Annotated in this window: 44 protein-coding genes (1 of these 44 running past the window's edge); 22 read left to right on the forward strand and 22 right to left on the reverse strand. The window is 49.3% G+C overall.

Features of this window, described 5'->3' with window-relative positions; all coding sequences use genetic code 11:
* From ACLR2L_RS03385 to ACLR2L_RS03410, 6 genes are all read right to left on the reverse strand, one after another.
* Positions 1–361, reverse strand: a 361-nt coding sequence (locus tag ACLR2L_RS03385; protein WP_413365696.1) for a LysR family transcriptional regulator, incomplete at its 3' end; no start/stop codon positions are given.
* A 345-nt stretch (positions 362–706) separates the two neighbouring features.
* The gene (locus ACLR2L_RS03390) at positions 707–3,577 is read right to left on the reverse strand and encodes a glycosyl hydrolase 115 family protein (RefSeq protein ID WP_413365698.1); all 2,871 of its coding nucleotides are present in this window, start codon (positions 3,575–3,577) and stop codon (positions 707–709) included.
* A gap of 11 nt (positions 3,578–3,588) precedes the next feature.
* The gene (locus ACLR2L_RS03395) at positions 3,589–5,256 is read right to left on the reverse strand and encodes a family 43 glycosylhydrolase (protein WP_413365700.1); all 1,668 of its coding nucleotides are present in this window, start codon (positions 5,254–5,256) and stop codon (positions 3,589–3,591) included.
* A 268-nt stretch (positions 5,257–5,524) separates the two neighbouring features.
* Positions 5,525–6,118: a Fic/DOC family protein gene (locus ACLR2L_RS03400; protein WP_413365702.1), complete on the reverse strand. Its 594-nt coding sequence runs from the start codon at positions 6,116–6,118 to the stop codon at positions 5,525–5,527.
* Positions 6,108–6,266 (reverse strand): hypothetical protein, encoded by a 159-nt coding sequence (locus ACLR2L_RS03405; protein ID WP_413365704.1) that lies wholly within the window; start codon positions 6,264–6,266, stop codon positions 6,108–6,110. Before ACLR2L_RS03405 ends, ACLR2L_RS03400 begins: the two co-directional genes overlap by 11 nt.
* Before the next feature lie 428 nt (positions 6,267–6,694).
* The gene (locus tag ACLR2L_RS03410; RefSeq protein ID WP_413365706.1) at positions 6,695–7,900 is read right to left on the reverse strand and encodes a XylR family transcriptional regulator; all 1,206 of its coding nucleotides are present in this window, start codon (positions 7,898–7,900) and stop codon (positions 6,695–6,697) included.
* Positions 7,901–8,072: 172 nt separating this feature from the next.
* On the opposite strand from ACLR2L_RS03410, the gene xylB reads away from it, so the two are divergent.
* From xylB to ACLR2L_RS03460, 10 genes are all read left to right on the forward strand, one after another.
* A complete protein-coding gene (gene xylB / locus ACLR2L_RS03415) occupies positions 8,073–9,530 on the forward strand; it encodes a xylulokinase (protein WP_413365708.1) in 1,458 nt (485 codons plus the stop codon).
* A 110-nt stretch (positions 9,531–9,640) separates the two neighbouring features.
* Positions 9,641–10,963 (forward strand): xylose isomerase, encoded by a 1,323-nt coding sequence (gene xylA, locus ACLR2L_RS03420; RefSeq protein ID WP_413365710.1) that lies wholly within the window; start codon positions 9,641–9,643, stop codon positions 10,961–10,963.
* A 108-nt stretch (positions 10,964–11,071) separates the two neighbouring features.
* Positions 11,072–13,000, forward strand: coding sequence for a sialate O-acetylesterase (locus ACLR2L_RS03425; protein WP_413365712.1), 1,929 nt, complete (start codon positions 11,072–11,074; stop codon positions 12,998–13,000).
* Between the two features lie 60 nt (positions 13,001–13,060).
* Positions 13,061–14,794, forward strand: coding sequence for a glycoside hydrolase family 9 protein (locus tag ACLR2L_RS03430; RefSeq protein ID WP_413365714.1), 1,734 nt, complete (start codon positions 13,061–13,063; stop codon positions 14,792–14,794).
* A gap of 358 nt (positions 14,795–15,152) precedes the next feature.
* Positions 15,153–18,482, forward strand: coding sequence for a TonB-dependent receptor (locus tag ACLR2L_RS03435; protein ID WP_413365716.1), 3,330 nt, complete (start codon positions 15,153–15,155; stop codon positions 18,480–18,482).
* Positions 18,483–18,557: 75 nt separating this feature from the next.
* Positions 18,558–20,060: a tryptophan halogenase family protein gene (locus ACLR2L_RS03440; RefSeq protein ID WP_413365718.1), complete on the forward strand. Its 1,503-nt coding sequence runs from the start codon at positions 18,558–18,560 to the stop codon at positions 20,058–20,060.
* Positions 20,057–20,719 carry a DUF6445 family protein gene (locus ACLR2L_RS03445; protein ID WP_413365720.1) on the forward strand — a complete coding sequence of 221 codons (663 nt, stop codon included), beginning with the start codon at positions 20,057–20,059 and terminating at the stop codon, positions 20,717–20,719. The genes ACLR2L_RS03440 and ACLR2L_RS03445 overlap by 4 nt, the downstream gene beginning before the upstream one ends.
* 324 nt (positions 20,720–21,043) lie before the next feature.
* Positions 21,044–24,097, forward strand: coding sequence for a TonB-dependent receptor (locus ACLR2L_RS03450; protein WP_413365722.1), 3,054 nt, complete (start codon positions 21,044–21,046; stop codon positions 24,095–24,097).
* A 74-nt stretch (positions 24,098–24,171) separates the two neighbouring features.
* A complete protein-coding gene (locus tag ACLR2L_RS03455; protein ID WP_413365724.1) occupies positions 24,172–24,936 on the forward strand; it encodes a SapC family protein in 765 nt (254 codons plus the stop codon).
* Positions 24,933–26,444 (forward strand): tryptophan halogenase family protein, encoded by a 1,512-nt coding sequence (locus ACLR2L_RS03460; RefSeq protein ID WP_413365726.1) that lies wholly within the window; start codon positions 24,933–24,935, stop codon positions 26,442–26,444. The genes ACLR2L_RS03455 and ACLR2L_RS03460 overlap by 4 nt, the downstream gene beginning before the upstream one ends.
* A gap of 279 nt (positions 26,445–26,723) precedes the next feature.
* Here ACLR2L_RS03460 and ACLR2L_RS03465 read toward each other — a convergent pair whose 3' ends face one another.
* The 7 genes from ACLR2L_RS03465 to tkt form a co-directional block, all read right to left on the reverse strand.
* Positions 26,724–28,073 (reverse strand): tetratricopeptide repeat protein, encoded by a 1,350-nt coding sequence (locus ACLR2L_RS03465; protein ID WP_413365728.1) that lies wholly within the window; start codon positions 28,071–28,073, stop codon positions 26,724–26,726.
* Positions 28,074–28,083: 10 nt separating this feature from the next.
* Positions 28,084–30,273, reverse strand: coding sequence for a DUF3857 domain-containing transglutaminase family protein (locus tag ACLR2L_RS03470; RefSeq protein WP_413365730.1), 2,190 nt, complete (start codon positions 30,271–30,273; stop codon positions 28,084–28,086).
* Positions 30,274–30,526: 253 nt separating this feature from the next.
* Positions 30,527–30,865 (reverse strand): energy transducer TonB, encoded by a 339-nt coding sequence (locus ACLR2L_RS03475; RefSeq protein ID WP_413365732.1) that lies wholly within the window; start codon positions 30,863–30,865, stop codon positions 30,527–30,529.
* A gap of 206 nt (positions 30,866–31,071) precedes the next feature.
* Positions 31,072–32,256 carry an endo-1,4-beta-xylanase gene (locus ACLR2L_RS03480; protein ID WP_413365734.1) on the reverse strand — a complete coding sequence of 395 codons (1,185 nt, stop codon included), beginning with the start codon at positions 32,254–32,256 and terminating at the stop codon, positions 31,072–31,074.
* Positions 32,257–34,974: a glycoside hydrolase family 3 C-terminal domain-containing protein gene (locus ACLR2L_RS03485; RefSeq protein ID WP_413365736.1), complete on the reverse strand. Its 2,718-nt coding sequence runs from the start codon at positions 34,972–34,974 to the stop codon at positions 32,257–32,259.
* A gap of 187 nt (positions 34,975–35,161) precedes the next feature.
* Complete coding sequence (locus ACLR2L_RS03490) at positions 35,162–36,181, reverse strand: aldo/keto reductase (RefSeq protein WP_413365738.1); 1,020 nt, start codon at positions 36,179–36,181, stop codon at positions 35,162–35,164.
* Positions 36,174–38,195 carry a transketolase gene (gene tkt / locus ACLR2L_RS03495; protein ID WP_413365740.1) on the reverse strand — a complete coding sequence of 674 codons (2,022 nt, stop codon included), beginning with the start codon at positions 38,193–38,195 and terminating at the stop codon, positions 36,174–36,176. Before tkt ends, ACLR2L_RS03490 begins: the two co-directional genes overlap by 8 nt.
* 225 nt (positions 38,196–38,420) lie before the next feature.
* On the opposite strand from tkt, the gene ACLR2L_RS03500 reads away from it, so the two are divergent.
* Genes ACLR2L_RS03500 through ACLR2L_RS03510 form a run of 3 tightly spaced genes read left to right on the forward strand, consistent with a single transcriptional unit; the run spans position 38,421 to position 41,502 of the window.
* Positions 38,421–39,320 carry an acyltransferase gene (locus ACLR2L_RS03500; RefSeq protein WP_140959443.1) on the forward strand — a complete coding sequence of 300 codons (900 nt, stop codon included), beginning with the start codon at positions 38,421–38,423 and terminating at the stop codon, positions 39,318–39,320.
* 4 nt (positions 39,321–39,324) lie between these two features.
* Positions 39,325–40,221 carry an acyltransferase gene (locus tag ACLR2L_RS03505; RefSeq protein ID WP_140959445.1) on the forward strand — a complete coding sequence of 299 codons (897 nt, stop codon included), beginning with the start codon at positions 39,325–39,327 and terminating at the stop codon, positions 40,219–40,221.
* A gap of 6 nt (positions 40,222–40,227) precedes the next feature.
* Positions 40,228–41,502, forward strand: a complete 1,275-nt coding sequence (locus ACLR2L_RS03510; RefSeq protein ID WP_413365743.1) for a mechanosensitive ion channel family protein — start codon at positions 40,228–40,230, stop codon at positions 41,500–41,502.
* Between the two features lie 86 nt (positions 41,503–41,588).
* Here the strand turns inward: ACLR2L_RS03510 and ACLR2L_RS03515 are convergent, their stop codons facing one another.
* Positions 41,589–41,780, reverse strand: coding sequence for a hypothetical protein (locus ACLR2L_RS03515; RefSeq protein WP_140959449.1), 192 nt, complete (start codon positions 41,778–41,780; stop codon positions 41,589–41,591).
* 283 nt (positions 41,781–42,063) lie between these two features.
* On the opposite strand from ACLR2L_RS03515, the gene ACLR2L_RS03520 reads away from it, so the two are divergent.
* Positions 42,064–42,882, forward strand: coding sequence for a DUF2884 family protein (locus ACLR2L_RS03520; RefSeq protein WP_413365745.1), 819 nt, complete (start codon positions 42,064–42,066; stop codon positions 42,880–42,882).
* A 363-nt stretch (positions 42,883–43,245) separates the two neighbouring features.
* A complete protein-coding gene (locus tag ACLR2L_RS03525; RefSeq protein ID WP_181405184.1) occupies positions 43,246–44,061 on the forward strand; it encodes an NAD-dependent epimerase/dehydratase family protein in 816 nt (271 codons plus the stop codon).
* A 43-nt stretch (positions 44,062–44,104) separates the two neighbouring features.
* Here the strand turns inward: ACLR2L_RS03525 and ACLR2L_RS03530 are convergent, their stop codons facing one another.
* The 3 genes from ACLR2L_RS03530 to ACLR2L_RS03540 form a co-directional block, all read right to left on the reverse strand.
* Positions 44,105–45,532, reverse strand: a complete 1,428-nt coding sequence (locus tag ACLR2L_RS03530) for a sodium-dependent transporter (RefSeq protein WP_413365748.1) — start codon at positions 45,530–45,532, stop codon at positions 44,105–44,107.
* A gap of 174 nt (positions 45,533–45,706) precedes the next feature.
* A complete protein-coding gene (locus ACLR2L_RS03535; RefSeq protein ID WP_413365750.1) occupies positions 45,707–46,423 on the reverse strand; it encodes an SDR family NAD(P)-dependent oxidoreductase in 717 nt (238 codons plus the stop codon).
* Positions 46,420–46,827 carry a thiol-disulfide oxidoreductase DCC family protein gene (locus ACLR2L_RS03540; RefSeq protein ID WP_413365752.1) on the reverse strand — a complete coding sequence of 136 codons (408 nt, stop codon included), beginning with the start codon at positions 46,825–46,827 and terminating at the stop codon, positions 46,420–46,422. The genes ACLR2L_RS03535 and ACLR2L_RS03540 overlap by 4 nt, the downstream gene beginning before the upstream one ends.
* A 123-nt stretch (positions 46,828–46,950) precedes the next feature.
* Between ACLR2L_RS03540 and msrA the strand changes: the two genes are divergently transcribed.
* Positions 46,951–47,487: a peptide-methionine (S)-S-oxide reductase MsrA gene (gene msrA / locus ACLR2L_RS03545; RefSeq protein WP_413365754.1), complete on the forward strand. Its 537-nt coding sequence runs from the start codon at positions 46,951–46,953 to the stop codon at positions 47,485–47,487.
* 39 nt (positions 47,488–47,526) lie between these two features.
* Here the strand turns inward: msrA and ACLR2L_RS03550 are convergent, their stop codons facing one another.
* Both ACLR2L_RS03550 and ACLR2L_RS03555 read right to left on the reverse strand, forming a co-directional pair.
* Entirely contained in the window at positions 47,527–47,925 is a 399-nt protein-coding gene (locus ACLR2L_RS03550; protein ID WP_413365757.1) for an energy transducer TonB, read from the reverse strand.
* 28 nt (positions 47,926–47,953) lie between these two features.
* The gene (locus tag ACLR2L_RS03555) at positions 47,954–48,403 is read right to left on the reverse strand and encodes an Lrp/AsnC family transcriptional regulator (RefSeq protein WP_413365759.1); all 450 of its coding nucleotides are present in this window, start codon (positions 48,401–48,403) and stop codon (positions 47,954–47,956) included.
* A 197-nt stretch (positions 48,404–48,600) separates the two neighbouring features.
* On the opposite strand from ACLR2L_RS03555, the gene ACLR2L_RS03560 reads away from it, so the two are divergent.
* Positions 48,601–49,437: a PhzF family phenazine biosynthesis protein gene (locus tag ACLR2L_RS03560; RefSeq protein WP_413365761.1), complete on the forward strand. Its 837-nt coding sequence runs from the start codon at positions 48,601–48,603 to the stop codon at positions 49,435–49,437.
* A gap of 75 nt (positions 49,438–49,512) precedes the next feature.
* Here the strand turns inward: ACLR2L_RS03560 and ACLR2L_RS03565 are convergent, their stop codons facing one another.
* Entirely contained in the window at positions 49,513–50,646 is a 1,134-nt protein-coding gene (locus tag ACLR2L_RS03565) for a hypothetical protein (protein ID WP_413365763.1), read from the reverse strand.
* 262 nt (positions 50,647–50,908) lie between these two features.
* On the opposite strand from ACLR2L_RS03565, the gene ACLR2L_RS03570 reads away from it, so the two are divergent.
* The 4 genes from ACLR2L_RS03570 to ACLR2L_RS03585 all read left to right on the forward strand — a co-directional run bounded on the left by ACLR2L_RS03570 (position 50,909) and on the right by ACLR2L_RS03585 (position 54,605).
* Positions 50,909–52,720 (forward strand): alkaline phosphatase family protein, encoded by a 1,812-nt coding sequence (locus tag ACLR2L_RS03570; RefSeq protein ID WP_413365765.1) that lies wholly within the window; start codon positions 50,909–50,911, stop codon positions 52,718–52,720.
* A 21-nt stretch (positions 52,721–52,741) separates the two neighbouring features.
* Entirely contained in the window at positions 52,742–53,284 is a 543-nt protein-coding gene (fldB, locus tag ACLR2L_RS03575; RefSeq protein ID WP_140959468.1) for a flavodoxin FldB, read from the forward strand.
* Positions 53,274–54,068 carry a CLCA_X family protein gene (locus ACLR2L_RS03580; protein ID WP_413365768.1) on the forward strand — a complete coding sequence of 265 codons (795 nt, stop codon included), beginning with the start codon at positions 53,274–53,276 and terminating at the stop codon, positions 54,066–54,068. Before fldB ends, ACLR2L_RS03580 begins: the two co-directional genes overlap by 11 nt.
* 135 nt (positions 54,069–54,203) lie before the next feature.
* Complete coding sequence (locus tag ACLR2L_RS03585; protein ID WP_140959471.1) at positions 54,204–54,605, forward strand: ExbD/TolR family protein; 402 nt, start codon at positions 54,204–54,206, stop codon at positions 54,603–54,605.
* A gap of 50 nt (positions 54,606–54,655) precedes the next feature.
* Here ACLR2L_RS03585 and ACLR2L_RS03590 read toward each other — a convergent pair whose 3' ends face one another.
* Together ACLR2L_RS03590 and ACLR2L_RS03595 are read right to left on the reverse strand one after the other, a co-directional pair.
* The gene (locus ACLR2L_RS03590; RefSeq protein ID WP_413365770.1) at positions 54,656–55,327 is read right to left on the reverse strand and encodes a tRNA1(Val) (adenine(37)-N6)-methyltransferase; all 672 of its coding nucleotides are present in this window, start codon (positions 55,325–55,327) and stop codon (positions 54,656–54,658) included.
* Positions 55,328–55,407: 80 nt separating this feature from the next.
* Positions 55,408–56,034, reverse strand: coding sequence for an NAD(P)H-binding protein (locus ACLR2L_RS03595; protein WP_413365786.1), 627 nt, complete (start codon positions 56,032–56,034; stop codon positions 55,408–55,410).
* Positions 56,035–56,133: 99 nt separating this feature from the next.
* Between ACLR2L_RS03595 and ACLR2L_RS03600 the strand changes: the two genes are divergently transcribed.
* A protein-coding gene (locus tag ACLR2L_RS03600) for a DPP IV N-terminal domain-containing protein (RefSeq protein ID WP_413365772.1) crosses the window boundary here: on the forward strand, positions 56,134–57,671 show its 5' portion. It continues 667 nt past the right edge of the window; 1,538 of the gene's 2,205 nt are visible here — the first part of the coding sequence; it begins with the start codon at positions 56,134–56,136; its stop codon lies beyond the right edge, outside the window.

The raw sequence follows: 57,671 nt of genomic DNA on the forward strand, positions 1-57,671 counted from the left end.
ACTGTTCGGTATAAAAGTCGATCAAACGCGGTACCAGCCACAAAGCACAAAAAGCCTGGGTAGAACTTACGGTTAACGCCCCCTCTTCCGGCGCTTCCTGCACCTGATTTAACCCTTCCACAATATCGGCGAAGCCGCGCTGACAAGACGCCAGTAACACCTTGCCTTGTGCCGTGAGCGCCATACTGCGTGCCTGACGAGTAAATAGTTTTACGTTGAGGTAGTCTTCCAACTGCCGCATTTTTTGGCTCACCGCTGCCTGTGAAATCGCCAGTTCATCCGCCGCTTTACTGTAACTTTGGTGCCGGGCGGCCACCTCGAAACACAGTAAATGACTCAACCACCGAAGACGCTTATCCATGCCAGCCCAATAATATAAGTAGTACTTATATGTAATGTTAGAATTGATCGTTGGTTAAGTAAAGCGCAAGCAGTAACACTGTTCATCCACAGCACACATAAGGACGCAAAGAATGAACAGCAAAATAAGCAAACCACCCCATGAATTAATTAAAAACAAGGCTTCACCTGATAATGCAGGCCCTTTTTCGTCGCCTTCAACTTCAGTAACAAAGCGCGAGCGCATCAATCGTTGGCTTAGCAATATAGGTAATAAGCTGAGCTTATCTGAGTGGAGTAATATGAAGTAATGCAGAAGTTAGAAAATCAGACAGGGGGAGCTGAAATCCCCCTGCTATTCCCCTAATTACAGTTTGTAACGCCGCTCGATTGGCCCTAAATAGCTGGGCTGCAAATCGCCGGTATCTATCAGTATTTTCTGCAATACCGCACCAGGCGTTAAACCATATACCGTTAGCGTGTGACGACCTGCTTTGTTAACCGGTAAGGTAATCGTTAACGTTTTCACGTTGTCTAATACGCCTTGCTCCCAGGCTTTCTTATTCGCCTCTTCGGGCATATTTACGGTTCCCAGAAAGGCATCATCCAGTGCTACTGCCAGTTGAATACCTGTGGTTGTATCAAAGGGCAAAGACGGCGACAGTTGCAGCGACAGTTCAAATTCGCCCGCAGAGGTAAAATACAACGGGAACTGCAACGCTGGAGCGTTACCGGTATTCTGCAAAGTATGCGGGGGGATTGCCGCACGCATGGCGTCACCCGTTCTGCCGTGCAGTGCAACCAGTCGCCATTCACCTGCGCTGCCTTGCAGCACCGAGGCACTGGTTGCATTCGCCGAAATGTATCCGTCACCTTCAATAAAGTCACCGGGTTGTGGCGTTTCGGTTATGGCTGGCTTCACGGCCGTAACCTCAATGCTTGCACCGCCCCACCCAGTGCCCGTTACTAATACGGTTCCAGTATGTTCACCTGGCGGTAGTGCTTGCCAGTCAATGCTAACCGCAATCTGTTGTTCGGCGGTTAAGTTACCGCCTGTTTCCGACACCTTGATCCAATCGTGTGACGGCTTGGCTTTCCAGTTAAATGACATGCCCTGACGGTTATACACAGTGATCAGCCGCGAAGCCTCACCATATGGCGTAAACGTGGGTAACGACAGAGATTTTCCCATCCCTTCATTGGCAGGCCAGAATAACCGGCTACCCTCAACGGCTACCCCCATATCAGCCACAGCAGGTACTGCCAGCGCTTTGGTGTGAACCACCGGCGGCAGGTTAGCTGGTGGATTTCGCCAATGTACAAAGCCAATATGCGGCTGCGACATCATGTGATTCCACTTGCCTTCCTTTAAGCCATGATAAGCATCACGCAGTTGCTCATCCCGGGCAAACCAGCCGTTCACACTGGCAGCCATCTCGTTGGTGGAACTTCTATCCTGATCGGCATACAGGCGGTTAAGGGCCTGGGCATGATTTAATTCAAATAGCGCTTGGGATGCCCACAGCGGATACCCAACCAACTGAAAAAAGCTGTCGCGGTAATTGCCGTCGAGCTGGTCATAAATCTGCCCGGCAAGGGTGGCGGCATCGGCCAGTTCAGCACTTACCCGACTGGCCTCGTTGTAGTTGAGTACACTGTATGTATCAGGTGCTATAGCGGCCGGTTTACGTCTGCCATTGTGCAAGGTGTAGGTGTTCAGCAAATGGGTAATGTCATCGGTAAACTGACCGTTAAACTGCTTGTGTACCCATTTACGGGTGAAGGTGGCCGGGGATGATTCGTTGAACGCAGTGGGATTCCAGGCCTGTGCCAGGAAAAAGCTAATGGGCAATTCCATGGGCTTCAGATCGCCTACATTGGTGATCCAGATACGGTCGGCACCATATTCCCAGGCCAGGTTCATTTGCTCCCATACCTTGCCCAGCGGCACGGTATTTATCCAGCGGTATGAGCGCGGCCCACCCACGTAATCAAAGTGATAATACACACCCGCGCCCCCTTTGCGGGTTAACTCTACAGTGGTAGGCAAACGACGCACATTGCCAAAGTTATCATCAGCCCAGAGCAACGTTACATCATCAGGTACGCGCATGCCGCGTTCGTAAAAGCCCTGCACTTCTTTGTACAGCGCCCACACCTGCGGAATATCATCGATGGGCTTGTTGATGTGCTTTGCCAGTATCTCACGCTGATCAGCCACTATGCGTTCCAACAGACCAATGTTTTCACCTTCGCTCATGGGTGTGTCGGCCTGGCCGCGCATGCCCATGGTAAAAATGGCGTCTTTGTCTTTGTATCGCTTTGCCCCCTCAACCCAGAATTGGTAAAGCTTGTCGGGATTGGTGGAGTACTCCCAGGGGCCGCTGCCATAGCGATTCCATTCTTTGTCGGCGCGCATCATGGGTTCGTGGTGAGAGGTGCTCATGACAATGCCCATTTCGTGGGCCAGGTACATATTTTGAGGGTCGTCGTCGGCAAACGCATTGTTCCACATGGCGGGCCACAAAAAGTTCGCCTTCAGGCGCAATAGCAGTTCAAATACGTGCTGGTATAATGTTGCGTTATATCCACCAAACTTTTCTTGCGTCCAGTTGGTAAGTGCAGGTGCCTCGTCGTTCAAAAAGATACCGCGGTATTTTACTTTGGGTGCGTCATTTACCTGCGTTCCTGCACTTATATAAAGCGCCTCTCGCTTAACAACGGGCACATCTGCCCACCAGTACCAGGGCGACACGCCAATCTTGTCAGACAAATCGTAAATACCGTAAATGACCCCGCGACGGTCAAACCCGCTGATCACCCAGGCTTGTTCAATCTTCCCGAAAGGTTGTTGAATGTTGGCCAGTTGATACCCTTCCCATTGATTGGAATCGGCCTCAACAGCCAGCACGCCACTGGCAATAAGCCGATCGATGGGCGCAGATGCACCGCGTTCGCCAACCAAGATAACGTGTCCCGACAACGCATTTTCATCGTGTATTATCACAGGCTGTAAACCCGTCACCTTTTGAATATCTGACTGCAGGCTTTTTGCTGCCAGTAAAATCCCTGGCGCTGCGTTTCTATCAACCCAGATTGCTGCAACCCGACCACTGGATTGCTCCGCTACCACAAACGGGTGTTCGCCAGCCGACTCAGAAGAAAAAGACACATAGGCCATGGCAGGGGCAATCGCGCTTACCAGGCTGACTATTAATACAAAACACTGCTTAAACATGTCTTACTCCGTTAGTCTTGTCGGCTGTGCAGGCCAAGTGTGGTGCCAACAAAGCCACCCGCCTTGTTGGTGCTAAGCCAGGTGGCATCCATGGCAGGCGTTAACACTGTGCCTGTGTTATCATATAGGGATGTCCAGCCATCGGGGCCGTAAAAATCAAAATAAATATGCGCTTTGTCGCCGCGTACCCGCAGGGTGAGTGCGCCAGTTAATTTACTATCAAGCTGGTGCCTTGCAACCGTACTGGTATTCCCTTGCACTGCTCGCTCCACAAACAACATAGTGCCATTTGTGGTATGTGTTACCGCAAAGTAGTAATGAAACGCCTCGCTTTGGAATGCAGCTATACCGCCACTAACGCCCGCCTTATCAGGCACATTAATAGAGGCCTCAACGGTATATTCAGCGGCAGACTGATGCACGCCAAGGTAACTTACATCTCCTTTGCTGGTGAGCCCGGCTTGCTGGGGAAGCAGTTGCAGGCGGCCATCTTCAATGGATGCCCAACTGCGGTTAAAGCTGCGCAAGCCCTGCCAGCGCAAATCCAATTGCGGCTGAGAAAAGTCATCACGCCAACGGTAAAAGAGGCTTTGTTTGCTCTGAATATTTGGATAAGGTTTGGGCAGCACCACCGGAATGGGCTTACCTGACCCTAAGATAGTGGGCCAGTCGTGTTGCCACTCCAACGGAAGTAAAAACGTTTCACGGCCGGTGTTGTACCAGTCATTCAGATAGGGCCTTGTACCCAAAAATACGCTCCACCAGCGACCATCCGGACCTTCAATAAAATCGGCATGACCCGCGGCATCCACGGCATCGGGGCGCGGTAAAGGCAGGTTGCGCTGGGTAAGAATAGGGTTGTGCTGGTAAGGGATAAAAGGCTCATTGAGCGAGCGGGAGCGAAATACAACCTGAGAATGTTGTGGTCCGGTGCCCCCTTCAGCGCAGGTTAAGTAGTACCAGCCATTTTTTTTGTAAATGTGCGGCCCTTCAATCCAAACCGGTTGTTCGCTGATATTCACACCGCCGTTTACCAGCAGTTTACGTGAATCCGCGCGTACCTTCATCGACGCCAGATCAAACTCCCACAACCAGATTGCCCGATGTCCGTTGTACAAGGGTTCTCCCGGCGGGGCATCATTATGCGCAATATACGCTTTGCCGTTGTCATCAAAAAAGATATCCGGATCGATTCCACCTACTTCCGGTAACCACACGGGCTCAGACCAGGGGCCTGCCGGGTCGGTGGCCGTCAGAATAAAGTTACCACCGCTATCAACCGCGGTATTAATCAGATAGAAAACGCCTTCGTGGTAGCGCAAGGTAGGCGCAAATAGTCCTCTGGAGATGCCCAATCCCTCAAACGACGCCTGCGAATCACGGTTTAATGCATAGCCAATCAGTTCCCAGTCGGTAAGGTTTTTACTGTGAAACACTGGCAAGCCAGGCGTGTAGGCAAACGATGAGTTCACCACGTAATAGTCGTCGCCTTTTTTCGCAATGGTTGGATCGGGGTAATAGCCGGGCAACACAGGATTGCGAAACTGGTGATCTGCCACCTCGTAAAGCGATGGGGGGGTGTCGTATCGAAACCAGTCTACATCAACCGATTCTGCGGCAAGCGACCAGCTCACCGCTGAGCATGCAAGGGTTAGTACTGAGATAAGTCTTATCTTCACGTTTTATTCTTTTTTAACAGACTGCGTGCAGGCATTTAACGTGAAAGCGTGACAGGCTTCAACGAAGGGGCGTTATGAAATACGGCAATTGGAATTGCGTTTTTTGTGAATGAAATGTTATTGGGAATAGAAAATTTGAACGCCAGATGAGCTCTCTCTTCACCTCATTCAAATTTCAAATATACTTCTGCCAGGCCCTCAGGCGTATATTCAATCAGGGTGTGTTTATATATTGGCGTTTACCTATCCTGATTTAAAAAGCGATTACTTAACATTCTGAAATGGCTTGAGAAAAAATTACTTTCAACAACTCCAGATTCATATTCACCCCTGCTATATTGACATCAATCCAGTCTTGCTGAGATATCTCTGGCCAGGTTACATTATAGCCAAGCGTGAACAATAGCTCTTCGAAGAAAAAGCGCAGTACTCGACCATTACCTTCCCGAAAGGGATGCAACATGTTCATTTCGCAAAATAGATCTGAGACTTTATCAATTAACTCGTTACGGCTTTCATGGTCAGCTAGTGCAGGTATGCTTTGAAATAATTTATTTGCTTCAGGCTCAATGCGCGCCCAAGTGCAAAAGCGAGTATCGCCTTTCGAGATATCGACATCTCTAACCGTCCCCGCCCATTCATACAAATCCTGAAAAAGATAATGATGAAGATGCTTTAAATGATCGAATGAAAAATCTGTAAGAGTCCGAATGGGCGATTGGTAAGTTATATAACGATGTGCTGAAAATTCAGTTTCAGCTTCGGCTAGTTTACCCGCATCACGGATATTTAGCAGATTGACTAGAACGTCGGAGTCAGGGTAACAGTATTTATCTTGGGTTACCCCGTATTTATTTCGCATACTTGCGTTTCAGGTCGGCAATTGTTTGGTTATCACTGCTCTTCTTAAGCGAAAGGCCTTCATAACTCAAACTAACCTTAAAGTTTCCCATATTTGGGGTGAACTTTGCTTTGTGCCCGTTGGTGGTTTTAGAAACAGTATTCGACATATCACCTCCCGTTTTGCAATTATTTTACGCCAATGGCATCGAAATTACTATTAGCAGACTTCATGTGAACATTGCGTTGCGCACAACCCTACAACTGCTGTAAGCAAAGTATTAAGCCCCCATGTGACTATTCGCTTGCTTGCTTTAATGTAGTAATGGTCTGAATCTTCTTTTTACAAAATGTTCGTTTTCTCTCGACTCATATCAGCCTATCAGTATTCACAAGCTGATGCCTATCATACATAGCAAAGCCACCAGTGTTTCCAGCAGAAATAACAAACTTTATATGTCTAACGAAAAACCTGGAAGTGATGTTGTGATATAGAACGGCTTCACAATAGCCAGTGTAGATGAGCAAACAAAAAAAAGCCCGGCTCTGCAATCGACCCGGGCGCCTTTATACGTAGAGGCAACATCACTAAAAAAGACTACGACACCTGAAGGATAAAGCTATCTTCGTCCTCGTTATTTTTCATAGCATCGCGGTACTCTTTGGGCGTTTGATTAAAGTGCTTCTTGAATACGGCATACATGTATTGTAACGATGGATAGCCGCAAATTTTCGCAATCTGAGACGTTGCCTCATTACTGTTTTCCAGCATTTTACAAGCTCGCTGCAGCTTTTCGTGGTGAATTTCAGTATGGATGCTGTGCCCCCGCTCTTCGCGGAAGCGGTTTTCCAGGTTCGACCGCGATACGCCAACGTAATCCAGCACTTGTTCAACCTTGATGCCACGACACGCATTCTGGCGAATGTAGTGCATAGCCTGCATAACATGTGGATCGCTGATCGCTTTAAAGTCGGTTGACTGGCGCTCTGCCACACACTCCGGCGCAATCAGAATGGGCTTTTTAGGCGGATTATGGCCTTTGAGCATTTTATGTAACAAGCGCGCGGCCTGTTCACCCAGTTCATAGCATCCCTGACGCACCGAACTTAAGCTTACCCGACTTAAATAGCGGGCCAGCTCATCGTCATCAATACCAATCACGGCCATTTTATCGGGAATGATCATGCCGATGTGGTCACACACCTGAAGCAAATGGCGGGCACGGGAGTCGGTTACCGCAATAATGCCAATCGGCGTTGGCAGGCTCTTCAGCCAATCGGCTAATCGCTTGGTAGTATACTGCCAGGTTTCCGGACGCACCGGATGGCCACGGTAAACATAACATTCATAGCCCTGGGCGCGAGTGATCTCCAGTACTGCCTTTTCACGTTCCTGAGCCCAACGCGCATGCTCATTTACCGGCGCGCCGTAAAACGCAAAGCGCTGAATGCCTTTTTGACGCAAGTGTTCAAACGCCGCCTGTACCAATGCATGGTTATCGGTAGCAACATAAGGCACATCAGGGTAATCCTCAGGATTGGAATAGGAGCCACCAATGCCTACCACAGGCACTTTAGCTTTTTGTAAGGCGGCCTGAATTTCCGGATTGTCGTAATCGGCAATAATGCCGTCACCACTCCATTCGTCTAAGTGCTCTAATCGGGCCATAAAATCTTCTTCAAGATACAGATCCCAATCTACCTTAGAGGTTTGCAGATATTCTCCCACACCGGCAATGACCCGGCGGTCGTATACTTTATTGGCGTTAAATAGCAACGTAATGCTGTGTTTTTGTTCAAACATGTGATGTGCCCCGTCGAACTAAATTCTGTAAATATTTTTTATGTTTTTTACTTACAGGCAGCATACTAATACATCGAATCTAAATTAACAAAATAATAACAAGTTTTCGTAATTGCGGTTTAATGTTTTCGCAATCAGCATACGGGGTATAGCGTTTTACCAGAATATTGATATGTATATAGGAATAGATTTAGGCACCTCCGGTGTAAAAACCATTGTAACTGACGAGAGCGGCAACGTTATCGAATCTTCCAGCGCGCCCTTGTCGGTGTCGATGCCCAAACCTTTGTGGTCTGAGCAAAATCCCGAAGACTGGTGGCAAGCTACCTGCAAAACCCTGGACTACCTGGCGAGTAAAATGCCACTGGAAGGGGTTAAAGCCATTGGCCTTGCTGGCCAGATGCATGGTGCCACGTTGCTGAACAGCCAGGGGAAAGTGCTACGCCCTGCTATATTGTGGAACGATGGCAGAAGCGCTCAGCAATGCAATGACATCGAAAAAACCGTGCCGAATGCGCGTAAGATCACCGGTAATATTGTGATGCCAGGCTTTACGGCACCCAAATTATTGTGGGTAAAAGACAACGAACCCGATGTATACAAACAAATTGCTAAAGTACTGCTGCCTAAAGATTATTTGCGCTACAAGCTTAGCGGCGAGTATGCATCGGATATGTCGGACAGCGCCGGAACCAGTTGGCTGGATGTAGGCAAGCGCAGTTGGAGTAAATCCATGTTACTGGCTTGCGGGCTGAATGAGTCCCATATGCCCAAACTGTACGAAGGCAATGAAGTAACCGGATACCTTAACAACTCACTGGCCGAGAAGTGGGGCATGAAGTCTGTTGCCATTGTTGCCGGAGCGGGCGATAACGCCGCCGGAGCGATTGGCTGCGGCATAGTTGAACCCGGCCAGGCCATGCTGTCGCTGGGTACCTCGGGGGTGTATTTCGCGGTTACCAACGAGTTTCGCAGCAAACCTGATTCTGCCGTGCACAGCTTTTGCCATGCCATGCCAGACCGCTGGCATCTGATGTCGGTTACGCTCAGTGCAGCAAGTTGCCTGGACTGGTATGCGCGCAATGCCGGTTATCAGGACGTTGCCAGTCTGATCAACAACGTAGTGAACAACACCCAGGTGGATGATCCGGACATTCCTTATTTTCTGCCGTATCTCACCGGTGAGCGAACACCGCATAACAACCCCAATGCCAAAGCTGGCTTTTTCGGCATCACTGCCTCCACCACCCGCGCACAAATGGCACAGGCGGTTATACAAGGTGTTTCCATGGCATTGGCAGATGGCATTGATGTAGTACACGACAGCGGCGTATCGGTGAATGGTATAAGCTTAATTGGCGGCGGTGCCAAGAGCGTTTACTGGCGTCAGTTGCTGGCCAATGTGTCGGGCATTGAGATGGACTATCGCGAAGGTGGCGATGTGGGTCCGGCTTTAGGTGCTGCGCGACTGGCACAAGTGGCGGTGAATCCCCAAACAGCGGTTTCCGACATCTGTCCGGTGCCCAAAAAAGTCGGTTCATACCAGCCTGATCCGGCCCTGGCAGATTATTTCAGACATCGTCGTCAGAAGTTCCGTGAACTCTATTTCAGTCTGGAATCACATTTTTAACAAAAAACACAAGACACGTTCAAATTAACATAATTGTCGAATTGATTGCGCTCTAACATTATTTGCAATCATTATTCAACGGGCCATTCGGCCACATTTTGGAGCTATTTATGGCGGACTACTTTCAGGACATCAGCCCGATCCAGTACGAAGGTGCTGAGTCAACTAACCCACTTGCTTTTAAACACTATAATCCCAAGGAAGTGGTGTTAGGTAAAACCATGGAAGAGCACCTGCGCTTTGCTTCATGCTACTGGCACAATTTCTGTTGGGATGGCGCAGATGTGTTTGGTGGTGGCACCTTCGGTCGCCCATGGTTAAAACCAGGCGACGCCATGGAGCGTGCAAAGCAAAAAGCCGATGTGGCGTTTGAGTTTTTCAGCAAACTGGGCGCACCCTTTTACTGTTTCCACGATATCGATGTCGCTCCGGAAGGCGACACCATTAACGACTATATCCGTAATTTCAGCGAAATGACCGACATTCTGGGTGCCAAACAAGAAGCCACCGGCATGAAGTTATTGTGGGGTACGGCCAACGTATTCAGCCACCCGCGTTATATGTCGGGTGCCGCAACAAACCCGGATCCAGCTGTATTTGCCCGCGCGGCAACCCAGGTATTCCACGCAATGAATGCCACCAAGAAACTGGGCGGCGCTAACTACGTATTATGGGGCGGCCGCGAAGGTTACGAAACCCTGCTGAACACCGACTTAAAGCGCGAAAGAGAGCAGTTTGGCCGCTTTATGAGCATGGTAGTGGAGCACAAATACAAAATCGGTTTCGACGGGCTACTGTTAATTGAACCTAAGCCTCAGGAGCCTACCAAGCATCAGTACGATTACGACACGGCTACCGTATATGGTTTCCTGAAAGAGTTTGGTCTGGAAAAAGAATTCGCCGTTAACATTGAAGCTAACCACGCAACTCTGTCGGGCCATTCTTTCCATCACGAGATTGCTACGGCGTTTGCTCTGGGTGTATTTGGTTCTATCGACGCCAACCGCGGCGACGCGCAATTAGGCTGGGATACCGACCAGTTCCCTAACAGCGTGGAAGAAATGACCCTGATTTGTTACGAAATTCTGAAAAACGGTGGCTACACCACCGGCGGGTTCAACTTTGACACCAAACTGCGTCGTCAGAGTACCGATCCGGCAGATATGTTCTATGGCCATATCGGCGGCATGGACACCTGCGCACTGGGCTTAAAGAAAGCCGCAGCCATCATTGAAAATGACTTCATCGCCAACACCAAAGCGAAGCGCTACGCAGGCTGGGACGATGCCATGGGCAAACAAATCCTGGGCGGTGAATATTCTCTGGCATCACTGGCTGATTTAGCAACCCGCAGCAATCTGGATCCAAAACCGGTTTCAGGTAAGCAAGAGTTGCTGGAAAATCAGGTTAATCAGGTGCTGTTCAGCCGATAACCTCGGTTTAAAAGCCTGCTGATGCAAATCAGCAGGCTTTTTGCTATTTGATGTATCCACAAGCTAATCGAAGCAATCCGGCTAATCGGGCCAATCAAGGAGTAAGCCATGCGAATTGGGTATTTGTTTCTGGCGTTGTTATGTAGTCTGCCAACACAGGCGCTCACCCTCAACCGACTCATTTCTGATGGCGCTGTATTGCAACGACATCACAATATTCCCCTCACAGGTACAACCGACGCCACCACCGTTAAGGTGTGGCTAAACAATTCGCTCATTGGTGAAACTACCGCTCACGATCAGCAATGGTCAATATCGCTCCCTGCCCACGAAGCAGGCGGCCCATACACATTGAAAATTGAAGCTGAACACGAAGCAGCAAACGAAACAGAAGCCCCCCTGATAATTCAGGATGTGTACTTTGGCGATGTCTATCTGGCGTCGGGTCAATCCAATATGGAATTGCCCATGGCGCGTGTTCAGGAAGCGTATCCAGACGACGTAAACTATGCCAACTATCCGCTGATCCGCGAATTTACTGTGCCCGATGAGTATCGCTTTGACGGCGAAAACCAACAATACAGCAGTGGCCAGTGGCTGTCAGCAACACCAGCACACATCGCAAGACTCTCAGCTGTTGCGTACTACTTCGCCCGCGAACTGCATTTGTCTGGGGGCGTACCGGTAGGTATCGTGAATGCATCTTTGGGCGGCTCGCCAATTGAAGCCTGGATGGCCAGAGAGATCTTAACCGACTACCCGGATGACATCGCGGCGGGTGACTACTTTGCCAATCCCAGCAACGTCGAAGCCACTCAGCAGCAGGAGCAGGCAGCCCAGCAGGCCTGGTATGCCGCATTAAATGAGCAGGATAAAGGGCTAACCGGTACCCCCTGGTATACGCCTGCATTGAACGACAAAGACTGGCAATCCCTAAGCCTACCGGGCGATCTTCCGGGCAGTGAGGCAGGCTTTGCCGGGGTGTGGTGGTTGCGCAAACACGTATTTCTGGCCGAATTACCTACCGAACCACTCACCTTACGACTGGGCAGAATAGTCGATGCCGATGAAGCCTATGTTAACGGCCACAAAGTAGGTAACACCACCTATCAGTACCCGCCACGCAGTTACACTGTACCGGTATCGGCCCTGCAAAAAGGTGATAACGTTATTGCGCTGCGCGTAATTTCAAACGGTGGCAGTACCGGCTTTGTGCCAGACAAACGCTATTATTTGGGCAACGACAAGGCCCGCATCAGCTTACAGGGCGACTGGAAATACAAAGTAGCAGCCAAAACCAGTAATACGCCGTCAACAACCTTTATTCGCTGGAAGCCTATGGGATTGTTTAATGCCATGATTGCACCTGCTACACAGTTCCCGATCAGCGGTGTGCTTTGGTATCAGGGCGAATCCAATGCATCCCGCCCGGCGGATTACCGCGACAAACTCACCGCGATGATCAGTCACTGGCGAGCACGCTGGCAGCAACCTCAGTTACCGTTCTTTATTGTGCAGTTGACCAACTTTATGCAGCGTTATGCCGTTCCTACCGACAGTAGTTGGGCACAGTTACGCGATCAGCAGTACAAGAGCACTGAGCTTGGCAATACCGCGCTAATTGTTACCCTGGATATTGGCGAGTGGAACGACATACATCCGGTAAACAAGAAAGAAGTGGGGCACCGGTTAGCGCTCGCGGCAAAAAAGCTGGTTTATCAGCATCAGGTTACTTACACGGGCCCGGAAGTGGATGGGATCAGTACCGATGGCAGCGCAGTGATCATTTCATTCAGTAGTGCCGAGGGTGGATTACACGCCAACACATCGTTGCGAAACAGCTTTGCTATCGCCGGTGAAGACGGCAAGTTTTACTGGGCAAACGCGCGATTAAGCGGCGACAAAGTTATTCTTCAGCACCCGGATGTACCGCAGCCGGTAAAGGTACGCTATGCCTGGGCAGACAACCCTGCAGCTGGGCTATACAACCGCGCTGGCTTGCCAGCGCCGCCATTTGAACACAGCATTAATCGTTAAGTAATATTCGTCTAGAAGAACAAAAACAATAACAGGTAGCGTTAAAACACAGGTGGGATCATGAAATATACAAGGGCACTTTCTCGTTATCCATTCACACTCAGCGCAGCGGCTTCAGCCGTGGTATTGCTGTTATCTGGCTGTTCTGGGGGCGGAACCGACAACACCAGTACAAACACACCACCGCCGGTGGTGAGCACGCCGGATAATATCGCGCTTTTTGCCAATCAGGTAGGATTTATTCCTGAGCAGGAAAAAGAGATAGTCATTATAGCCAACCAGGTTTACCGCTTCGACGTAACCAAAACAGACAACAATCAGGTAGTATTGAGTGGCGAATCCAGCCAGCCAATGATGTGGCCACTGGCAGGCGAAAGTGCTTCAATTATTGATGTAAGCACGATCACCGAAGAAGGTAATTACCGGCTAACGCTCGATGGCAGTAACGACAGCGTAAGCTTTGCCATTCGCAACGACGCTTATGGCGATGTTCACGATGCCGCTATAAAGGCATACTACTTTAACCGGGCCAGTTTCGCACTCGACCCAGCGTACGCGGGACAGTGGCAGCGCCCTGCAGGACACCTGGACGATCAGGCGGCAGTACTGGATAACCCGTCAGATGTTCGCCCCAGCGCCAAAGGCTGGTACGACGCCGGCGATTACAACAAGTACATTGTGAACTCAGGTATTTCCACTTACACCCTGTTACGGGCGTATCTGGATTTTGGTGATTTTTATGCAAATCGCCAATGGAATATTCCGGAGTCAACCAACACGCAACCCGATATGCTTGACGAAATATTGTGGAATTTGGATTGGATGGCAACCATGCAAGATAGCGATGGCAGCGTATTCCACAAGCTAACCACGCTGAATTTCGCCCCTGATGTAATGCCCCATGAAGCCAACGAACAGCGCTATTTTGTGGGCAAAGGCACAGCGGCCGCGCTTAACTTTGCGGCGGTAATGGCTACTGCAGCTCGCGTATTCCCGGCATCGGCGAACTCTTACCAGAATGCAGCTGAGCGTGCCTGGCAGTGGGCTGTTGCCAATCCGGATATGCCTTATAGAAACCCGGAAAATGTGCGTACCGGTGAATATGGTGACACTAGCTTTGGTGATGAGTTTGCCTGGGCGGCCAGCGAATTATTGATTACCACGGGTAAAGCTGAATACCTGGAGGCAGTGAGTTCTCATCTTGGCACACCGTCTACTCCGAGTTGGGGCGGCACCATGGGATTAGCTTACCTGAGTTTATTAAAAGAAGGCGAATCACGCTTAGGCGCCAGTGACTATCAAACCATCAAACAGGACTTCCTGAATTACGCTGATCAACTGGTAACAACGGATACCGAATCGGCATTCCATGTTGCTATGCTCGAGAATGATTTTGTGTGGGGCAGCAATGGCGTTGCCATGAATCACGGTATGATGCTGGCTACCGCCTACTCACTTACCGGAAACGAAAACTACCGCACAGCTATGAGCCACCTGGTAGACTATGTGCTGGGTAAAAACCCCACTGGCTATAGTTTTGTTACCGGCTTTGGTACAAAGCCCCCGCGCTTTATTCATCACCGTCAGTCTCAGGCAGATGACGTGGCTGATCCGGTTCCGGGTTTTGTTGCAGGCGGACCACACAGTGGTCAGCAGGATGGATGTACTTACCCATCTGATCTTCCGGCAACGTCATATGTAGACGACTGGTGTAGTTACGCATCAAATGAAGTCGCTATTAACTGGAACGCACCTTTGGTGTATACGCTGGCAGCGATGAATAATTTGTATTAAATCTATTTTTATTATTTTCATCTCGCGGTGAATCGAATCAGATTCACCGCCAACACCCCTTTCCAACATCAATCAAAAACCCTCAAAAAGTAACAATACCCCACTCAAATATCGCTAAAAACGTGACATTTCAAATATGAACCGATTCATTAAGTAATTACTAATTAACTTTATTGTTAATTATTTGTTGCGATTTATTGTTTTGTTGTTGTGATATTTTAACACTCCATTGATACATTCTATTGACTGAATCACTATGCCCGGACCCTTTCTCAGATCTGTCCTTTTGCTGTTGGGAGCAGCGATAGATCGAAGAGTGGATATAACTATTCCATTTAATCTCAACGGAGACGTGATAATGGCTGAAGCACGGGCACACACCAAGCGATTTGCACACCCATTTAATAAGTCCATTTTGGCATTAACCGTTTTGTCTGCTTTGCACTCGTCCTGGGCACAGGAAGCACCTGCCGCTCAAGAGCAATCATCAGAAGATGAAGAAGTAGTAGAAACAATTGAAGTAAAAGGTATTCGAGGCAACCTGCTGAATGCTCAGAACCTGAAACGATTTTCAGATACGGTAGTCGACGCCATCACGGCCGACGACATTGGCACCCTGCCTGATCGCAGCGTACTGGAAGCTATTCAGCGTTTGCCAGGGGTATCAATTGAACGGTTTGCCGGTCCGGACGACCCTGACCACTTCAGCGTAGAGGGCAGCGGCGCGATCATTCGCGGTATGACCCAAACGCGAAGCGAATTTAACGGACGCGATTCTTTCACGGCTAACAGTGGCCGTGGTTTGTCGTTTCAGGATGTTTCACCCGAACTGATGGGCGGCGTCGATATCTACAAAAACCAAACTGCTGACATGATTGAAGGTGGTATCGGTGGCACTGTAAGCTTGCGCACCCGTAAACCTTTTGATTCAGATGGCCGGGTTATTGCCTTTGGTGGCGATTACTCCTATGGCGATTTAGCGAAAGAAGGCAGTCCTACGTTTTCTGGCTTATACAGTGATCGCATCGATCTGGACGGCAATGGTGAATTCGGGTTCCTTTTGAACTATGCAAATTCACAATTGTATGGAGAGTCCCATGGTATTCAGTCGGACGCCTTCGTTCAGTACTATGCGCGCGACCTGGCTGGCGCAGAAGCCTTTGTAGGTAGCGACAACAACGGTACTGTTTGGATCCCGAACGCCTCTAACCTGTTGAAAAAATTCGACGATCGCAAACGTGAAGGCTTCGCCAGCACCCTGCAGTGGGAAAGTGAAGACGAAACACTGTTAGCCACTATGCAGTATGTTCGCTCTGATGCGTCTTTGTCGTGGCACGAACAGGCAGTGAAGTACCAGGGTGGTTACTACAACATCGACAGCCGTCGTACACGCGCATTGGATGGTACTGAGTTTGAATTCGACGACAACGGCGTATTTGGTTCGGGTACTATGGTACAGGGCGTTGATGGGTGGCGTGCTGCTAACGGCAACAACGACCGTATTATTCGCTCTTGGGAAAGCGGTGGTCGCCCGCAGTTTGGTTACCCTTACCAGTTCGATTCACGCGTGAAACAAACGGATACCCTGGTTGAAGACTTTTCACTGAACCTCGAGTGGATGGCAACCGACGCACTTGAACTGAATGCCGATATTCAGTACATCAAGGCAGAAACGTCTGACGACGACGTTGTATTACATACCGCGGCTTTTGCGGGTCAGTATTACGATATTACTGGCAACACGCCCACTATGACACTACTTGAGCCCTATTTCGGTTACCGCGATGCAAATCCGGAAGTGTATGCAGGTGGCGTCTATCCTGGCTTTACCGATGACCCAGCGGGCGATACTAACTACTTCCAGGATCCTAGTTCTTATTACCTGCGAAGCGCGATGGATCACTGGGAGCGCTCTAACGGCGACTCATTTGCTACCCGCTTAGACGGCACCTATCACCTTGATAGCGAGAGCATTTTTACGTCAGTTCAGGCTGGTGTGCGGTACGCCAAACGCGAGCAAACCGTGCGTTCAACCAGTTGGAACTGGGGTTCGTTGGCACCGGAGTATACCGGAGCCGATGCAGCGGGCTGGTTAGACACCATTCCGGTAGATGCAAGCAACTTCGAATATGTAGATTGGTCTGATTTCCATGGTGGTGGCGTAGCCAATATTCCTGGCAACCAAACCATTCACGCAACGGAAGCTTATGTTCGTTCAATCATTAATGGCGCCATGCCATACATGACCGACAGTGGTTCCTGGGTGCCTTATCGCAACCGCGACGGAGTAGACGCTAAATATGGCTTATTTACTCCGGGTGAAGTGAACTTCACGCAAGAAGAGAACAAAGCTATTTACGTACGGGTAAACTTTGAAGGCAATGGCGACACGCGCTATAGCGGTAACGTTGGTTTGCGTTACGTAAAACTCGACAGAACGGCTGACGGTGCAGTTACCTTCCCGGATCTGGTACCTGACTTTTTACCACCAGAGTCATTGCAAGGTGCGCCACTGACCGGCGAGATCGTGTCTAACTGGTTAAACGACCAGGTTGCGGCCGGTAACTACGCCGATTTGGAAGAAGCGCTGGCGGCAGATGAAAACCGCTGGATTGGCGATCAGCTAAACTACCTGTCTGCCAGTGAGCGTGGCTTTGGTAATGATGCGGAAGAGCGTTTGTCTGCCAAAACCGATTTTGAAATGTTACTGCCCAGCTTTAACTTCAAAATGGAAGTGGCTGATGATCTGATTGCGCGTTTTGCTTACTCAAAAGCAGTAGCGTTGCCGGACATGGGCGATGTGCGCAACCGCGCCTCATTGGGCAATGAACCCGTGCAAGCTATCCGTCCTATCAGCAATCCGGATCCGGAAAATCCGCCAGAGCCTGGTACTAACCTGGTACAAACTGCCTATGTACCCGCCTGGACGGGATCAGGTGGTAACCCCTTCCTGAAACCCATGGAATCCTCACAGTATGATATCGCGCTGGAATGGTATTTCGCGGATGTGGGTCAGTTGAGTATGACGTACTTCCACAAAGACCCGAAAAACTACTTTATTCAGGGCGCGTCGGTACAGGAGTACACCAACCCGACTACCGGTTTGTCACAAGCGGTACTGGTTAGCTCTACCACTAACGGTGGCAAGGGTAAAATGGACGGTGTGGAAATTGCGTATCAGCAATTCTACGACATGCTGCCTGCCCCGTTTGACGGCTTAGGTATTCAGGCTACCTACACCTATATTGATGCGTCGGGTGTACCGAACAACGAAATAGATGTAGAAGATGAAAGCTGGCTGGGTGACGACTTTACCGATACCGGTATTCGCGTAAGTCTGGACAACGTACCACTGCAAGGGCAGTCTAAACACACGGCCAACTTTGTTGCCATGTACGAGAAAGACGGCTGGAGTGCGCGTTTAGCGTATAACTGGCGTTCGCGTTACCTGTTAACCACCCGTGACGTTATCTCCAAAGCGCCATTGTTCTACAACGACATTGGTCAGCTTGATGGATCGGTGTTCTATAACTGGAACGAGAATGTCACCGTGGGTATTCAGGGTACAAACTTAACCAATTCTCAGTCTGAAACCATCATGGTACTGAACAACGAAGGGCTCGAAACCGGTCGTTCGTGGTTTAAGTCAGACCGCCGGATTGCTTTTGTAATGCGTGCAAACTTCTAGTAGGCACCACCGTTGTAAACTGCATCAGGCCGGCGCATCTGCGCCAGCCTGATTTTTTCGTTTTTGGGGTTCTATATGCAGTCACCACTCAAAAAAATACTGATTCTGGGCGGTGGTTCATCCGGTTGGATGACCGCTGCGGCGCTGGGCAAAATACTCAAAAATCACCCCTGTGAAATACAGGTTATTGAGTCGGAAGACATCGGCACTGTGGGCGTTGGCGAAGCCACCATACCGCAAATTATGTTGTTTAACGATCTCATCGGGCTCGATGAAGACACCTTTATCAAGCGAACGAAAGGCACATTTAAATTAGGCATTCAGTTTAAAGACTGGCGTAAAGTCGGTCACAGCTACTACCACGCGTTTGGCGAAGTAGGAAAAAACATGGAAGGCGTGCACTTCTACCATTACTGGCTGAAGATGCGCCAACAAGGCAAAGCCGCGCCACTGGACGAATATACTCTGTCATCGCTGGCCTGTAACGAGAAGCGCTTTATGCGACCGTTCGATGCCGGTAACTCGCCGCTGTCCAATATCGCCTACGCCTTTCACTTCGATGCAGGGCTATATGCGAAATACTTACGCGAGTGCGCCGAAGGCCATGGTGTGGTGCGCACCGAGGGTAAAGTTTCTCAGGTTACGCAACACCCTAATGGCGATATTCGCTCATTGGTATTAGAAAACGGCGAGGAACATCAGGCCGATTTCTTTATTGATTGCTCGGGCTTCCGCGCATTACTCATTGAACAAACACTGAAGGCTGGTTACGAAGACTGGCGCCACTGGCTGCCCTGTGATCGCGCCGTTGCCGCGCCGTCAGCGCTCACCGAGGAACCCTGGCCTTTCACCCGTGCGGCAGCTCAGCAAGCCGGCTGGCAATGGCGAATTCCCTTACAACACCGGGTAGGCAACGGCCATGTGTACTCCAGTGAATTTATGAGCGATCACGACGCGGAACGCACGTTGCGCGAAAATATCGACGGAGAGTTACTTGCCGACCCGCGGTTAATTAAATTTGTTACCGGCAAGCGCAACAAGTTCTGGCACAAGAACTGTCTGGCCGTTGGGCTAGCCGGTGGCTTTATGGAGCCATTGGAGTCCACCAGCCTGCATCTGGTGCAGGTTGCCATTTCCAAATTCTTTAGTTTCTTTCCGTTTCAAACGCCCACTCAGAGCGACATTGACGAATACAATGCGCAAATGGATTTTGAATTTACCCGTATCCGCGACTTCCTGATCCTGCACTATCACGTAACAGAACGCGAAGACACGCCGTTCTGGCGATATTGCAAAAACATGTCAATTCCAGACACGCTGCAGGAAAAAATCGATCAGTTTAAAGCCAATGGCCGCATTAACCGTTTCAACAATGAACTGTTCAATGACTTAAGCTGGTTTGAGGTCATGTATGGTCAGGGTTTGCGCCCACAAGGCTATCATGCGCTGGCCGATATATTTGGCGATGACGAACTGGCAAAACGGTTGGAAGGCATTCAGCGAGTGGTGAGAAAGTCGGTAGATTACATGCCATCTCATGCAGAGTTTATTGCTAAAACCTGCCCGGCCAAGCCATGACAAGCATCTCGACATTACCCGTGCCGGGCACTCAGTTTCAGGTTGTGATCATAGACAACTTTATGCCCGGCCCACGTAAATTAGTGGATTACGCATTAACCAACGGCAAAGCTCCTCAGGATGAGGCGCTATACCCAGGGCTTCGCATGCCAACGCCTGCCGGCTATCTGCGATATGCATTGGCAAGCATTAATCTTACGTTCAAAAAATTAAAAATTGCCGATACGCTTAGCGACGGCGAAGCCTTTTTTGCCATGGTAACCCGACCTCCAGCCACCTTAACCACAATGCAATCCATACCGCATTTCGACCGCCCTTATACCCACGAATACGCAGTAGTGCATTACCTGTGCTCGCCAGTTTATGGTGGAACCAGTATTTACCGCTACAATCCCACCGGGCAAATCGCCATTACCGAGGCATCCCTTAACCGCTACCAACAGAGTCTGGATACTGAATTAGCCAGGCACCCGGTGTCGCCGGGTTATATCAATGGCGACACCGAATTGTTTACCCGCATAGTGCAGGTACCCTGCGAATTCAATCGGGCGGTAATTTACCCCTGTGCATTACTGCATTCCGGTGACATCTGCGCCGATTTCACGCCCGACCTGAATCCCTATACCGGACGCTTCACTATAACGTCATTTTTGCGCTAAACCGCGCACAGGTAATCAAATAAAATCAGTTCAACAAAAATAACAAAATCAATAAATTGAATGTCAATTTAAGTAAGGATTTGGCCTATCCGCATTTCAAAAAAAGCACTTGTCATACAAAAAAAAATAATGGCTGCTGACGCCCCTCGCATGGAACAGTTAACAAGCCATTAACAGGTGCGATACAGGTGTATTGCATTTGGATTATTGCCTGCAACATACATTCAATCCGTCAGTACCGGGGCTATTTTGTTGCATTGCTTCAGGGGAATTGACACCGCAGGCAGGTATGGCACACACACAATCCCATACAGGACATAACAGATGAAAAAGCCACATCAGTTTAAACAATCCATGGTCACCAAAGCAGTTTCCGTACTGCTGGGTACGGCCACTGTGTTTCCCGTGGTCGCGCAATCCGCCGACCCGGTTGAAGTTATAGAAGTTACCGGCCTGCGCTCGAGTCTTGCCGAAGCTGCCTCAATTAAACGCGAATCCATTGGTGTTGTAGACGCCATTTCCGCCGAGGACATTGGTAAATTCCCGGATACCAACCTGGCCGAATCACTGCAACGCATCACCGGTGTATCGATAAGCCGCACAAACGGTGAAGGTAACGAAATTACCGTACGTGGTTTCGGCGGTAGCAACAACATGATCACGCTGAACGGCCGTATGATGCCAGCCGCCCAAACTTATGGTGGTGGCAGTGGCGCTGACGGTACCACCCGTGGTGGCAGTACCCGTGCATTCGATTTTGCCAACCTGGCATCTGAAGGTATTCGCGGCGTTGAGGTATACAAAACCAGTAAGGCCGACATTGCCACCGGTGGAATTGGTGCCACGGTAAACATTAAAACGGCGCGACCGCTGGATACACCCGGAGTACGTGCAACAGTGGGAGCCAAGGCGGTACACGACTCTACCAATCGCGCAGGCGATGACCTCACCCCAGAGCTGTCTGGTTTAGTGAGCTGGACTGACGATGACGCGAAATTTGGTGTAGCGTTAACCGGTAGCATTCAGGAACGTCACTCAGGCTATGTAGGCGCCACAGTAAACGACTGGAATATCGGCGTGTGGGGCGATCCAAACGACCCGGACACACTGTTCAATAACAGTGGTGATATTTATGAGAATGCGCCAGACGTTGGTCAGCTTTACGCCCGCCCTAACGACCTGCGCTATGCGTTTTCCGACACCGAGCGCACCCGTACTAATGCACAGTTAACCCTGCAATACGCAGCGTCTGACAACCTGGTAGCCACCTTCGACTACCTGTATGCGGAAAACGACATTCAGGAGCACCGCGGTGAAATTACTAACTGGGTGCAAAACGGTTCAAACGTGACCTCGGTTATTTTTGACGATGGCCCCGTAGCCACACCCATCTACATTGCCGAGTCATACCCCGGCACCGTGGATGAAGGCTATGAGCAACAATGGCGTGAGCAAACCAACACGCTGAATTCTGCGGGTATCAACCTGGAATATTTTGCGTCTGACAGCCTGAAGTTCTCTTTGGATGCACACAACTCGAAAATGGAAAGCTTGCCCAGTGGTCCGAGTGATAACGCAGCCTCGGGAGAAATTGCTGTAGGTATCGGTTCGCCTACCGTTACCTCGCGTGAATGGTGGTTTGACACCAAACTGCCTACTTACCGCAATGTGTATGACGACAGCGCACGCGGCAATGGCAACGGTATGATTGATGCGGGCGACGTAGGTTCATCCATTCTGCGCTTCCGCCATGCATCACAAGCCACTGAAATTACTCAAATCAAACTCGACGGCACCTGGATGTTTGACGATGGCGACATCGATTTTGGTGTTGAAACCCGTGCGATGGAAATGGTGGCACGCCAAACTGCAGGCGACAACATGACGCTGGGTAACTGGGGTATTGCTAACCCAGGCGAATTCTCCGACGGCCTGCTGCAACCTATCAATGTAGGCGCAATGTTTGACGACTTCGACACTGGCCAAAGTCAGGGAATTGGTTTTATTGCCGACCCTGTTGCGCTTGCCCGTGAAGGGATTGCACTGTATCCAAGCGATGCGAACTTCTTCGGAGTAAGCAGCGTATTTTCCAACAACGACGTGGTGAAAGAAGACACGGTAGCCGCTTACTTCCAGGTACGCATGAGCGGTGAAATGGGCGGTATGCCAGCCAACTTCCTGGCCGGTGTGCGTTATGAGAAAACCGACGTAACCTCAACCTCACTGGTAACCCCACCCAGTTACCTGGTTTGGGAAAACAACAACGACTTTAGCTTGTACACCGATCCAAGCACCGACACCATTCCGCTGTCGGTGAAAGCCGATTACGACCACCTGCTGCCCAGCCTCGACTTTGACATCATGTTAACCGACGATGTGAAAGCCCGCTTCTCGTACAGCAAAACCATTGCCCGCGCAGGCTATGGTGACCTGCGCGTTTCACCCAGCGGCTTTGGCACATCGGGTTCAACACTCAACGGCACCCGCGCAACGGCAAGCTCGTCTAACCCGGCCCTGCTGCCACTTGAGTCAGACAACTTCGACGTATCTGCCGAATGGTACTTCGACGAAAACAGCTATGCGTCGGTGGGTTTCTTTGAGAAACGCGTGGCTAACTTTATTGGTACCGGTCAGGAAGATCGCTCGTTCTTTGGCATTCTTGACCAAACCAATGGCCCTCGTGCTATTGCAGCGGCTGAAGCGTTGAGAGATCGCGGCTTTGCCGTAGACGACACGTCATTGTTTGCCATGATGGTATTGCTTGAACACCCCGAGGCATTCCCCAACGGCGCAGACGACTACACAGGTACCTCTGAACAGTTGCTGCAACTGGGTGAAACTCCCGGATGGGACATTATTCCTGAAGCCGGCGATCCAGAAATGGTATTCCGTACCAGCCTGCCCCAGAACAACAAAGAAGCCAAACTGTACGGTACCGAACTGGCTGTACAGCACTTCTTTGGCGAAACAGGCTTTGGTATTCAGGCCAACTACACGCTGGTTCGCGGTGACATTGGTTTCGACAACACAGGTAACCCGAACGTATCGCAGTTTGCCCTGGCAGGCTTGAGCGATACCGCCAACTTTGTGTTCATTTACGACAAAGATGGCCTGACGGCGCGGGTTGCGTATAACTGGCGTGACGAGTATTTGAACCGTATTAACTACCGCGGCTCGAATAACCCAACGTACGTAGAAAGCTACGCCCAAATCGATGCCAACGTGAGTTACGCGTTTAACGACCAACTGACTGTGTTTGTTGAAGGGATCAACATTACCGGTGAGAACCGTCGCGAGCACGGCCGTACCCGCAATCAACTGTGGTATCTGGAAGACTTAGGCGCCCGCTATCAGCTGGGTGTGCGTTATAACTTCTGATATCGTAGGCTGTAACATCGTTGCCGGGCACCTGCCCGGCTTCGTTGTTTATTTTTCACCTGCCCGGACACACTATGGCTACCTTACAATTACTTAATAATATTACCCATAAAGATCTTCGTGTGCAGTCGCACTACAGCGCAACGTTTGGCGACAATATCAGCAGTGTGCTGGTTTTCCCCACCGAATTTGACGCGCTGCACAAAGAATACCCCGTGTTATTTCGCCGCCATGCCGAGCAAGGCATACAGGCCATTGCCCTACTGGGCCTCTGCGCTGGCGAAAACCTGTATTTAAACGAACACTATCCTCAGCCGCCTGTAGCAGGCAGCTGGATGGCCCGCTACGTTCCCGGTCTGTTGGCCAAAGGGCCCTTCATGATTGGCTATCAACAGCAAAGTGGTGCCAGCGAAGCGGTGCTTCACGTCGACATGGACCACCCCAGAATAACCCACCCAATAAGCGACACAGAGAAGGATACGGGTAAACCGGTGTTTTTACCCAAAGGCGGCGAAAGCGATTACCTGCAGCATATAGTGGCTATCCTTAATCGTCTGCATTTGGGGCAGCAGGAAGCCAAGGCGTTTTATGCCGAGCTGGACCGCCTGAATTTACTTACGCCGGTGAATCTGGCCATCACCTTGTCTAACGGCGATAAACTGGAAATTCAAGGCCACGAAACCATTTGCAAAGACACCTTTGCCGCATTACCCGCTGACACACTTGCCATGCTGCACCAAAAAGGCTGGCTGGCCTATGTGTATGCGATTCAATCCTCACTGCATAATTTGTCGTGGTTAATTGACATGAAAAACGCATTGGAGCACAGCCGCTCATGAGCCATTCACAGCCGAATCATTCAGCGCAAACAACCAAGCCCCATGTTGTCATAGCCGGTGGCGGTACTGCCGGATGGATGACTGCTGCCGCGCTGGTAAAAAAGCTTGGCCCGCTGATCCGGATTACGTTAGTTGAATCGTCTGACATTCCCACCATCGGCGTTGGCGAAGCCACTATTCCGCCATTGCGGGTCTTTCATCAGCTATTGGGTATTAACGAAGCCGACTTCATGCGCGCCACGTCTGCCACCTTTAAACTGGGTATTGAATTTGCCAGTTTTGGCAAGCTCAACCAACGCTACATTCACTCGTTTGGGCAAACTGGTCAATCGAGCTGGCTGGCTGAGTTTATTCATTTCTGGCGCGAAGGGCTGGACCGCGGCATCGCTACCGATTACGGCAGCTATTGCCTGGAACTGGCAGCGGCCAAAGCCAATAAATTTTATACCTCTGGGCAAAACGCACCGCTGAATTACGCTTATCACTTAGATGCGGGTGCCTACGCCACGTATTTGAAACGCTTGTCGGTGCAGGCAGGCGTTAAGCATGTAGTAGATACCATAGAGCAGGTAACACTAAACGACACGGGCAATATTGATGCATTGAAGCTCGCACAGTCGGGCAATTTACAGGGTGATCTGTTTATCGATTGCACCGGTTTTCGCTCGCGGCTGATGGGCGAGGCATTGAACGTGGGCTACGAAGACTGGTCACACTGGCTGTTTTGCGACCGCGCACTGGCAGTACAAACCGAACTCACGCCACCGCTAAAGCCTTACACGGTAGCCAGTGCCCACAGTGCTGGCTGGCGCTGGGAAATTCCGCTGCAACATCGCATGGGCAATGGCTTTGTGTACAGCAGCCAGTTTCTCGACGACCACGCAGCGCGTGACACCTTCAGCAAAGCACTAAGCAATAAACCATTACAGGAGATACGCGCATTACAGTTTACCACCGGCCGACGCTTAAAAGCCTGGCATAAAAACTGTGTGGCAATTGGCTTGTCCAGCGGCTTCGTGGAGCCCATGGAATCCACCAGTATTCACCTGATCGTAATGGGCATTACCCGGCTTATGCAGTTGTTCCCCTACTCAGGTAACACTCAGCATTTGCAGGACGAATACAATGCGCAAACGCAAACGGAGCTTGAGCGTATCCGCGACTTTATTGTGTTGCACTATCACGTAACCCAGCGCGAAGACTCGGCGTTTTGGCGTGCCTGTAAAAACATGCGCATCCCCGACTCACTGGCCGAACGTATTGAGTTGTTCACAGAGCACGGCCATGCCTTTCAGAAAGCCAGCGAATTGTTTCGGGTAGATTCCTGGTCTCAGGTAATGTTGGGTCAGGGTATATTGCCGCAAAACTGGCATCCGGCAGCGAAAATGATGAGTGACGAACAGTTAGCCGGGGCACTCAAAAAAGGCCAGATGGAAATCAGTCAGCGCGTGGCACAACTGCCGGAACACGGCGCGTTTGTGTCTCAGTATTGCGGGATTGGGATGTAGATTAAGATTGGGCAGTGGCCAATAATGTAGCCTGTAACTTAGCACGTAACATAGCGTAAATTCAGATAATAAATTCAGCACATAATTGAAATAGCTGCGGCGAAGAGGCTGCCCTACTTGTGCCACTAGCATCACGGCTAAACAGTCGTCCCTGGACGCGGCCTGATTGCCATCCCAAAACAGCACCGTAGCCGTGATCCCAGGACGGCATCCTAGCCGTCATCCCAGAATCGCTCAGCGATATCTGGGATCTCCAACGTTACCCTATCAGCCTGGTCATTACCCCAGCGGATGCTTGATCAGGTAATTCGCCACTGCAAATTCATAAAATTGAGCGATGTTCAGCGCTTGTATACGAGGCCAGTATGTTGCCGCGGCCTCAGGCCCTTGCTTCCCCAAGTGCTGTAATGCGGCAATAAACAGCGCCTCAGATTGCTCACACCGATCTGTGGAGTAGTCGAGAAGTTGCGCTTCGCTTATTTTGCCTTTAGCGAAATCCAGCATATGAATGTGCCACTCATCAAGCTTGTATTCATCTTCAATGGTAGACAACAAACGTTGTCGGGTAGCCTCATCGCCAAGCATGGAGTAACTCATTGCCCCGTATACAACACCATAAAAATTCGAGTCATCATTTTCCCGGTAAACGTTCGCGAGTTGGGTTACTTGCTCCCAGTTTCCAACCGCAATATTGGCAAATATTTTGGTCTGTAAAATGACCGCTTTAGCATTGTCAGGATCTAAGCCGGTATCATTCAGGATCTTATTTAATTTCTGATCCCAGAAGTACATTTCAAACAAAAAATCGCTGTTTGTAGCATCTAACTTGGCAGCTTTGCTGGCGGCAAATGTCGCCAGGGTATATTTACCCTGAAAACGCAACGCTTCGGCCAGTTGTGACTGATAAAGCGCATTGTCGGGTACCAGCTTAGTGAGGCGACCGGCTTCACTGGCCACCTCACTGAAGGCATTACCAATGTCGCCTTTGCACTGCTGTGCTTCCAGGTAACTGGTGCGATAATGCACCCAGTCAGACAAGAGTTCGGGTTCTTCGTTGTTCCTTTTCAATCCTGTTGCAGCAACAAAATTTGCCAGTTCCAGCTTGTCCTGCTGGTAATAGAGATACGCCAACGCGATGTACGCATTGATGAAGAAAGGATTATCCTGCAGGCTCTGTTGCAGCATTTTAGTTTTCTCCAAATCACTTTGTGGTGGAGAAATCAGGAATTGCACATACACCGGTGGCGCCACGTCAAGCGTCGCTAAGAATGGATGTTGTTTATAAAATGCCTGCCATTTGTCCAGATCATAATGCTTATCAACAAAGCCCTTTTTAAGGTTCAAGCGATAGTACTGAAAGGCAAAATAGCGATCTGTTGGTGCCAGTTGCAGACCTTTTCTAAGATTAGACTGCAGCTTACTAAGCAAGGTTAAATCTGGCTCTTCATCAAACGTGGCTAACTGATAAGCCACCAGTTTCTGCAGCGCCTCGGTGTCTTTGGGATATTGCTGAACGTTTTGCAGCAACGTCTGTTCTTCAGCAGAGACATAGCTGACCTCTGGTGTTGTAGACGAACAGGCGCTCAGTAACATAACGCTGGCCACCAGCACAAATTGAATAGACTTCATCGTATTGTCCTTAATACTGATAACCGAGCGCTTCTGCACGTTTAAAGGCTGAATCAGAGGCTTCATCATTGCCATTGAAGCCCTGCACTATACCTAACAGGTACTGCACTTCGCCGTTGTCCTGATGTCCCGCCGCCAGCGCTTTTATGTACTCCAGTGCGTGCTCAAATTCAGCATTGTCGAGCATTGCTCTGGACCGGGCTATTTTATCTTCCAGGCTGACATCATCGTTTACAGACGGTTTAGCCAGGATTTTTTCAAACACAAACATGCTCTCACTTTGCTTTTGAAATGCGTCGATAGCAGCATAAAAATCAGGGTAATCTTCCGCAGAAATCGTTTGAGCAAATAATACAAACGTTGTTTTAGCGATGACCTTGTCATCTTTGGCTTCAGCTGTGTGAGTGACTTCAAAATACGGATTCTGGAAGTTCCTCGCCATATTCTGATTAACCAGCCTGGCCTTATCCCAGGGAGAAGGATAAACCGACTCAATGTTCACAGTGATAGGCACCTGAATGTGCAAGCCCTGTTGTCGGCTTGCCGGTGGCTCCATGGTTGAAAACCCGGTAAATACCTTCAATATCTGGCTGTATCCCATTGAATAGTGGAAGTTTACAATCTCATCACCCAGAGTGAGCAGATTATTAAACTCGCCGCTTACCACGAAAGGCGTTGAGATATCGGCGGGATCTGACGCCACGTAAGAAGATACCCGGTTATCATGCGCAAATGGCGAAAGTAACTGTTCAATTACCATCAGCTTCTCTGGAGAATACTGATAGTAATTTCGCAGATTGGTTTCTACGTCTCCGTTAAAGGCCATTTTCACATCGATACCAATTTGCTTATCCTCTACCCGGTAATCGATGTTTACGTTAGCTACGTTATCTTCTGGCTGAATCGCCGGAATCTTCACCAGCCGCCCTTTCTTACCATCTACAACAAACGTGTTTCGATCGCCAAACTGCGCCGTAATGCCTGGGAAAGTACCCGTTTGCCCACTGGTATCCAGCCAGTAGCCACCGTCTTTCGAGTCCACATAAGTAATCATGTGATTAAAATCAAGAACCGGCAGATCATCGAAAATCAGGTTGCCGTTGTACGTGTTTATCAGCGCAGGGAATGCTTGTACGCCCCCTTCTTTTAGCAAGGCAATAATCAGCGTGGTTTGGTCTTTACAATCACCATAAGCATTGTTGAGTACTTCTTCAGCGGTATGCGGCTGATAACCGCCGCGGTTAACGTGCGCACCAATATAACGCACATTTTTTTGCACATATTCAAATACCGCTTTGACCTTTTCACGCTCACTGTTTAAACCCGCAAACAATTTACTCGCCAGCTCAGTAATATTTTGTGCTTTTACTTGTGTGGGAGTAAACATGTCCGCATACCAGTCATCAATGGTTTGCCAATCGTTCATCGTTGAAACATACACAGCAGGCTGCATGTCGTCGATGGGCGGCATACCCGATTCAACTTCGATTCCATCCAGATCGGTCATTTGCCATACGTACTGAACATTTCCGTCTTTTTTAGTGATAACAGGGGCAATATCAGTATTGCGATTCTTGGTGTAGAACGGGGTACTGGCCGGTAGGGTGAGTGTATTGGTCGATTCCAGAATGGGATCAATTCTCAACCAATTTTTTTGCGGCAAAAATTTGATATACCGAAAACCAACAGATGAATACCACTGTCCCTCAACAATCGGCTTGGTTTGTTCTTCATATATCTGATATTCAATGATATTCCCAACCTTTAGCTGCGGAACGGCAAATTCAATTTGCTTCATATCATCAAGGTAATCATCGGAGTTGGCAGATACTTCCGAGATTGCATCCTTTTGCATCTCGAATATCTGTCCATCCGGTGTAATTACCCGGGCAAACTCAATTTTGCTGTTGTGATAATAGGCGTTAAAAGAATTAACCAGTTTCGAGTAATCCGACACGGCTTCTTCATTGGTGAGATAAATGGCCCGGTAAAAGCGCGCTGTTTCAAACAGCTTGTCGTTTACATTTACCTGATTGCGGCGACTGAGCAATACTGCGCCATGTTTGGCAAAGGGTTCGGCCCTGCTCTTCAGGCTTAACAATGTCGCTTTATCCGGCCCAATACTGATAGAATTTGCTATCGCGTGTCCGGCTAAACAATACATTACCAACGCTACAGCCAAACAGAATTTAACTACCATCCTTTCTTTCCTTGTAGAGGTTTAAGTACTGATGCTAACAGGTTTTTGGGTACCTTTGGAAGCTGCAAGCAACACCTGTTCACACGCTTTATAATCGACCATCACAACATGCGGGCAATCTTTAATAGCCACACCAGATGGCTACCCTGTTAGCGCACCATTTAGTCGAAACGGGTACTGAAATTTAGTGCTATTTCCGCCACGGCATGGCCAGTATTACTTTACGAAACTGCGTTAAACAAAAACGCCGACCTTATTTCTCAGCTTCTTCAGATTGAAATTCAAGATGCACCCATTGCCCAACTTGCCTGACCGGCTTCCCGTTTTCGATCTTCAAACGGTATTTCCATTTCGATAGGGTGAGGACTGCCTGTTGCTCAAATGCCTTTGAACCTGAAGAGGCAACAACCTGAATATTGTCAGTTGTGCCGGTTTCCGTAATGTCGAATAACAATTCTACCCAACCGGTATCCGGTTCATTTACAAGGGGTTCAGTGATGTAGGATGGTGACGGTATGCCTGTTGTATTTAAATTTGAGTTAGGAGTGGCAGAACATGCCAATATCAGAAATAAAGATACAACAATAAACATGCTTTTGATCATAGTTCCATCCAGAAAATACCTGTCCATTACTTGTAATAATTTACCGTAACAAGTTGATTGTAGCCTATCAAAATGTATGGCATTTGGTGTTACTCGTTTTATTCAGTTCAGGTTCTGGCTAAGTCTCTTTTCTTGCGAGATCCCTGATATCGCTGCGCGATTCAGGGATGACGGGATAGGAAAATTGAGGGCTACTACTTAATATGCTGTGTTATCGCGTCATACGCTGGTTTCGGGCGACCATGGCGGTCGAACAACAGCGGGTGATCGGTACGACCGCGAATGGGCCAGTTATTTCGCCATGAGTCGGCGTCTGTGGTACCCCAAAAAGTCACTCTGTTAATGCTATCTGCATGTTTAAGAAACAGCGTGAACAGTTGTTGATACAAGCTGGCAAGCTGCTGTTGCTGTGCGGCAGGCAAACCATTTGTATAAGGATCAAATACCGGGTGAGCAGCAAAGCTCTGGCTGATGTCTGCACCGTTAAAGGCATCGTCTGGCAGTGGCAATACCGATATATCCAATTCGGTAATGGCAACCGCTACACCAGCCTGCTTCAGCGAAAGAATACTCTGCTCAATGTCAGCCAGCGATGGATAAAACAGAGAATAGTGGCCCTGCATGCCCACCGCATCTACCTTAATACCCGCGGCTGCCAATTGTTTTACCAGCCTCACAGCACCGGCCACTTTGGCGGGCTTATACAGGTTGAAGTCGTTGTAATACAACTGCGCTGCTGGGTCGGCTTCCCTGGCAAAGCGAAATGCGTACACCAAAAAATCGTCGCCGATGATTCGCCGCCACGGCGTATCCCGCAATGTCCCATCTTCGTTCAGGGCTTCATTAACCACGTCCCATCCGTACACCTTACCCTTGTAACGCCCAACCAGTGTGTGAATATGTTCACGTAAACGATTGAGTAATGTGTCACGACTTACCGGATTACCCTGCTCATCCTCAAACACCCAGTCTGGCGTTTGCTGATGCCAGACCAGTGTATGGCCAATCACACTGGCTTTGCATTGCTCAGCAAGGGCAATCAGCTCATCGGCCATGACAAAATTAAATTGCCCGGGCGCAGGCTGAATGTGCTGCCACTTCATCGCATTTTCAGCCGTAAACGCATTAAACTCCCGGCACAATAATGCACTTGTTGCAGGGCGCTCCCCCATCAAGTCACGAGACTTGATGGCGGTGCCAATCAGAAAACTATTCTGATACTGGTGGGCTATCCCCTTAGGTGCAGTGCTTTGAGGAGCGCCCTCCTTGGGTGCCGCGCTTTCATGAGTTGTGTCCACAGGTGCAGCAAAAGCCACACCTGATATTACCCACAACAACGCCGAGCAAAGCGCCAGTGGTTTTTTCAGCAAGTTGTTCATTTAGTTTATTATCACCGTAGCGTGGGCAATTTTGTTGCCTTTGCTAAAGCCTGGCTGACCATCGCCCACATACACTTCGAGCTTGCCTTTGTAAGGCACTTTGTTGCCATTGGTATCTATGTAAACCAATTCGTCTGCGGGTACAGTAAGTTGCACCGACACCTGTTCGCCGGATTTAACCGCGCTGCGGGTAAACCCTTTCAGGCTCACGTTGGGCGTGCGCACCGGGGCGTCGGGCATACGCACGTACAGCTGAGTAACCTGTTCAGCATCGTAATTGCCTGCATTTTTCAGTGTTACTGACAGTGTTAAATCACTGCTCACCGCCAACGCTGACGGGACCTGTAATTCACTGTACTGCATGTCGGTATAGCTCAGTCCATAGCCGAACGGATACAACACGTCGCCCTTGAAATAACGGTAGGTGCGGTTTGTCATGTCGTAATCGTCAAACTTCGCAAAGCCATCCAGATTGTGGTAGAAGGTTACCGGCAAACGGCCTGACGGACTCACATCACCCCACAGCACACGAGCAAGTGCGGTACCGGTTGCTTCTCCGGGATAGAAAGCTTGTACGATGGCATCGACATGCTCATTTTCCCAGTTAAGTGCCATGGCACTGCCACTGAAGTTCACCAATACCACTGGCTTACCTAGCTTATGCATGGCTTTGATCAGTGCCTGCTGTTCAGCGGGCAATGCTATGCTTGAACGATCACCGTAGTCGAAGCCTTCCAGTTTAACCGGCATTTCTTCGCCTTCGATACGCGGCGAAATGCCCACGGCCATTACAATTACATCGGCTTGTTCTGCTGCCTGCTTAGCGTCAGCCAGCAGTTTGGCGCTTTGATTCACCCAGCGTAATTGCCACTCCTGCAGCAAGTTGTCGGCGGTATTCGATACTGGATCAGTAGCGAAAACATGGGTAATTTCCAGCGCATAGGTTTCGCCCGCTTTCAGCGACACAGCCCCCTGCACCGGTTTACCATTCAGGCTAATAGTGCCGTTGCCATCAAACAGGTAATCATCGCTTGTGGTAGGCACCAGCTCGGCTTTAACAACCATGCCGTAGTCGTCGAGCATCTTACCCGTTACCGGCGAGTGCATGTTGCGAATGGTTAATTCGTTCAGCGTTTCTGTTGCTGCGGCCTCACCGGTCATGTTGGCAGGGAAATGCGGATGTGCAAAGTTGGTCATCTTTGAACGCTCAACGGCAAAATAAGAGACTTTCGCACCCGGTTGCAAATTGCCATTAGCGTCGCGGTGGAACAACACGTCGCTGTCCAGGGTTTGCCAATGACCATAAATATCGGCAATCAGCGCACTGCCTGGCGCATAGGTTACGTTTTCTTTACCTACTTTATTTGCAATGCCGTCTAACACAGTTACCGGATTCACCGGCAAACCATTGTAGTTGCCCAGCAATACGTCCTGATTGTCGCCATTGGGGCCAATCACAGCCACCTTAATGCCTTGTTTAAGTGGCAATACGCCATTGTTCTTTAACAACACTAACGACTTTTCACTGGCTTGTAGGGTGAGCGCCAGATGCTCAGCCGACCCCACGCTTTCCATAGGGATAGACGAATAAGGCACGCTGCTGTCTGGATCGAACATACCCAGCTTAAAGCGTGTCATGAACAGCCGGGTAACAGCTTGATCGATAAGTGACTCTTCAATAAACCCTTTTTGCACTGCGAAGGTCAAGTTGGCGAAGCTACTGAGCGTACCTACCCCGCAGTTGAGATCGGTACCGCTGTTCACCGCCCAGGCCGCCGCTGCAGCTGGAGCCCGTGTAGACGCATGGGCGGTGCGGTCGTAGAAGTCGGCAATGGCACCGCAATCCGACATTACATGGCCGTCGAACGCAAACTTACCGCGCAATATGTCTTTTAACAGCATGTCTGAGCCACAGGCTGGCATACCGTTAACCCGGTTGTAGGCACACATTACGGCTTCTACATCGGCATCCACCACAGCCTTTTCGAACGCGGGTAAATAGGTCTCGTAGAGATCCTGATCTGACACCACGTAGTTGTCTGAATGGCGGGTAATTTCGGGACCATTGTGCACTGCAAAGTGTTTGGCGGTAGCGGCGGTTTTCAGGTAAGTATCGTCTTCGCCCTGCAGACCGTTGATAAAGGCCACGCCTAGCTCACCAGTTAAATACGGATCTTCGCCATAAGTTTCCTGACCGCGTCCCCAGCGGGGATCGCGGAAAATATTGATGTTCGGTGACCAGTACGTCAGTCCCGCATAGCGATACGTTATACCCTGCGCTTTAAACGCATGATGTTTCGCACGACCTTCGTCGGAAATCACTGTTGCAATGTCATTCAGGAACTCGCGATCCCACATGGCGGCCATACCAATCGCCTGAGGAAATACGGTTGCCTCGCCAGCCCGCGCAACACCGTGCAAAGCTTCATTCCAGTAATCGTAGGCTGGTACCCCCAGGCGCTCGATGGCTGGGGCATCGTTATACATTTGCGCTATTTTTTCAGCCAAGGTCATGCTGTCAACCAGCGCTTTTACCCGGGTTTCCATAGGCAGAGCGGTATTCAGGTAATCAGGCTGCTGTTGCGCGGCTTGTTTTGCCTGATTCGCTGGCGATTGAGATTGAGAACAGCCAGTCAGGGCTAGCGCGATGGGCAGAGCAGTACACACCAGTGCTTTTTTTACGGTATTGGCCGTTGGTTTAACGAACATCTGTTTCATATTTGAATCACCTTGGGAAGTATTCAGGCAAGATACCGCAACCACCAACAGGCACAATTAGCCTACGGCAAAACGTAAGCCAAATGTAAAAAAACGCTATATTTGTTCAAAGACGGGAATACAAAGACACGCCAATTGACGTATCTTAATGTATGATAAAATTACAATTTTTGCTTTTAAGGGCAAATTACAAAGGGCAGCGAATGTGCTGCTCAATAGTGGATTCGTAGTAAGCAAACAAACGCTGATGAGTGGTTTTATCGATAACAGGTAACTGACTCACACTGGCATTTTGCGTTACCTGAAACGCTGAACTTGCGCCGGGAATAATGGTAGTTACCGCGTCGTGATCCAATATCCAGCGCATGGCAAATTGCGCCATCGTCATCCCTTCCGGCACTGACTGCTTCAGAATATCCACTATTTCAAGCCCCTGGTTAAACGCAATACCGCTGAAGGTTTCACCCACGCTGAACGCTTCGCCGTCCTTGTTATAATTGCGATGGTCTGTGGCCGCGAACGCCGTATCTTTGCTGAACTTGCCACTTAACATACCGCTTGCCAGCGGCAGACGCACAATAATGCCTACCTGCTGGGCTAAAGCCCGATCAAACAGGGCTTCTATTGGACGCTGACGCAACAGATTAAAGATAATTTGCAGCGATTGCAGATCGCTGTGCTCAAGGCAAATCTCTGCTTCTTTGTGTGTTTCCACACTGGCACCAAATGCGTTGATCAGGCCTTCCTGCTGAACTTCGCGAAGCCAGTCAAAAATATGCCGTGCGGCAAGCACTTGCTCGGGCACGCAGTGAAGCTGCAATAAATCGATACAATCACGTTGCAAGCGGTCTTGTGCTCGACGCACACTGTCACGCAGATCCGTTAGGCTATACCCGTCGGGATAGGTATCCGCTGCACGTCCGTATTTAGTGGCTATCACTGCCTCTGGTGCAAGCTTATTCAATAACCTACCCAGGTATTGCTCGCTGATGCCGTTGCCGTACACATCGGCGGTATCAAAAAAATTGATCCCCTCTTTTACCGCCTGTTCAATCACCGCTTCAGCAGTGGCGGCAGACACCGGGCCAAAGTCGCCGCCCAATTGCCAGCAACCCAAACCCACTTCACTCACCGACAGACCGGTGCGGCCCAACGTCCGGCTGTGTACTTGTGTCTTATTCGGTGACTTGTGCGATGACTTATTCATATTGCGCTCCACTTGTTTTTGCCAACAACGCCAGTGCCGTATTAACTGCGTTGTCGGGAGTAAACCCAAAGTGAGTTAACAATACGCCACCCGGTGCAGATTCTCCGAATCGGTCCATCCCGATAATGGCACCTTCTGTCCCAACGTACTTGTACCAGAAATCTTTGTGCGCGGCTTCAATCGCCAGCTTTGGCGTACCGGCAGGCAATACGGATGCACGGTAACCAGCGTCCTGTGCATCGAATCGTTCGGTACAGGGCATAGACACCACACGCACGGCAACGCCCTGCTCCGCCAATGTTGCAGCTGCTGATACCGCAAGCGACACCTCGGAACCGGTGGCAATGATAATCAGTTGCGCCTGCGTGACTGGCTCAACCAGCACGTAGCCCCCCTTTTGAATACTGGCTACCTGTTCATCCAGGCGTTGCTGAGCCTGGGTATTCTGACGGGAAAATACCAGCGCACTTGGCCCTTGCTGGCGCATAATGGCCTGGCGCCAGGCTTCCGCCGTTTCTGCCGCGTCGCATGGGCGCCAGGTTTCAAGCTGTGGTGTCATGCGCAGGTTTGCCAATTGCTCTATGGGCTGATGCGTCGGGCCGTCTTCGCCCTGCCCAATGGAGTCGTGCGTATAAACAAAAATGCTCGGTACTTTCATCAGCGCTGCCATTCTCACGGCATTGCGAGCGTACTCCATGAACATTAAAAACGTGCCGCCATAGGGAATAAAGCCGCCGTGTAGTGCTATGCCGTTCATTATGGCGCTCATGCCAAATTCACGCACACCATAGAAGATGTAGTTTCCAGCGGGATCGTCCTGAATGCCCCTGGCATCCGGCCACAGAGTCAGATTTGAGCCAGCCAGATCAGCCGAGCCCCCAATCAACTCAGGTAACAAAGCCGCGTACTGCCCTATTGTATTTTGAGAGGCTTTACGAGTGGCTATATCTGCCCCGCTTTGTTGGCAAGCACTTACATACTCAGCTGACTTTTGCGCAAAGTCTGCGGGTAATTCGCGATCCATTACCCGGCGACGGAACACACTGGCGAGCTCTGGATAGGTGTTAGTGTATTGCTCAAATAAGGCTAACCAGTCAGCCTCGCGTTGCAGCCCTTTAGGTTTAGCATCCCATTGCTGGTAAACACCCTCGGGTATGTCAAATGGCGCGTAAGGCCAGTTAAGCTGTTTGCGTACCAGCGCAATCTCATCCTCGCCCAGCGGTGCACCATGACAGTCATGGCTACCCGACTTATTGGGTGAACCAAAGCCGATAGTGGTTTTGCAACAAATCAGTGTGGGGCGCGTTGTTTCGGCTTGTGCCTGAGAAATGGCATTGGCAATGGCGTCAGGGTTGTGGCCATCCACATCCGCAATTACCTGCCAGCCATAGGCCTGGAAACGTTTAACGGTATCATCACTAAACCAGCCCTCTACGTGACCATCAATAGAAATGCCGTTATCGTCCCAAAACGCAATGAGTTTACCGAGCTTTAAGGTACCCGCAAGCGAACAGACTTCGTGGGAAATACCCTCCATTAAGCAGCCATCGCCCAGGAAACAATAGGTAAAATGATCGACCACACTAAACTCAGCACGGTTAAATTGGGCCGCCAGGGTTTTCTCGGCAATGGCCATCCCAACCGCATTGGCAATACCAGCCCCTAGCGGCCCGGTAGTGGTTTCCACACCCGGGGTATAACCGTATTCCGGGTGGCCTGGGGTGTTAGAATGCAACTGACGGAACTGTTTGATATCGTCAATGCTTACTCCATAACCACTAAGATGCAGCAGGGCGTATTGCAACATGGAACCATGACCATTCGACAATACAAAGCGGTCGCGGTTTACCCACCCCGGATTGGCCGGATTGTGTTGGTAAAATTGCTGCCACAACACGGTGGCAATATCGGCCATGCCCATGGGCGCCCCCGGGTGACCCGATTTAGCCCGTTGCACGGCATCTACAGTTAACATGCGAATGGCGTTGGCAGCCAATGAGTGTGTGTCAGACATAATTCATTCCGGTGTAAAAGCAATAATTAGCCAGAGAGGGTAAACAGCCTGGTTGGGAGCAGCAATCTCCTAGCACAATTAAGTAATACCCATATTGAAAATCGTCACATTTGTGCGTTTGTGAATTTTTGGTGATTTTCACCACACATCGCTACTTTAAATGTCGGCATTCGGCCCGGTTTACGCTACACTGTGCGCACTTTTACAACTGGTAAGACGACTGCTGTGAAAACCTTTCTTCATACAATTAATGGCGCACTGTCTGCGTTGCTTTATGGGCTTAATACCTGCTTTTGGGTGCCCTTCGTGCTTTTTCTGGCTTTATTCAAGCTAATCCCCATTCCTTTTACGCAACGCGTGTTAACTTACATTCTGGATGCCTTTGCGGTGGGATGGATAAGTGTGAACAATCTCAACCAACGCATTTTCAGCCGCACCACTGTAGAAGTAACAGAACAGGGCGAGTTATCGCGCAACGATTGGTTTCTGGTGATTGCCAATCACCAGTCGTGGGTAGATATTCTGGTACTTCAGCGCATTTTTAATCACAAAGTGCCGTTTCTGAAGTTCTTCCTAAAGAAAGAGCTGATTTGGGTACCTGTATTAGGTCTGGCCTGGTGGGCACTGGATTTTCCGTTCATGCGCCGTTATAGCAAGTCGTTTCTGGCTAAACATCCGCACCTGAAAGGCAAGGATATGGAAACCACCCAAAAGGCCTGTGAAAAGTTTAAATCGAAACCAGTGAGTGTGATGAACTTTGTAGAGGGAACGCGCTTTACCCCGCAGAAGCACGCTCGTCAGAAATCGCCATTCAAACATTTGCTGAAACCCAAAGCAGGCGGCATTGCATTTGTGCTGAATGCCATGGGTGGCCAGTTGCACAAATTGATTGACGTTACCATTCACTACCCACAGGGCATTCCTACCTTTTGGGACTTTGTCAGTGGTAAAGTAAACGACATTCGGGTACACGTTAACGTCACCCCCATTAAAAACTTGTTTCCGGCACACATCAATATCAGTGAGTATTTCGACAGTGCCGAGCAACGCGCGCGTTTTCAGCAATGGCTGAATGAGCAATGGCAAACCAAAGACAACCTACTAGAAAATTGGAAAGCAGTATAAAACCATGATCAGACGGTTACTTGCACCCCTCATATTTTGTATCCATTTACCGCTGCAACTGGCCAATCTGGCGCTATGGGGCATGCTGATTATTAGCCTTGGACTGGTGAGGTTTTTACTGCCAATCCCGTTAATTCAGCGTGCACTGGCTCCGGTAATGAATGGCTTTTTGTTGTGCTTTGGTACGTGTAGTGTGCTGCTCATCCGTTTGTTTAACCCCATCACTATTACGCGCAACATTCACGGGCAGTTAAGTAAGCAAAGCTGGTATCTGATTGTGGCCAATCACCTTAGCTACCTCGATATTGTGCTGTTAATTGAGTTTGCCAGTTTTCGCATTCCGGCCCCTAAGTTCTTCCTGAAACAAGAACTGATTTGGATGCCATTTGTAGGCCTGGGTGCGTGGGCGTTAGAAATGCCATTCATGAAGCGGTACTCACAACAGTACCTGAAAAAGCATCCGGAAAAGCGCGGCGCAGATATTGAAACCACCAAGCGCTCCTGCCAGAAGTTTCGCCATCAGCCCACTACCGTAATCAACTTTGTTGAAGGTACGCGCTTCACACCGCAAAAGCACACGGCAAAACAAAGCCCATTCCACCATCTGCTGCCTCCTAAGGCGGGTGGCATTGCCTTTACCCTGGCTACCATGGGAGAATTATTCACGCATATTCTGGACGTAACCTTACTGTACCCAGATAACAGCAAACACCCCATGCTGTCGATGGTAGCGGGCCAGATGACCCGTATTATTATTGACGTAAACGTGATTGATGTGCCGGAAGAAGCCATTGGCGATTACTACAACGACGAGGCTTTTAAAACCGGCTTTCAACACTGGGTGAACAGCGTTTGGCAACGCAAGGATCACACTATTACCAGGTTATTGGCAGGAGAATAAATACCCATGCTGACCGCCGCCAGGTTTCGCGAACAATTTTTATCGGTACTCCAGGAATTTGATGCCGGTATCGTTTTAAACAACCCACTATACAATACGCTGGCACTGGCGTTTATTGCAGTCGTCGCCTTTGCATTCCATTTGGGCGGCAGATTGTTTCTGCATTCAGTATTAACCCACTGGATCACTAAAACACAAACCAACTGGGATAACGCCCTTCGCGAGCACGGTTTCTTTAACCGCTTAATTCATCTGGTACCTGCATTAGTGGTGTTTCTGATCACCCCTATTTTGTTAACTGACGACAGCCTGCTTTATGCGGTTGTGATGAAAGCGGCCCTGCTGTATTTAATGCTGATAGCGCTGGTGTCTACCAGTGCGTTGCTCAACACGGTAGAAGACTGGTACAACACCACTGAGTTTGCACAAAAAGCCACGATCACCGGGTTTGTGCAGGTTATCAAGCTGTTACTGGCCATTTTGTTTATTCTGCTCAGTGTGTCGTTAATTGTCGATCGCAGCCCATTACTGCTGCTCTCGGGATTAACCGCCATTGCGGCGGTATTATTGTTGATTTTCCGCGATACCATTTTGGGATTTGTGTCAGGCATACAAATCACCGCGAACCGTTTGTTCAAAAATGGCGACTGGATACAAATAGATAAGTTTAATGTAGATGGCGAAATTATTGAGCTGGGCCTGACTAACGTTAAAGTGCGCAACTGGGACAATACCATTTCAACGCTGCCCACCTATAACCTTACCAACGAATCCATTAAAAACTGGCGGGGTATGCAGGAATCGGGCGGGCGTCGTATCAAGCGCGCCATTAACATCGATATTCACTCGGTAAAATTATACGACAACGAAAGTCTCAAAAAGGTAGCAAAAATTCGCTTTATCGCGGCCTATATCGAAAGCAAAATTCAGGAGTTACAGCGTTACCACAAAAATAACTCCATTGATGAGAATGACCTGCTGAATCGCCGCGCATTAACCAATATTGGTACATTCCGCGCCTACCTTGAGGCTTACCTTACCAAACACCCTAAAATTAATCAGGAAATGACATTAATGGTACGCCAGTTACCGCCCAGTGAATTGGGGATCCCGCTGGAAGTGTATTGTTTTTGCAGCGACAAAGCCTGGGTAAACTACGAAAAAGTACAGGCCGATATTTTTGATCATATCATGGCCATGTTGCCGTTGTTTGAGCTGCGGGCGTATCAGCGTGACTCGCATTTGTCGGCGCTGACTCAGATAGCGCATCAGAACAGCTAATACCAATTCGCTTAAACTGATTTACAGACATAAAAAAAGCGCGATTGCGCTTTTTTTATTTTACTACATTCGCTTGGTAACAGGGGTTATACAATGAGGTAACCCAGTACCAGAGACACTACCAGGCCAGATACACCCAGGTAGCCCATTTCGATTTTCTCGTGTAACGCTTCACTGCCTTGTTTGCTGCTCATGAAGCCAGAAATGATGCTGGTTAAACCTAAGGTAAAGGCCAATAACGCAACACCAAACAAAAGTGCATCAATCCACTCACTCATAATCTTATGTACCCTAGCCAAAATCTGCGCGTATTATGCACCAACCAAATAAAAATGAACATGCGGAATCACAATAATCCAATGAATATTGATTATGGTCAAAAACACCAACAATTAGTCAATACACCTTATTGATAGTGATTACTGCTCGCCAATCCGCGTCACAAAAAACGTAAATTATTGATATTTAAAAAATAAAAATATTGGCCCGGCTATTGCGAAGCCCATATCAAAGCCTGTTTATTGTAACAGCTGTTATACCAATTGCATGAAGAGGATCGCAATGAAAACAATCGCACTTTCAACTTTGTTTGCCGCAACACTGTGTACACTGCCAGCTCTGGCCCATACAGACGAGGATTCAGAGACAGGCAACCAGTGCAATACTCAACTGCATGGCTCAATTAACTATCAGTACGGAAAACTCACAGTCACCACTCAAGAGGGTGATGCTGTGCTGATCACGCCCAAACACGAATTGTTTATAAAGGGCGAAAAAGTGGAGTTGTCGGATGACGAACAACGTTGGGTAAGCGACTACTACACCAGCATTGAAACTGCCATACCCATGACAGTGCAAATTGCTACAGAAGGCCTGCATGTTGCCAGCTTTGCGGTAACTGAAGTATTTTCGGAAATGTTAGGCACCGACAATGAAATGGTGCAGGAGTTTGACGAATTCTTCACCGATCTGAAAGCCGAACTGAACACGCGTTTTTACGCCCCAGATGGCAGCTACCAGTTTAATTCTGAGGGCCTGAATGGTAACAATTGGATTGATGATGCCTGGGAAGACGAGTTTGAGTCTCGCGTGGAAAACCTGGTAGAGAAATCCATGGGACATATGCTCATGGCTATCGGCCGCCAGATGCTATTTGAAGATGGTGATATGGAAGATTTTGCCAGCCGCATGGAAAACTTTGGTGCCACCATAGAAGAGCGCGTTGGCGCACAAACCGAAGCCCTTGAACAAAAAGCCGACGAGCTGTGCACTGTGCTCGCCAAAGCTGACTATGCCGAAACTCGTATGCAGAAACATATTCCGGGTTTAAACGGCTTGGATCTGCTGGAAATCAGCCGCGACTACAAAATGCAAAAGTAACGGATTTACTTAACCGCCAAGTAATTTATACCAATTCGCATAGAAGTTTGCCCTCTCAGAGTGAGTCAAAACGACTTAGATCACGACGCGCACTCTGAGGCATAGCCATTCTATGTCCAGAGGGCGCAACACAGATGTAAGTCGTTTTGGCCACTCCCTTCGGGCAACACTGGCAGACTTTTTAGCGTTGTTATGCTTGCTTGATTTGGAACCACCAAACCTGTGCAACCAAGCCTAGCTAAAAAGCCTGCCAGTGCTGCTGAGTGAGCAAACTTCTATGCGAATTGGTATTAAACCCGCTATTTCAACCCTTTTGCGTGATAGGCGCGTATACTGATGCAAAATCAATTTACGGGCTCTATCATGCAAAACAAGCTCCTGCTGTGCGGATGTGGTTGGTTAGGTGGCTACGCCGCAAAGCACTTTTCATCGCGCTATGTCATTACCGGTACTACTCGCAATCCAAGCAAAGCACAGCAACTCACTGAAGCAGGTATTAGCCCTTTAAAATACGAATTAGGGCAATCCGCTGACGCACTGGCAGACGCAGCCAATAACAGTATTGTGATCCTCAATATTCCGCCCGGCAGACGCAATCCTGACCTCTCTGACTTTACCCGCTCGATGTGTGAATTAATCACCGCGCTGTTTACCAAAGCCAAGCCTGCTTTAGTTATATTCATTAGCACCACATCGGTATACGGCGACAGCGAAGGCGTGATCACTGAAAGCTCAGCCGTTGCACCTTCAACGGCATCAGGGATTGCCCATGTTGAGATTGAACAGCATCTTGTGAGCACCGCCCCGCAACATAGCTATGTACTGAGGCTAGCCGGATTGGTTGGCCCCGACAGGCACCCGGTTAACACCCTTGCAGGGCGCACATTAACGGGCGCCAATCAGTTAGTTAACCTGGTGCATATAGATGACGTGTTACAGGCCATAGAGGCGCTTATACAGTTAAGGCCAACCAACCCAATATGGCACCTGTGTAGCAATGATCACCCCAAACGCGGAATATACTACCCTAAAATGGCATTGCGCCGCGGGCTCAACAATATTGAGTTTAGTGATAATCCGGATGAAACAAACCCGGGAGAAGGAAAACGAATTGATGCTAGCGCAACACTTAGCACACTGCAATTAGCGCTAAGCTACCCTAGCCCGTGGGACATGTAATCGCGGGCGAGGTAAACCTGCCCGCAACCCTAAGTAAGTAAGATTAACCGAACAGGCTGATACCGAAGTACTTAACCGCTACCGTATTAACAAATATTAATGCCAGAATTAACGGAATAAACGTACCTACCGAAATATCCACATAGCGTTCAAACCAGCTGCCTTTGTAATCCGGCGAACCCGTTTCCAATGCTTTATGCAGGTTGTGACGCTTCCAGCGATAGCTAACGAATAAACAAATCAGCAGGCCGTTCAGCGGCAGAATGGTGTCGTAGAACACATCATAAATAATATCGAAAAACGACTTAGGCGCACCGGCATAACTGGTAAATTCCGTAAAGAAATGCACAAAGCCAAACGACAACGCACACAGTACAGAAAACACCACTAACAGTAATCCCAGCACCACCAGCGCACGCGGACGGCTATAGTCTTTTTCGTCCATCAACGCCGCTACCGGTACTTCAAAAATAGACACCAGTGATGTAATGGCTGCAAAAAATACCAGCAGGAAGAAGATGCTGGCTATCGCTGATGCGCCCACGTAACCGATGCTTGCTTGCAACGCCAAAAAGATCTTCGGAAGGAACGAGAAAATCATACCAATAGACGATTCGCTCAATTCGGCAGGGTTAGTTTGCGGGTTAAAAGAAAAGATGGCAGGCAGCATCATCAAACCAGCAACAAACGCCACGGCCGTGTCGGTTAATGCCACCAGCTTGGCCGATTGTGGAATGTCAGACTGATCGTCGATATAGCTACCGTACGTGATCATGATCCCCATACCCAGACTCAACGAGAAAAACGCCTGCGACAAGGCGCCGTTGATCACCGAAGCATTAATTTTGCTGAAATCAGGGACCAGATAAAAGCTTACGCCTGCCATCGCATTGTCCTGGGTAAGCACAAAGATAACCAATAACAACAGCATCACAAACAACGCGGGCATAAGCAGTTTTGCTGCTTTTTCGATCCCCTGTTTTACCCCGCCCTGGAGGATCAGGTAAACAATGGCCAGCACCGCCGCCATGTAGATAAAAATACCAGGAGAATTAATGAAGGTGCCAAAGGTATCCGGATTAGCGAGAACGTCTAAATTACCGGTTAATGCCTCAAATAAGTAGCCGAAAATCCATACGGTGATCACCAGGTAGAATACGGCAATCATAAATGGCGTAATAATCGATAACCAACCTGCTACTTTCCACTTGGGGGAATTATCGGTCAGCTTTGCATAAGCGCCCAGCGGGTCTTTTTTTGCATAACGCCCTACCGACATTTCAGCCATCATCACCGGCAAACAAATTGCCGCAACAAAAATAGCGTACATCAGTAAGAACGCACCGCCACCGTTCTTTGCCGCCCCAACCGGAAACCCAACCAGGTTACCAATACCCACTGCAGACCCGGCTGCAGCCAAAATAAATCCGATGCGCGATCCGAACTGTTCTCTGGCCCCGCTCCCGCTCATACCCATTTCCTCATAGTAATTTTTATTTTTTTAACTTCGGGAAACCGTTTCTGGCAGCTTTATTATTGTCGTTAGCTTACCTGGTCCCTGGATCCGAATACGCCATGGTATCAATACCGTTGCCAAAAGTCTTGGGTTTAGGCGCGCCAGACTCACCGCCTGGCGCGAAATTGTTTACCAGCTAATGGATTTGCCCGCCCAGTCAATAAAATAAGGGCTTTCAGTAGGGTTTGAGTGCTCAATTATTTGCAGTAATTGGCTTGCAGTGTAAGCCGGAGTGAACAGCTTTTCAGGTTTAACATTGCGCTGGAAAGGCTTGGAAAGGGCGGAGTCGACTGTACCAGGGTGATAGCAAATCAAAGAGGTGTGCTTTGCCCGACGCGCGTATTCAACTGCAGCCGTTTTTACAAACATATTCAGCGCAGCCTTGGATGCGCGATAACCGTACCAGCCACCAAGCTGATTATCGCTGATACTGCCCACTCTGGCACTGAGCACAGTGAGTGTAGAAGGCCCTTGTACCAGATGATTTACCAGCAACTTTACCCATAGTGCAGGTACCAGGGTATTCACAGTAAAATAGTGCTGCATGGCGCTGGCTGACACGTCTTCCAGTCGCTTTTCAGGCGCAACATTACTGTCGTGTAACACGCCGGTAGTGCACACCACATGCGTGAAAGCAGTCCCTTCCGCCTTACAGGCAGACAGCCAGTCGTGAACGGCCTGCTCGTTACCGGTATCTAACTGAACCGGCACCACTTGCTTTGGTTTAGCACCAGTGTAAGCCCTGCGCGACACAGCATATACCACAGCGCTGCTGTAGCGTTGGCAAAATGCTTCAGTTACCGCCCTACCAATCGCGCCACCTGCGCCTACCACTAATACATTCATGGTTTCTTTAACTCACATTGCTGACAACGTTTTTGACCCGTAAGCCAATAGGAAATCTTGTAACGATGGCGCGCAAAGCGCACATAACACCAATCCGCAATCGGCTTGAAAAATGGCCAGCGCAGCGGCGCATAAAGCCAGCCTTTGCCCACCAGTTTCCACGCCAAATAGGTAACATCAAGACCATCGATAAGGCTGCCATCGCTACGCATTGCGTGAATACGGTTATTCAGCGCCTGCCAGTCGAGCATGGGAAAGCGCTGAGTAAAGTCGGCAGCCATAATGTCTTCAAACCCCAGTTTGCCCTCTGTGTTCAAGCGCATAAGATGACGCATCTCAAACAAGCAAAGCGGGCAATTCCCATCGTAAAAAACGATCAATTCAGGTGAAGGCGTCGTATTCATATCAGAACCTTCTATGCGAGTTGGTATTACTTTACTGATACGATGAAAATAGTGGGTTGGATGACTTGAAGAAACGACTTTTCGCCACCACACTGCATGCATTAGCAATTTTGGAGCAAATCTATGTCTAACACGGCGTCAGCTACCCTTGCCGGAGGGTGTTTTTGGTGTATTGAGTCTGCGTTTAATCAGGTACAGGGCATTAAGCTGGCTACCTCAGGTTACGCCAATGGCCACCTTGATTCCCCTACCTACGAACAAGTCTGCAAGGGCGATACCGGGCACGCTGAAGTGGTGCGCCTTGAGTATTTTCCGGATCAGATAAGCTACCGTGAAATTCTGGAAATCTTTTTTGCTCTGCACGACCCAACGCAATTAAACCGCCAGGGCAACGATATTGGCACGCAGTATCGCAGCGGGATCTTCTATCACGACGATGAACAGAAAGCTGAAGCCGAGAAAATCATAGCGGAAATCACCGTAGAAAACATATGGCCCAACCCGGTAGTGACCGAAGTAACACCACTGAACAATTATTTTGCGGCAGAGGACTATCACCAGTCCTATTTTAAAAACAACCCGCAAAACCAGTACTGCGCCATGGTAGTGGCCCCCAAACTGGCAAAGTTTAAAAAGACGTTTGCTCAGCGTCTGCGTTAATGGTTATTTGCCCCCGCCAAACCGGGGGCACATGCCCGGCTATTCGAACTGATAATCCAACCTGACTGCATGACAAGTACTTTGACCCGGCGAGTATTGCCAGGTAGATAAGGCTTGAACAGACGCAACGACAAAAATATCCGATGGTGATACTTCTATCACGTTGATGTTTACCGGTTTACCTTCGGCTGACAGATCAAATTCAAGCACCGCATAGCCTTCAATACCATCACGCGCAGCCTTGGCGGGATAACGCGGAGCCCCGGTTGAAATAAGTCGCATTTCTACAGAACTGGTAAGATTTTCTTCTTTAGACCGTTCAGGTATACCGCAGCGGGACGGGTATTTAATGACATTGTTTGCTTCTTTCGTCTGAGCGCAGGTATAACCTGCCGCAAGCACTGCGAAAAACAACAAAGTCCGGAGTATTAATTTCATCGGCGTTCCTTATCCTGTTGGTGTTGATTTAGTCTGGGATCAGCGGGGGGAACCGCGGCTCTATAACATGGGATTTAATAATTGACGTATGGGTCTCAGCACAATCGTGCAGCGGTAAAAGCACGTCATCCAACTCTGCGACATCGGTGAGTGCCAGTTTTGCCACAAAGCAATCATCACCGGTTACCCGCTCACAGCTCATAAATCGCGGCTGTTGTGCTATCAGCTTTTCTACTTTGTGCAATTCGCCGCTACGGGGTTTGATTCGCACCAGCGCCCGTAAGGTATAACCGAGCGCACGTAAATTTATCCGCAGACCAAAACCATCAATTACGCCGTTGTCTTTTAGTCGTCGTACCCGCTCTCCTACCGCCGGCCCCGATATGCCCACCAACTTGCCTATCTCAGCAAAACTCTGGCGAGCGTCCTTATTCAGGTATTCTAAAATTGCGCGATCCAGATGATCGATGGTCTTCATGTCCTCGTGCTCCTGACTTAGTTAAGCATCAAAAGTAAAAGTACTAATTTACTGCTATATCAAAAGCAATATAGTGGATTGGCCCGTAAAATCACAGTGAATCCAGCGCATTCACCTTGCTACACTATGTAACGAATATTCACTCAATCCTTTGCATAACGTCATGACTGTTCCCTTACTTTACGGAGACACTAATAATGAATTTACAACGTATTGCCGCTTTTAGTCGCGGCGATCTGGGCGGCAACCCGGCGGGCGTTGCGTTACTGAGTGCGCCACTGAGTGATCAGGACATGGCGCGTATTGCTGCTGACGTAGGCTATTCAGAAACCGCGTTTGCTTATCCGCTCTCGGAAGACCGCAAGCAATGGCGGGTACGTTATTTTTCACCTGAATCTGAAGTGCCGTTTTGCGGCCATGCCACTATTGCACTCGGTGCCGTGCTGGGTGAAACCTATGGCTTACACACCTACGCGCTTAATATCAATCAGGCTGCTATTGAAGTCACAGCGGTACAAGCAGAACAAGGGATTGCAGCCGTGCTTACCTCTCCGAACACACAAAGCAGAGAACTGTCTGAGAAGGAATTAAATGAAACACTATCGCTGTTTAATCTGCACGCCAGCGATTTGGATGCCCATTTGCCACCAGCGAAAATACATGGTGGTGCCGATCACATAGTGCTACCACTGAAACAGCGCGAGACGCTGGCGGCCATGCGTTACGATTTGAACGCGGGGCGCGAAATGATGGCCCGACACGGACTGGTAACTATCATGCTGGTTTATATAGAAGATGCGCAGACGTTTCACTCCCGAAATGCGTTTTCGTCGGGTGGTGTACTGGAAGACCCGGCTACGGGCGCTGCATCGGCGGCTTTTGCAGGCTATCTTCGCGATCGGCAATGGCCGCACGGAGGAAGCATAACGCTGTATCAGGGCGAAGACATGGGTGCGCCATCGGTAATCAAGGTGTCGCTCACTGATGAACCCGGCGCACCTGTGTTGGTTTCGGGTTCAACCCGCAAACTATAACAAACAGCTGGCACGGAGTGAGCGTTACAGAAACAGCTTTCGGGGCGGAATGCTACCGCCCCATGCCAATCTGTTCTACCCTTTAAACCAATCGCTGTCTAAAGGCATGCTAAACAACAAAGGTGCCATACCTTCATAGCGGGCACGGTTAGCTTCGCATTGCAAATTCTTCATGTAATTCACTTTCCATGGGTCGTTTATCAACCACAAGGTATCACCTATCACGGCTAAGCCTTCAATAGATGCATTGTCCATGATTTCCTGCTCTGCGCAGTTCACCGGATCACCCGATGGCGCGCTAAATTGCAGGCTGATCTTTTTTGTCGGCAGTGCTTTGGTGGTATCAATCACCCATAGCTCATTGTCGTTTCTGGCCGCAGCCAGCAAAAATCCCTGTCCGTTGGCAGTTGAGTAATACTCAAGGCCATTTATGGGGTGCCTGCCACTGGTAAAGCTGGGCACGGCCAGGTTTGGATCGTCTACTTTAGCAAAGTCAGTTTCTTCCCAAAATGCGTCGTCCAGTTTGACGGAGAAAATACGTGGGTTACCGGCGATATCCCGTTCAAGTCCCAGGTACAGGATGCCATCCGGACTCAAAGCCATGCCTTCAATCCCATCGTTAGGGAAATCACCCACCGCGAACTCGTGAGGAAATTGCAAGGGGCGCACATGTGTCATGCTGTAGCGGCCATCACCCTCTGATTCAATCCGCACCAACAAAGTAGGGTAATCCGTTGAACCGGTGCTTTCGTAACGCTGCTGACAACTGTCTGACAACGCCCCAGAGCGGGTTGCATCTTCCGTTACAGTGTAAAACACTCCCGGTTGTGCCGGATCCGCTACCAGCGCTTCCAAATCCGGTTCATCCGACAAATATTGTGCGAAGCAACTGCGGCGAACGCGCCCCGCCATCGACATAGCGTCAGCTTTTGCCGACAAGGTTGCTGTTACAGGATTGATTTCGTGAATTTGCAGCCGCTGTGTTTGCAACGCACTGCCATCAGAAATACTGTATAGCATGCCATTGCGATGCGTTAAGCCGGATGTTTGCGGATCCAGCATCACACTGCCATCGGCCTCAAGAATCCACTTTCCGGCCAGCACGGGCTCAGTCTTTTTCACCTCTGCTACCGGCTCCTGAGCAGGGCTTTCTCCGCAGGCCACCAGCACACTCAGTGCTACACCTGCAAATAACCATGTTGATTTCATCTTTTCTTTCCCAATCATAGGGTTGATAATGGCAGTATCCTCGCCGATGAAAAGCGGTGGGTCAAGGTTGTTAAACGGTGTGTGTGGCAAGTCAAACGCACGTGACCCCGTCAGCCTGAGTCCGTATACTGTGTAGTACCCACTGTTTTATCATGTTCTCTGTTATTCAACCCAAGGAGTGTTGGTTATTTCTGCTTCCTGCCCTTTAGTCATAGCCGGGCCTATTCTCAGACACACTACCAGGCAGGCATTTACACTCTGGATGGTAACGTCGGAATCTGTAGCACCAGAAATATCCGTCCTAGCCGGTCACGTTGAATGTCGGGGCAACACCACACAGGAACAGCTGCAGGTTGGTAAACACGCATTTGTTAACCTTCTTACCTTTACTCCAGAACAACCATTTGATGCTGAAGCGCTGATTGCTTACGAATTACAATTTAAGCACTCAGTTCAGCAAAGTAACTGGCAACACACGCTGTCTACCCTGTTGTATCCCAATCAGCAAACCCTGAATTTCCGGATACCCGGCACACTTTCAAATGTGTTACACGGCTCCTGCCGGAAACCTCACCATCCGGCTCAGGATAGTTTATTGCGGGCAGATGCACTGGTTGCACAAGAGTTTACCAAGGGTCCACAACGACCCGACCTGCTGATCATGACCGGCGACCAGATTTATGCCGATGATGTTGCTGGCCCCATGTTACAAGCCATTCTGCAAACCATTGATCATTATGGATTGTTCCATGAATCATTGGATCAGGCCGTAGTTGGCAGTACCCAGGATCTGATTGGTCATCCTTATTGCTATTACCACCGGCAGCAGATATTACCGCAAGTGAAAACGAACACTGCGCTATCGAAACTGTTTTTTGGTGCAAAGAAAAAGCCGGTATTTACATCGGTAAACGCACAAAACCACCTGATTGGACTGGCCGAAGTGCTCGCCATGTACTTGCTGGTATGGTCCGACACCCCCTGGGCGAACGTTGTATTCAACGCCAATGAAGTACCCGAGCAATTTCGCAGCAAATTCTTGCAAGAACTCGACACAATTGCCGCATTTGCGGCCGATTTAGTAAAAGTACGTCGTTTGTTGGCGCATATTCCTTGTTACATGATTTTTGACGACCACGATGTCACTGATGACTGGAACCTGACCCGAGGCTGGGAGCAGGAAGTATATGGTCATCCGCTATCGCGCAGAATGGTGGGAAATGCGCTGGCGGGTTACTGGTTGTGTCAGGGATGGGGCAATGCGCCAGACAGGTTCGCACCGCTGGTTAAACAGGCCGTTGAGAATTTCACGCCTGCAGGTTTACAACGCCACGAAGACTTTATTGACGCCTTGTTTAGCTGGGAAGACTGGCATTACGGGCTGGACACCCAACCACCGGTGCAAGTATTAGACACCCGCACCCGCCGCTGGCGCAGCGAATCCAGCCTGAACAAACCTTCAGGACTCATGGACTGGGAAGCCTTGTGTGAGTTTCAACAGCAAACCTTTGGTAAAGAGGCCGTTATAGTAGTCTCGGCTGCACCGATATATGGTGTTAAGTTTATCGAAGTTATTCAGAAACTGTTTACCCTGGCCGGCAAAGCGTTAACCGTAGATGCGGAAAACTGGATGGCGCATAAAGGCACAGCCAGCGTTATTCTGAATATCTTCCGACACTACAAAACTCCGCCGCATTTTATTATTCTGTCGGGCGATGTGCACTACTCGTTTGTATATGATGTGCGACTGCGTTTTCGCCGAAATAGCCCCAAAATTACACAATTTACCTGTAGCGGTATTAAAAATACTTTCCCCAATACACTGATCCGCTGTTTGGACACACTTAATCAGTGGTTTTACAGCGCCCGTTCACCGCTGAATATCTTCACCCGACGCCGCAATATGTCGGTTCACGACCGACACCCGGATTGCGCGCCGAATCAGGCGCTATTGAATCGTGCTGCCATAGGACAATTATTGATCGATCCGAATTGCGAAGAAGTACGTTGTTTAGCATTGTGTAGTGACGGAGAAACGGTAGAATTCCCGCCTGAATCGAATGTAGATAACTAACCAGCGAGGCAACGCATCCCAATGAGTGATCCTGCACTGAAAATTGGCCTGTTTTACGGTTCCACCACCTGCTATACCGAAATGGCCGCAGAAAAAATTCAGGCACAGTTAAACAGCATGTTCGACGATCAGGTAGTCGACGTATTTAACATTAAGGATGTGTCACTCAGCCAAACCGCGCATTACGACATTTTGATCCTTGGGATCTCAACCTGGGACTTTGGTGAATTACAGGAAGACTGGGAATCAAGCTGGGATGACGTGCATCAGTTACCTCTGGGCGGAAAAATTGTTGCGCTATTCGGCTTAGGCGACCAGTATGGCTATGCCGACTGGTTTCAGGATGCGCTGGGCATGTTGCACGATGCCATTGCCCCTTCGGGCTGCCGGTTTATTGGTTACACCGCAAACGAAGGCTATGAATTTGCCAAGTCAAAAGCCCTGATCCAGGACGACACCCAATTTGTCGGTTTGTCGCTGGACGACGAAAACCAGTTTCAACAAACCGACGAGCGCATCGCCCGTTGGTGTGAACAACTCGTAACCGAACTCAGTGAGCTCTAGCACCCCGCCCGGACGTTTACACCAGTTATACTACCGCAATGGCCAGAGTCATCGGGACGGCGCGGATGTCAGTTTTCACGATATCCGCCGGCTGTTTGGCTTTCAATCTATTACCATTGGCCGATGGGTCACCGCACAGGAACAGCAGATCGCTGCCAATTTGTTTTTTGATGCGCTTTACGATCTGATCGATATTTTACAGATCAATGAACAGGTAGTGTCGCTGAATGGATCGCTGTCGCTGGCATTTGGCACCGGCGGTCAAAAAAACGCCAACGCGCATTATCAGCCGGCCAAACGTCAGCTGGCACTGGCGAAAAACGCGGGTGGCGGCGCACTTGCCCATGAATGGTTCCACGCATTCGACCATTATATCAGCCAAAAATTTCTGGTAAGACCTCATCCCACTGCATTTGCCTCGCAGGGCTGGCTGGATGACGCGGATCTGGTGGATCACCCGCTAAATCACAAGCTTGCAGACTGTTTTCAGATCCTGTTTCTATGTGCCGATGGTCACTCGCCAAATGAGTATATCTTACGCTCAGTGGAAGCAGATAAGGCTTTGAAATGTTTCTATTTTGCGACTCCTCAGGAGTTAGCAGCCCGCGCATTTGAAGCCTGCATCCAGGATCAAAACATTAAAAACGCCTTCCTCGTACAGGGCACAAAAATGTCGGCAGAGGCTAGACTTGGCATTTATCCTCATGGTACCTTGAGATCACAGCTAAACGATGCCTTCAGGGTTTATTTTTACCAACTTGGTATGGCGCTGTCTGCTAAATAGTGTCGCTTTCTAACGAAAGTTATCGACAAATGCATTAAATTCATCGCACCTTGGTAATTTCTTTGTACAAATCACTACAGTTTTTTGTTACAAACAGTATACTAGGCGCACAAGTGTTAGAGATTAGAAAACCAAATGAAAAGAAAAAAGCATACATCCGGTGATGATGAAGCACAGGTCGACATGACACCCATGTTGGACATCGTGTTCATCATGTTGATTTTCTTCATCGTAACTACCTCTTTCGTTAAAGAAAAAGGGTTAGACGTAAACCGTCCGGAAAACAAGCCACCATCAGATAACCCTACCCGCTCGCTGTCTATCCGCATCGATGAAATGGGTAAAATTATGATGAATGGTCGTGAAGTTGATATCCGTCGTGTTGTTGCAAACATCCAGACTTACCTGGCTGAATCACCAACTGACTCTGCCGCTATTCAGGCTCACAAAGACACCGAGCACGGTGTAGTTGTTGAAGTTATGAACCAGGCAAAAGAAGCAGGTATCAACAAGGTATCTATTCTGGTTAAGTCGTAACAATCAGTTATGATAAAAAAAGCGCGTATATCGCGCTTTTTTTGTGCCTGTTAAAAATTCACATAAAAGTCCTGACACAAGATCTTATATTCATCGGTGTATGTGTTGTCTTCGTTCCTTATCGTTAGCGAGTGTATCTGTGTAACGGAAGCCATGGCAGACAACCGATAGACACTGACCTTTGGCACACTGTCTGCTTTATTGTGAACATCCCAGCGCTTATCAACGAAGAACCCGGCATCACTTGCGGCATTAATCACATCGTTATGCCGTTGATGAGGATAGACGCAATAAACACATCCCTCGCTAGCCAGTAACCTGGCGCAGTGCCTGAAGAAATCGTCAATACGCAATCCATTTTCGAGACGTGCGAGTTTTCTCTGCTCGCCCATGGTTTCATACGCGCGGGTTCTGTCATCATGCCCGGCAAAATAGGGCGGGTTTGAAATGATCAGATCATAACGCGCGTCAGGCTCGAAGCGGGCAATATCCTCTTGCTTAACACATAAACGCCCAGCCCACGGACTTTGAGCAAAGTTAGTCTCCGCTTGTAATCCTGCACGTTCATCAAGTTCGACCGCATCCACTGTACAGTTGGCGTTGGACTTTTGCGCCATCATCAGGGCCAGTAAGCCGCTGCCTGTACCAATATCCAGAATACGCCTGGCGTGAACCGGCTCGGCAAGACTACCTAATATCAGGCTATCAGTACCGACTTTCATAGCGCACTGTTCATGCGCAACGAAAAATTGCTTACATTGAAACCCTGCCGGTTTGGTCACCGAAACATCCACCTCTTATATTATGAAAACGGCTGCAGACTTATCATTTCCCGCGCCACCTGCTCTGGATACACGGCCCGGTACTTTTTCAGCGGGCCAACCATTATTGGCTTAAGTAACGTCAGAGTATTTGCCGTCATGCGTTCCAACATGCGCTCGTCGCCTTCTCGCTCACCAATCAACACGCCGGGTCTCACTGCTGCGGCATGCTCTAACTGGGGCATGCGCAAAATCGCGTTTTCCAATTCGCCTTTAACCCGCAAATAGAAGTGCTTACTTTTGGCATTGGCGCCCACCGCAGAGATCCACACGAACCCTTTGGCACGCTGGGCCCTAGCCAATTGCGCAGCTACGTGTACATATTCAAAATCGACCTTTCTGAACGCCTGTTTACTGCCCGCACGCTTCAGCGTGGTGCCCAAGCAGCAATACACGTGGTCAACGGTAAAATAGCCCTGGTAGGCTTCCGGATCGTCAAAGTTTATCACTACAGGTTGCAATTTGCGGTGAGGGTCCCGGTAGTGCTGCGTGGCCAATGGCCGCCTGAGCAAACAGGTTACCGACCCATAGCGCGGGTCATCCAGCAACAACTGAAGCAGTTGTCTTCCTACCAACCCACTGGCGCCTAAGACCAGTGCGCTTTTTATCGAACTCAAAGTGTGTCATCCTTCCGCGTTGAATGTACCTATAATTAGAAAGCATCCCCCTGTTAGGGATCATTTTAAACGACAGATAGTAGCCTATTCATGAAAAAAGCTTTAGTACTTGGAGCCCTTATGCTCAATCATACGGTGATGGCTGACACGTTAACCATTGAACGTATTTATGAATCCCCGTCGCTGGACGGCAGCTCACCGCGGAGTTTGCAGGTGGCACCCGACGGCAAACGCGTTACGTACCTGCAAGGAAAGCAATCCGACTACGAGCGTCTGGATTTGTGGGAATATAACATTGCTTCCGGTGAGTCACGCCTTTTGTTTGATTCGGATGATTTGTCTTCGGGCGAAGAAACACTGTCCGACGAAGAAAAAGCCCGCCGCGAACGAATGCGCTTATCTGGATCAGGGATTGTGAGTTACCAATGGTCGGCAGATGGTACTGCCTTGTTGTTCCCGCTGGGTGGCGACGTTTACTTCCACAAACTGGGTGAACAGGGTGCCAGGCAATTACTCGACACCGAGGCGTTCGAAACCGATATCATGCTCTCTCCTAAAGGGAACTATATTTCGTTTATTCGCGATCAGAATCTGTTTGTTAAGCATATTGCCAGTGGCAAGGAAACAGCCATAACCACAGAAGGCGGCGGTAACCTGAAATATGGCATGGCTGAATTTGTGGCGCAGGAAGAAATGGGCCGTATGACCGGCTACTGGTGGTCTCCAGATGAGCAGTACATCGCCTTCACCGAAGTTGATGAAACACCAGTAGACACCATTACCCGCTCGGAAATTTACGCAGACGACATTAAAATGATTGAGCAAAAGTACCCATCAGCCGGTACGCCCAATGTTAACATTCGTCTGGCAATTCAACACATCGGCTCGCAAAAGCGAAGCTGGGTTGACTTAGGAAAAGACAAAGATATCTATCTGGCGCGTGGCAAGTGGATGCCAGACAGTGAACACTTTACCTATCAGTGGCAAAACCGCACCCAACAATTGCTGGAATTGCGTAGTGTTAGCGTAAAAGACAATTCGCAACAAGTTTTGCTAACTGAGTCGTCTGATACCTGGGTAAATCTGCACAATGACTTTACCTTTATCAATAACGGCACCCAGTTTATCTGGGCATCCGAGCGCGATGGCTTTAAACACCTGTATTTGTTTAACAGCAACGGTAAGCTGGTGCGTCAGTTAACCAAGGGTAAATGGGTAGTTGATCAGCTTGAGGCAGTCGATGAAAAATCGGGTAAGGTATTCTTTACCGGCCGCAAAGACACGCCACTTGAGAGCCATTTATACAGCGTAAACCTACAGGGTGAAGACGTTCAGAAACTCACGGCGCGGGAAGGCTTCCACCACATTACATTTAGTGGCGATGCTTCCATTTACATTGATATGTCTTCTACTGCTAACACTCCTTTTCAGGTGAGTTTGCACAACGCATCGGGCGATCAAATTACCTGGCTGGAAGAAAACAAGCTGGATGCAAACCACCCGCTTACCCCGTATGTAAAAGACTGGGTTAAACCGGAGTTTGGTACCATTACCAACGATGAAGGCATTGAGCTTTACTATCGCTTATACAAGCCAGCCAAACTGGAAGGGAAGCACCCGGTAATTGT

Origin of the sequence: Alteromonas sp. AMM-1, from assembly GCF_047290655.1 — a bacterium.
Lineage (GTDB): Bacteria > Pseudomonadota > Gammaproteobacteria > Enterobacterales > Alteromonadaceae > Alteromonas > Alteromonas mangrovi.

Excerpts from the sequence above, each read along its gene's own strand:
- ACLR2L_RS03390 (WP_413365698.1), bottom strand. The coding sequence starts at position 3,577 with ATGTTTAAGCAGTGTTTTGTATTAATAGTCAGCCTGGTAAGCGCGATT.
- ACLR2L_RS03400 (WP_413365702.1), bottom strand. The coding sequence starts at position 6,118 with ATGCGAAATAAATACGGGGTAACCCAAGATAAATACTGTTACCCTGAC.
- ACLR2L_RS03405 (WP_413365704.1), bottom strand. The coding sequence starts at position 6,266 with ATGTCGAATACTGTTTCTAAAACCACCAACGGGCACAAAGCAAAGTTC.
- ACLR2L_RS03410 (WP_413365706.1), bottom strand. The coding sequence starts at position 7,900 with ATGTTTGAACAAAAACACAGCATTACGTTGCTATTTAACGCCAATAAA.
- xylB (WP_413365708.1), top strand. The coding sequence starts at position 8,073 with ATGTATATAGGAATAGATTTAGGCACCTCCGGTGTAAAAACCATTGTA.
- xylA (WP_413365710.1), top strand. The coding sequence starts at position 9,641 with ATGGCGGACTACTTTCAGGACATCAGCCCGATCCAGTACGAAGGTGCT.
- ACLR2L_RS03425 (WP_413365712.1), top strand. The coding sequence starts at position 11,072 with ATGCGAATTGGGTATTTGTTTCTGGCGTTGTTATGTAGTCTGCCAACA.
- ACLR2L_RS03430 (WP_413365714.1), top strand. The coding sequence starts at position 13,061 with ATGAAATATACAAGGGCACTTTCTCGTTATCCATTCACACTCAGCGCA.
- ACLR2L_RS03435 (WP_413365716.1), top strand. The coding sequence starts at position 15,153 with ATGGCTGAAGCACGGGCACACACCAAGCGATTTGCACACCCATTTAAT.
- ACLR2L_RS03440 (WP_413365718.1), top strand. The coding sequence starts at position 18,558 with ATGCAGTCACCACTCAAAAAAATACTGATTCTGGGCGGTGGTTCATCC.
- ACLR2L_RS03445 (WP_413365720.1), top strand. The coding sequence starts at position 20,057 with ATGACAAGCATCTCGACATTACCCGTGCCGGGCACTCAGTTTCAGGTT.
- ACLR2L_RS03450 (WP_413365722.1), top strand. The coding sequence starts at position 21,044 with ATGAAAAAGCCACATCAGTTTAAACAATCCATGGTCACCAAAGCAGTT.
- ACLR2L_RS03455 (WP_413365724.1), top strand. The coding sequence starts at position 24,172 with ATGGCTACCTTACAATTACTTAATAATATTACCCATAAAGATCTTCGT.
- ACLR2L_RS03460 (WP_413365726.1), top strand. The coding sequence starts at position 24,933 with ATGAGCCATTCACAGCCGAATCATTCAGCGCAAACAACCAAGCCCCAT.
- ACLR2L_RS03465 (WP_413365728.1), bottom strand. The coding sequence starts at position 28,073 with ATGAAGTCTATTCAATTTGTGCTGGTGGCCAGCGTTATGTTACTGAGC.
- ACLR2L_RS03470 (WP_413365730.1), bottom strand. The coding sequence starts at position 30,273 with ATGGTAGTTAAATTCTGTTTGGCTGTAGCGTTGGTAATGTATTGTTTA.
- ACLR2L_RS03475 (WP_413365732.1), bottom strand. The coding sequence starts at position 30,865 with ATGTTTATTGTTGTATCTTTATTTCTGATATTGGCATGTTCTGCCACT.
- ACLR2L_RS03480 (WP_413365734.1), bottom strand. The coding sequence starts at position 32,256 with ATGAACAACTTGCTGAAAAAACCACTGGCGCTTTGCTCGGCGTTGTTG.
- ACLR2L_RS03485 (WP_413365736.1), bottom strand. The coding sequence starts at position 34,974 with ATGAAACAGATGTTCGTTAAACCAACGGCCAATACCGTAAAAAAAGCA.
- ACLR2L_RS03490 (WP_413365738.1), bottom strand. The coding sequence starts at position 36,181 with ATGAATAAGTCATCGCACAAGTCACCGAATAAGACACAAGTACACAGC.
- tkt (WP_413365740.1), bottom strand. The coding sequence starts at position 38,195 with ATGTCTGACACACACTCATTGGCTGCCAACGCCATTCGCATGTTAACT.
- ACLR2L_RS03505 (WP_140959445.1), top strand. The coding sequence starts at position 39,325 with ATGATCAGACGGTTACTTGCACCCCTCATATTTTGTATCCATTTACCG.
- ACLR2L_RS03510 (WP_413365743.1), top strand. The coding sequence starts at position 40,228 with ATGCTGACCGCCGCCAGGTTTCGCGAACAATTTTTATCGGTACTCCAG.
- ACLR2L_RS03515 (WP_140959449.1), bottom strand. The coding sequence starts at position 41,780 with ATGAGTGAGTGGATTGATGCACTTTTGTTTGGTGTTGCGTTATTGGCC.
- ACLR2L_RS03520 (WP_413365745.1), top strand. The coding sequence starts at position 42,064 with ATGAAAACAATCGCACTTTCAACTTTGTTTGCCGCAACACTGTGTACA.
- ACLR2L_RS03525 (WP_181405184.1), top strand. The coding sequence starts at position 43,246 with ATGCAAAACAAGCTCCTGCTGTGCGGATGTGGTTGGTTAGGTGGCTAC.
- ACLR2L_RS03530 (WP_413365748.1), bottom strand. The coding sequence starts at position 45,532 with ATGAGCGGGAGCGGGGCCAGAGAACAGTTCGGATCGCGCATCGGATTT.
- ACLR2L_RS03535 (WP_413365750.1), bottom strand. The coding sequence starts at position 46,423 with ATGAATGTATTAGTGGTAGGCGCAGGTGGCGCGATTGGTAGGGCGGTA.
- ACLR2L_RS03540 (WP_413365752.1), bottom strand. The coding sequence starts at position 46,827 with ATGAATACGACGCCTTCACCTGAATTGATCGTTTTTTACGATGGGAAT.
- msrA (WP_413365754.1), top strand. The coding sequence starts at position 46,951 with ATGTCTAACACGGCGTCAGCTACCCTTGCCGGAGGGTGTTTTTGGTGT.
- ACLR2L_RS03550 (WP_413365757.1), bottom strand. The coding sequence starts at position 47,925 with ATGAAATTAATACTCCGGACTTTGTTGTTTTTCGCAGTGCTTGCGGCA.
- ACLR2L_RS03555 (WP_413365759.1), bottom strand. The coding sequence starts at position 48,403 with ATGAAGACCATCGATCATCTGGATCGCGCAATTTTAGAATACCTGAAT.
- ACLR2L_RS03560 (WP_413365761.1), top strand. The coding sequence starts at position 48,601 with ATGAATTTACAACGTATTGCCGCTTTTAGTCGCGGCGATCTGGGCGGC.
- ACLR2L_RS03565 (WP_413365763.1), bottom strand. The coding sequence starts at position 50,646 with ATGAAATCAACATGGTTATTTGCAGGTGTAGCACTGAGTGTGCTGGTG.
- ACLR2L_RS03570 (WP_413365765.1), top strand. The coding sequence starts at position 50,909 with ATGGTAACGTCGGAATCTGTAGCACCAGAAATATCCGTCCTAGCCGGT.
- fldB (WP_140959468.1), top strand. The coding sequence starts at position 52,742 with ATGAGTGATCCTGCACTGAAAATTGGCCTGTTTTACGGTTCCACCACC.
- ACLR2L_RS03585 (WP_140959471.1), top strand. The coding sequence starts at position 54,204 with ATGAAAAGAAAAAAGCATACATCCGGTGATGATGAAGCACAGGTCGAC.
- ACLR2L_RS03590 (WP_413365770.1), bottom strand. The coding sequence starts at position 55,327 with ATGAAAGTCGGTACTGATAGCCTGATATTAGGTAGTCTTGCCGAGCCG.